Annotated in this window: 60 protein-coding genes and 1 riboswitch (1 of these 61 running past the window's edge); of the genes, 47 read left to right on the top strand and 13 right to left on the bottom strand. The window is 36.5% G+C overall.

The window, feature by feature from the left end; all coding sequences use genetic code 11:
- The 16 genes from EYB29_RS05930 to EYB29_RS05855 form a co-directional block, all read left to right on the top strand.
- A protein-coding gene (locus tag EYB29_RS05930) for a hypothetical protein (RefSeq protein ID WP_166626828.1) crosses the window boundary here: on the top strand, positions 1-230 show its 3' portion. 34 nt of this gene lie to the left of the window's left edge; the window shows 230 of its 264 coding nt (coding positions 35-264); its start codon lies off the left edge, out of view; its stop codon occupies positions 228-230.
- Positions 217-381, top strand: a complete 165-nt coding sequence (locus EYB29_RS05925) for a hypothetical protein (RefSeq protein WP_166626827.1) — start codon at positions 217-219, stop codon at positions 379-381. The genes EYB29_RS05930 and EYB29_RS05925 overlap by 14 nt, the downstream gene beginning before the upstream one ends.
- Positions 382-471: 90 nt before the next feature.
- Positions 472-2,784, top strand: a complete 2,313-nt coding sequence (locus EYB29_RS05920) for a phage/plasmid primase, P4 family (RefSeq protein ID WP_166626826.1) — start codon at positions 472-474, stop codon at positions 2,782-2,784.
- A gap of 303 nt (positions 2,785-3,087) precedes the next feature.
- Positions 3,088-3,324, top strand: coding sequence for a hypothetical protein (locus tag EYB29_RS05915; protein WP_166626825.1), 237 nt, complete (start codon positions 3,088-3,090; stop codon positions 3,322-3,324).
- A 227-nt stretch (positions 3,325-3,551) separates the two neighbouring features.
- Positions 3,552-4,787 carry a phage portal protein gene (locus tag EYB29_RS05910; RefSeq protein WP_166626824.1) on the top strand — a complete coding sequence of 412 codons (1,236 nt, stop codon included), beginning with the start codon at positions 3,552-3,554 and terminating at the stop codon, positions 4,785-4,787.
- Complete coding sequence (locus EYB29_RS05905) at positions 4,744-5,313, top strand: HK97 family phage prohead protease (protein WP_166626823.1); 570 nt, start codon at positions 4,744-4,746, stop codon at positions 5,311-5,313. The genes EYB29_RS05910 and EYB29_RS05905 overlap by 44 nt, the downstream gene beginning before the upstream one ends.
- A gap of 2 nt (positions 5,314-5,315) precedes the next feature.
- Positions 5,316-5,474 carry a hypothetical protein gene (locus EYB29_RS05900; RefSeq protein WP_166626822.1) on the top strand — a complete coding sequence of 53 codons (159 nt, stop codon included), beginning with the start codon at positions 5,316-5,318 and terminating at the stop codon, positions 5,472-5,474.
- A 16-nt stretch (positions 5,475-5,490) separates the two neighbouring features.
- Complete coding sequence (locus EYB29_RS05895; RefSeq protein WP_166626821.1) at positions 5,491-6,705, top strand: phage major capsid protein; 1,215 nt, start codon at positions 5,491-5,493, stop codon at positions 6,703-6,705.
- Positions 6,706-6,771: 66 nt separating this feature from the next.
- Positions 6,772-7,059 carry a head-tail connector protein gene (locus tag EYB29_RS05890; RefSeq protein WP_166626820.1) on the top strand — a complete coding sequence of 96 codons (288 nt, stop codon included), beginning with the start codon at positions 6,772-6,774 and terminating at the stop codon, positions 7,057-7,059.
- Positions 7,043-7,363: an HNH endonuclease gene (locus EYB29_RS05885; protein ID WP_166626819.1), complete on the top strand. Its 321-nt coding sequence runs from the start codon at positions 7,043-7,045 to the stop codon at positions 7,361-7,363. The genes EYB29_RS05890 and EYB29_RS05885 overlap by 17 nt, the downstream gene beginning before the upstream one ends.
- A 122-nt stretch (positions 7,364-7,485) precedes the next feature.
- Positions 7,486-7,815 (top strand): hypothetical protein, encoded by a 330-nt coding sequence (locus EYB29_RS05880; RefSeq protein WP_240921834.1) that lies wholly within the window; start codon positions 7,486-7,488, stop codon positions 7,813-7,815.
- Entirely contained in the window at positions 7,812-9,452 is a 1,641-nt protein-coding gene (locus tag EYB29_RS05875) for a terminase large subunit (protein WP_166626817.1), read from the top strand. The genes EYB29_RS05880 and EYB29_RS05875 overlap by 4 nt, the downstream gene beginning before the upstream one ends.
- A 13-nt stretch (positions 9,453-9,465) precedes the next feature.
- Complete coding sequence (locus EYB29_RS05870; protein WP_166626816.1) at positions 9,466-9,774, top strand: phage head closure protein; 309 nt, start codon at positions 9,466-9,468, stop codon at positions 9,772-9,774.
- A gap of 727 nt (positions 9,775-10,501) precedes the next feature.
- On the top strand, positions 10,502-11,551 hold the full coding sequence (locus EYB29_RS05865) for a 2,3-butanediol dehydrogenase (RefSeq protein ID WP_026866645.1): 1,050 nt from the start codon (positions 10,502-10,504) through the stop codon (positions 11,549-11,551).
- 124 nt (positions 11,552-11,675) lie between these two features.
- Positions 11,676-12,533 (top strand): fructosamine kinase family protein, encoded by an 858-nt coding sequence (locus EYB29_RS05860; RefSeq protein ID WP_026866646.1) that lies wholly within the window; start codon positions 11,676-11,678, stop codon positions 12,531-12,533.
- A 79-nt stretch (positions 12,534-12,612) separates the two neighbouring features.
- Positions 12,613-13,374: a CHAD domain-containing protein gene (locus EYB29_RS05855; RefSeq protein ID WP_166626815.1), complete on the top strand. Its 762-nt coding sequence runs from the start codon at positions 12,613-12,615 to the stop codon at positions 13,372-13,374.
- A 60-nt stretch (positions 13,375-13,434) separates the two neighbouring features.
- Here the strand turns inward: EYB29_RS05855 and EYB29_RS05850 are convergent, their stop codons facing one another.
- Positions 13,435-14,190 (bottom strand): MerR family transcriptional regulator, encoded by a 756-nt coding sequence (locus EYB29_RS05850; RefSeq protein ID WP_026866648.1) that lies wholly within the window; start codon positions 14,188-14,190, stop codon positions 13,435-13,437.
- Between the two features lie 262 nt (positions 14,191-14,452).
- On the opposite strand from EYB29_RS05850, the gene EYB29_RS05845 reads away from it, so the two are divergent.
- Entirely contained in the window at positions 14,453-14,920 is a 468-nt protein-coding gene (locus EYB29_RS05845) for a hypothetical protein (RefSeq protein ID WP_026866649.1), read from the top strand.
- A 58-nt stretch (positions 14,921-14,978) separates the two neighbouring features.
- On the opposite strand, the gene EYB29_RS05840 is transcribed toward EYB29_RS05845, so the two are convergent.
- Together EYB29_RS05840 and EYB29_RS05835 are read right to left on the bottom strand one after the other, a co-directional pair.
- Positions 14,979-15,578, bottom strand: a complete 600-nt coding sequence (locus tag EYB29_RS05840; RefSeq protein ID WP_026866650.1) for a hypothetical protein — start codon at positions 15,576-15,578, stop codon at positions 14,979-14,981.
- A 75-nt stretch (positions 15,579-15,653) separates the two neighbouring features.
- Positions 15,654-16,571 carry a 1,4-dihydroxy-2-naphthoate polyprenyltransferase gene (locus EYB29_RS05835; RefSeq protein ID WP_026866651.1) on the bottom strand — a complete coding sequence of 306 codons (918 nt, stop codon included), beginning with the start codon at positions 16,569-16,571 and terminating at the stop codon, positions 15,654-15,656.
- Positions 16,572-16,687: 116 nt separating this feature from the next.
- Here EYB29_RS05835 and EYB29_RS05830 point away from each other — a divergent pair, with 116 nt between their 5' ends.
- Genes EYB29_RS05830 through menE form a run of 5 tightly spaced genes read left to right on the top strand, consistent with a single transcriptional unit; the run spans position 16,688 to position 22,773 of the window.
- The gene (locus EYB29_RS05830) at positions 16,688-18,082 is read left to right on the top strand and encodes an isochorismate synthase (RefSeq protein ID WP_026866652.1); all 1,395 of its coding nucleotides are present in this window, start codon (positions 16,688-16,690) and stop codon (positions 18,080-18,082) included.
- Positions 18,045-19,712, top strand: a complete 1,668-nt coding sequence (gene menD, locus EYB29_RS05825) for a 2-succinyl-5-enolpyruvyl-6-hydroxy-3-cyclohexene-1-carboxylic-acid synthase (RefSeq protein ID WP_026866653.1) — start codon at positions 18,045-18,047, stop codon at positions 19,710-19,712. The genes EYB29_RS05830 and menD overlap by 38 nt, the downstream gene beginning before the upstream one ends.
- Positions 19,702-20,493 (top strand): 2-succinyl-6-hydroxy-2,4-cyclohexadiene-1-carboxylate synthase, encoded by a 792-nt coding sequence (menH, locus tag EYB29_RS05820; protein ID WP_026866654.1) that lies wholly within the window; start codon positions 19,702-19,704, stop codon positions 20,491-20,493. The genes menD and menH overlap by 11 nt, the downstream gene beginning before the upstream one ends.
- The gene (gene menB, locus EYB29_RS05815; protein WP_026866655.1) at positions 20,490-21,308 is read left to right on the top strand and encodes a 1,4-dihydroxy-2-naphthoyl-CoA synthase; all 819 of its coding nucleotides are present in this window, start codon (positions 20,490-20,492) and stop codon (positions 21,306-21,308) included. Before menH ends, menB begins: the two co-directional genes overlap by 4 nt.
- A 55-nt stretch (positions 21,309-21,363) precedes the next feature.
- Positions 21,364-22,773 carry an o-succinylbenzoate--CoA ligase gene (menE, locus tag EYB29_RS05810; RefSeq protein WP_026866656.1) on the top strand — a complete coding sequence of 470 codons (1,410 nt, stop codon included), beginning with the start codon at positions 21,364-21,366 and terminating at the stop codon, positions 22,771-22,773.
- Here menE and yidD read toward each other — a convergent pair.
- Positions 22,763-23,002, bottom strand: coding sequence for a membrane protein insertion efficiency factor YidD (yidD, locus tag EYB29_RS05805; protein WP_026866657.1), 240 nt, complete (start codon positions 23,000-23,002; stop codon positions 22,763-22,765). The two genes, menE and yidD, sit on opposite strands and share 11 nt — an antisense overlap.
- A gap of 74 nt (positions 23,003-23,076) precedes the next feature.
- Here yidD and ytkD point away from each other — a divergent pair, with 74 nt between their 5' ends.
- Positions 23,077-23,535 (top strand): RNA deprotection pyrophosphohydrolase, encoded by a 459-nt coding sequence (gene ytkD, locus EYB29_RS05800; RefSeq protein ID WP_026866658.1) that lies wholly within the window; start codon positions 23,077-23,079, stop codon positions 23,533-23,535.
- A gap of 56 nt (positions 23,536-23,591) precedes the next feature.
- On the opposite strand, the gene pckA is transcribed toward ytkD, so the two are convergent.
- Entirely contained in the window at positions 23,592-25,166 is a 1,575-nt protein-coding gene (pckA, locus tag EYB29_RS05795; protein WP_026866659.1) for a phosphoenolpyruvate carboxykinase (ATP), read from the bottom strand.
- Between the two features lie 210 nt (positions 25,167-25,376).
- Positions 25,377-25,479, top strand: a riboswitch (SAM riboswitch).
- 95 nt (positions 25,480-25,574) lie between these two features.
- On the opposite strand from pckA, the gene metK reads away from it, so the two are divergent.
- The 3 genes from metK (at position 25,575) to EYB29_RS05780 (ending at position 29,151) form a co-directional block, all read left to right on the top strand.
- On the top strand, positions 25,575-26,759 hold the full coding sequence (gene metK / locus EYB29_RS05790) for a methionine adenosyltransferase (RefSeq protein WP_026866660.1): 1,185 nt from the start codon (positions 25,575-25,577) through the stop codon (positions 26,757-26,759).
- Between the two features lie 28 nt (positions 26,760-26,787).
- Positions 26,788-27,696, top strand: a complete 909-nt coding sequence (locus EYB29_RS05785) for a nuclease-related domain-containing protein (RefSeq protein WP_026866661.1) — start codon at positions 26,788-26,790, stop codon at positions 27,694-27,696.
- 75 nt (positions 27,697-27,771) lie between these two features.
- Positions 27,772-29,151 carry an NAD-dependent succinate-semialdehyde dehydrogenase gene (locus EYB29_RS05780; protein ID WP_026866662.1) on the top strand — a complete coding sequence of 460 codons (1,380 nt, stop codon included), beginning with the start codon at positions 27,772-27,774 and terminating at the stop codon, positions 29,149-29,151.
- A 34-nt stretch (positions 29,152-29,185) separates the two neighbouring features.
- On the opposite strand, the gene EYB29_RS05775 is transcribed toward EYB29_RS05780, so the two are convergent.
- Positions 29,186-29,422, bottom strand: a complete 237-nt coding sequence (locus EYB29_RS05775) for a hypothetical protein (protein ID WP_026866663.1) — start codon at positions 29,420-29,422, stop codon at positions 29,186-29,188.
- 183 nt (positions 29,423-29,605) lie between these two features.
- On the opposite strand from EYB29_RS05775, the gene EYB29_RS05770 reads away from it, so the two are divergent.
- The 7 genes from EYB29_RS05770 (at position 29,606) to EYB29_RS05740 (ending at position 36,469) form a co-directional block, all read left to right on the top strand.
- Entirely contained in the window at positions 29,606-30,244 is a 639-nt protein-coding gene (locus EYB29_RS05770; RefSeq protein ID WP_026866664.1) for a DUF2975 domain-containing protein, read from the top strand.
- An 11-nt stretch (positions 30,245-30,255) separates the two neighbouring features.
- Positions 30,256-30,468 carry a helix-turn-helix domain-containing protein gene (locus tag EYB29_RS05765; RefSeq protein WP_026866665.1) on the top strand — a complete coding sequence of 71 codons (213 nt, stop codon included), beginning with the start codon at positions 30,256-30,258 and terminating at the stop codon, positions 30,466-30,468.
- Between the two features lie 67 nt (positions 30,469-30,535).
- Positions 30,536-31,381, top strand: a complete 846-nt coding sequence (locus tag EYB29_RS05760; RefSeq protein ID WP_026866666.1) for a patatin-like phospholipase family protein — start codon at positions 30,536-30,538, stop codon at positions 31,379-31,381.
- A gap of 78 nt (positions 31,382-31,459) precedes the next feature.
- On the top strand, positions 31,460-32,038 hold the full coding sequence (locus EYB29_RS05755) for a GNAT family N-acetyltransferase (protein WP_026866667.1): 579 nt from the start codon (positions 31,460-31,462) through the stop codon (positions 32,036-32,038).
- 64 nt (positions 32,039-32,102) lie between these two features.
- Complete coding sequence (locus tag EYB29_RS05750; protein ID WP_026866668.1) at positions 32,103-32,771, top strand: GOLPH3/VPS74 family protein; 669 nt, start codon at positions 32,103-32,105, stop codon at positions 32,769-32,771.
- 224 nt (positions 32,772-32,995) lie between these two features.
- Positions 32,996-34,738 (top strand): purple acid phosphatase family protein, encoded by a 1,743-nt coding sequence (locus EYB29_RS05745; protein WP_051220493.1) that lies wholly within the window; start codon positions 32,996-32,998, stop codon positions 34,736-34,738.
- Between the two features lie 201 nt (positions 34,739-34,939).
- Positions 34,940-36,469, top strand: coding sequence for a Na+/H+ antiporter NhaC family protein (locus EYB29_RS05740; protein ID WP_026866670.1), 1,530 nt, complete (start codon positions 34,940-34,942; stop codon positions 36,467-36,469).
- 38 nt (positions 36,470-36,507) lie between these two features.
- Here EYB29_RS05740 and EYB29_RS05735 read toward each other — a convergent pair whose 3' ends face one another.
- Positions 36,508-37,413, bottom strand: a complete 906-nt coding sequence (locus EYB29_RS05735) for an aminoglycoside phosphotransferase family protein (RefSeq protein WP_051220490.1) — start codon at positions 37,411-37,413, stop codon at positions 36,508-36,510.
- A gap of 67 nt (positions 37,414-37,480) precedes the next feature.
- Between EYB29_RS05735 and EYB29_RS05730 the strand changes: the two genes are divergently transcribed.
- The 3 genes from EYB29_RS05730 to EYB29_RS05720 all read left to right on the top strand — a co-directional run bounded on the left by EYB29_RS05730 (position 37,481) and on the right by EYB29_RS05720 (position 40,247).
- On the top strand, positions 37,481-38,218 hold the full coding sequence (locus tag EYB29_RS05730) for a DUF429 domain-containing protein (RefSeq protein WP_026866672.1): 738 nt from the start codon (positions 37,481-37,483) through the stop codon (positions 38,216-38,218).
- A gap of 69 nt (positions 38,219-38,287) precedes the next feature.
- Positions 38,288-39,526, top strand: coding sequence for a M20 family metallo-hydrolase (locus EYB29_RS05725; RefSeq protein ID WP_026866673.1), 1,239 nt, complete (start codon positions 38,288-38,290; stop codon positions 39,524-39,526).
- A 94-nt stretch (positions 39,527-39,620) separates the two neighbouring features.
- A complete protein-coding gene (locus EYB29_RS05720) occupies positions 39,621-40,247 on the top strand; it encodes an LbetaH domain-containing protein (protein WP_026866674.1) in 627 nt (208 codons plus the stop codon).
- 183 nt (positions 40,248-40,430) lie between these two features.
- Here EYB29_RS05720 and EYB29_RS05715 read toward each other — a convergent pair whose 3' ends face one another.
- The 4 genes from EYB29_RS05715 to EYB29_RS05700 form a co-directional block, all read right to left on the bottom strand.
- Complete coding sequence (locus EYB29_RS05715) at positions 40,431-40,793, bottom strand: fluoride efflux transporter FluC (RefSeq protein WP_026866675.1); 363 nt, start codon at positions 40,791-40,793, stop codon at positions 40,431-40,433.
- On the bottom strand, positions 40,786-41,151 hold the full coding sequence (locus tag EYB29_RS05710; RefSeq protein ID WP_026866676.1) for a fluoride efflux transporter FluC: 366 nt from the start codon (positions 41,149-41,151) through the stop codon (positions 40,786-40,788). The genes EYB29_RS05715 and EYB29_RS05710 overlap by 8 nt, the downstream gene beginning before the upstream one ends.
- A gap of 17 nt (positions 41,152-41,168) precedes the next feature.
- Entirely contained in the window at positions 41,169-42,155 is a 987-nt protein-coding gene (locus EYB29_RS05705) for a proline dehydrogenase family protein (RefSeq protein ID WP_166626814.1), read from the bottom strand.
- Positions 42,156-42,248: 93 nt separating this feature from the next.
- Positions 42,249-42,752: a gamma carbonic anhydrase gene (locus tag EYB29_RS05700; RefSeq protein ID WP_166626813.1), complete on the bottom strand. Its 504-nt coding sequence runs from the start codon at positions 42,750-42,752 to the stop codon at positions 42,249-42,251.
- Positions 42,753-42,831: 79 nt separating this feature from the next.
- On the opposite strand from EYB29_RS05700, the gene EYB29_RS05695 reads away from it, so the two are divergent.
- Entirely contained in the window at positions 42,832-43,641 is an 810-nt protein-coding gene (locus tag EYB29_RS05695) for an alpha/beta hydrolase (RefSeq protein WP_166626812.1), read from the top strand.
- Here the strand turns inward: EYB29_RS05695 and mnmM are convergent.
- Entirely contained in the window at positions 43,638-44,183 is a 546-nt protein-coding gene (gene mnmM, locus EYB29_RS05690) for a tRNA 5-(aminomethyl)-2-thiouridylate-methyltransferase MnmM (protein ID WP_166626811.1), read from the bottom strand. The two genes, EYB29_RS05695 and mnmM, sit on opposite strands and share 4 nt — an antisense overlap.
- Positions 44,184-44,234: 51 nt before the next feature.
- Here mnmM and EYB29_RS05685 point away from each other — a divergent pair, with 51 nt between their 5' ends.
- From EYB29_RS05685 to leuS, 4 genes are all read left to right on the top strand, one after another.
- Positions 44,235-44,981: an ABC transporter ATP-binding protein gene (locus EYB29_RS05685; RefSeq protein ID WP_166626810.1), complete on the top strand. Its 747-nt coding sequence runs from the start codon at positions 44,235-44,237 to the stop codon at positions 44,979-44,981.
- Positions 44,956-46,515 (top strand): ABC-2 transporter permease, encoded by a 1,560-nt coding sequence (locus EYB29_RS05680; RefSeq protein WP_026866681.1) that lies wholly within the window; start codon positions 44,956-44,958, stop codon positions 46,513-46,515. The genes EYB29_RS05685 and EYB29_RS05680 overlap by 26 nt, the downstream gene beginning before the upstream one ends.
- A gap of 4 nt (positions 46,516-46,519) precedes the next feature.
- Positions 46,520-46,981 carry a methylated-DNA--[protein]-cysteine S-methyltransferase gene (locus tag EYB29_RS05675; protein WP_051220491.1) on the top strand — a complete coding sequence of 154 codons (462 nt, stop codon included), beginning with the start codon at positions 46,520-46,522 and terminating at the stop codon, positions 46,979-46,981.
- A 233-nt stretch (positions 46,982-47,214) separates the two neighbouring features.
- Positions 47,215-49,629 (top strand): leucine--tRNA ligase, encoded by a 2,415-nt coding sequence (gene leuS, locus EYB29_RS05670; RefSeq protein WP_166626809.1) that lies wholly within the window; start codon positions 47,215-47,217, stop codon positions 49,627-49,629.
- Positions 49,630-49,903: 274 nt separating this feature from the next.
- On the opposite strand, the gene EYB29_RS05665 is transcribed toward leuS, so the two are convergent.
- Entirely contained in the window at positions 49,904-51,160 is a 1,257-nt protein-coding gene (locus EYB29_RS05665) for a BaiN/RdsA family NAD(P)/FAD-dependent oxidoreductase (protein WP_166626808.1), read from the bottom strand.
- Positions 51,161-51,242: 82 nt separating this feature from the next.
- Here EYB29_RS05665 and EYB29_RS05660 point away from each other — a divergent pair, with 82 nt between their 5' ends.
- The 6 genes from EYB29_RS05660 (at position 51,243) to trmB (ending at position 57,614) form a co-directional block, all read left to right on the top strand.
- The gene (locus EYB29_RS05660; RefSeq protein ID WP_166626807.1) at positions 51,243-52,880 is read left to right on the top strand and encodes a putative polysaccharide biosynthesis protein; all 1,638 of its coding nucleotides are present in this window, start codon (positions 51,243-51,245) and stop codon (positions 52,878-52,880) included.
- Complete coding sequence (locus EYB29_RS05655) at positions 52,881-53,564, top strand: pseudouridine synthase (protein WP_026866686.1); 684 nt, start codon at positions 52,881-52,883, stop codon at positions 53,562-53,564. It begins immediately after the preceding gene.
- An 81-nt stretch (positions 53,565-53,645) separates the two neighbouring features.
- Positions 53,646-54,332: a hypothetical protein gene (locus EYB29_RS05650; protein WP_051220492.1), complete on the top strand. Its 687-nt coding sequence runs from the start codon at positions 53,646-53,648 to the stop codon at positions 54,330-54,332.
- 124 nt (positions 54,333-54,456) lie between these two features.
- Positions 54,457-55,863, top strand: coding sequence for a dipeptidase PepV (gene pepV, locus EYB29_RS05645; RefSeq protein WP_156889147.1), 1,407 nt, complete (start codon positions 54,457-54,459; stop codon positions 55,861-55,863).
- Positions 55,864-56,171: 308 nt separating this feature from the next.
- Positions 56,172-56,963, top strand: a complete 792-nt coding sequence (locus EYB29_RS05640) for a phosphotransferase family protein (RefSeq protein ID WP_166626806.1) — start codon at positions 56,172-56,174, stop codon at positions 56,961-56,963.
- Positions 56,964-56,981: 18 nt separating this feature from the next.
- Positions 56,982-57,614, top strand: coding sequence for a tRNA (guanosine(46)-N7)-methyltransferase TrmB (trmB, locus tag EYB29_RS05635; protein WP_026866689.1), 633 nt, complete (start codon positions 56,982-56,984; stop codon positions 57,612-57,614).
- Positions 57,615-57,671: the final 57 nt, after the last annotated feature.

Below are 57,671 nucleotides of genomic sequence, written 5' to 3'. Positions count from 1 at the left end.
AAGCCATGGCGGTAAAGAAAATATTAGTTTTAGAGAATGATTATTTGAACACTGTACCAAATGTGAAAAATCTTAAAGTTGATGAAGTATTGACCAGTTACATGTATTTAGAAAGAGCACTAGAGAATATGTACGAATTGAACCAAGACTTAGTAGATCAGTTGGAAGATGTGGCAGTTTACCTTTACGACTTATCAAACGAGGAGGAAACAGAAAATGGATCTAATTAAATCGTTGATACCAGAGTTTGTGTATCTCGTTGGAGTAATGATTGTTTTTATCACTTTGTGGATAATCGCAGGTTTTGTATTCAGTATGTTTTTCTTAGGCGGCATCTTGATAGTTATATCTGGTTACCTAAGCAATGTTATGCAGGCATAAAAAAGTGCTGTTTTGACCGAACAGCACAAGCCTGAATAGATAAGAATATATATCTATATTATACAACTGAACGTTATTTGATACAAGGATATGCACATAAACCAAAAGGATTTTAATCGTACAAGCTGTAGGGAGGAGGATCAATTGATTAATTTAATTAAGGAAGAAGAAATTTTATTCCCGTTAAAGGGATACAACAATAATTCAGATTATCAAAAAGCTAAGACACCAGCGGTAAAAGAATGGCCGAAACATAAAGGTGTCACTGATGAAGAATATGAAAGATTAATCGACAACAAGAATTGGTTAGGTTTAGCCATTAAACGTACTACTGTTGTGGATATAGATCAGATAGTAAACAAGAAAACAGGGGAAATTATTCAAGACGGCCATCAAGTAGGTAAGTTACTACTTAATTTGTTAAAATCTGAAAATTATTTTTTTCATGCTATTGAAACACCTAACGGGTATCAATTTATTTTTAAACATACAGAGGGTTTAAATAACAGTGCCAAAAATGTAACACCTTTAGGGGTCATTACTGATTACCGTGTTAAGGATAAAGGTTATATTGTCTATCCTACTGAAAATACAGACAATAGATATTTTGTTCATAAGTCAGATAAAGAATTGTCTGAAGTACCACCGTTCATAAAAGCAATGAAACAATACAACGATAACATTAAGTTTTTACCTAAATTTCCAATCTTAGATGGATCTAGAAACGACAATTTTAATCGCTGGCTATTTGAAGTTAAGAATTTCTTTGAAGGCGATGAACGTCGCCGAATGGTAACAGCGATAGGCCAAACTTTGGCTAAATATATGTGCGATGTACCTTATGACGATGAAGAAGATAAACGACATTTACAAGGCACTATAGAAAGTGTTCTAAGCAAAGAGAATAGAGATATAACACCTAAAAGCTACACCATGTTAATTAATCGCAGCAATGAGGATAAGGGCACGTTATATGGCGATGATCTTAAATTTGAATTGATGCGAAGAAGAAACGAAGAATTAGAAAAGTTAAAAGCTCAACATGAGGCAGAAGAAAAGAAAGGCGAGCCACCTAGTAAATTAAGCCCCTTGCACACGGCTACGGTTCTTATTGAATATATTGAGTTTGGCATGTTCGATGATGCAGACGGTGCAAAGTTGGCCATGTATTTACCAGAAGAAGGGATCTATACGCAAAAAACCTTAACGATTTATAAACACATTTCATGGTTAGAGCCAACGCTTGCACAACATGCCGCTGATGCTGTCATATTCCATTTAAAAAACAGGACAGATATAAAAGAGCTAACTAAGGATAGGTATCTAATCGCAGTGAATAATGGGGTCTATAATCTTAGAACTAAGACATTAGAGCCATTTAGTCCTAATTATGTATTTACTTCTAAAGTAGATACAAATTATATAGACAATCCAACACCGCCTAATATTGATGGCTGGACTGTAGACGACTTCATAAGCTCTATTTCTTGCAATGATGAGGGTATCATCAACTTACTGTGGGAAGTCATAGCAGATGCTTTAAATGGTAACTTCAGTAGAGAGCAAGCCATATTCTTAGTAGGCGAAACAACTTCTAATGGTAAGGGTACTTTCCAAGAACTACTGATCAATATGATAGGCATGAAAAATGTTGCATCATTAAAAATCAATGAATTTGATGGCGAGAAAAGTAGATTTGCATTAGGGGCGTTGGAAGGTCGCACGGTTGTAATTGGCGATGACAACCCAGAAGGTTATTTTATTGACGATGCCAGCCGCTTTAAGAGTGTAGTTACAGGCGATTTAATCACTATAGAGCGTAAAAATAAAGATCCATACGCTACACACTTTAATGGTGCAGTCATTCAATCTACTAATAAAATGCCAAGATTTAGGAGTTTAAACGACTCAATTTTTAGAAGAATGGTCATCGTGCCATTTGAGAATAGGTTTCTTGGTAGTAACAAAAATAGAGATATTAAAGATGACTATATTAAACGTAAAGATGTTTTGGAATATGTGATGTATAAGGCCTTGCAGTTGGACTTTGAAAGATTTTCAGAGCCTAAAGCATCAATAGCAGCAAAGGAACAATATCACATTGATAATGATCCATTGAAAGAATTTAAAGTTAATGAGTTCGACAATTGGAATATTGACGAAGTGCCAAAGGATATAGTGTTTGATGCTTATGAGGCTTTTTGTTTCTCCTCTGGTTACAAACCCAAAACTAGACGAAAGTTTTACGCAGATTTTGAAAGAGAAGTACAGGGCGAGTGGGAAAGTGGCGAAGGTCAGAAACGTTTTAAAAAATCGGACTTTGAAAATGCCAATATTAATTTAGCGATACCAGATGGATATGACCAAAGGAAAAAGCGACATTTTTTCACAAAAATATCGTAGGTGGGTTTCATGGGTTTCAAGTGGGTTTCAAGTTTACAAAGATGCAACCCAGTCAAACACCTTGCAAGAGTAAGGCTGTAGAGATTTTGGGTTTAAGGGTTTCAAGTTTTTTAGAAATTAGATATATAAATAGTTTAGTACGTTAGTAAGTCACTACACATATATATTCTAGTAATGTGAAAAAGATGCAACCCAAGAACCCATTAAGCCTCTATCCCTTGTGGCCCAACGCATTAAGGTGGGTTTTATCTACCTTATACTTGAAACCCAAAACACCAAAATAACACTAAAAGGAGTAAAAAAATGATATACCAAGGTGGAATTAAGCAAATCATGCCAGCACCAGAAAATTTATACGTTAGATATTATGACGAAATAGAAGGCTATTTTTACATGCCGATTATTGGCACTGCATTATGTGAAGATGGTGCAGTAATATTTTTAGACACTGCCAGTGATGGAGAAATTAGTTGTATAGATGAAGATAATAAATGTCTATTCAAATACTGCAATAAAAAACAAGAGTATATGGAGGTCTAACAATATGACAAACCAACAAGCAGAAGAACTTATTGAAGTTTTAACAGCTATAGCTAATGAACTTTATGAGATTAAAAGAAGAATGAAAAGTAAGTAAAGTATCATTTGCTTCAAATGAAGCAAATGATTAAAACCCCGTAACAACAATGATTTATATACCCCTATGTGGTATAATAGACTTGAATATAAGAGCAACTCATAGGACTAGATAATAAAGGAGTGACAAAGTGGCTAAATGGCTAGATAAGATACTTGGCATAGACAAACTACAAAAACAACAAACCGAACGCATAGAAATGTTATCGAATGGTACAGCATCTTTCACACCATTCAATAGTAATGCTTATGAAAATGATATTTATAGATCAGCAGTAGATGCAATCGCACGAAACGCTGCGAAGTTAAGAGGTAAGCACATTATATATTCAAAGGACAGTAACCAGCGTACAGATGGCGACCAAAATTTAAATAGAGTGCTCAACACTCGACCCAATCCATATATGAGTGCATACGACTTAATTTATAAATTAGTCACACATTATTACTTGCACAACAACGCCTTTGCATACTTGGAAAAAGACAATAGAGGTAATCTCATTGGCATCTATCCTTTATCAGCAAATCAGATTGAATATGTGACAGACCAGACAAACGAAATGTATATGAAGTTTCTTTTTAACAGCGGCCAATCTGTCACGCTGCATATGTCAGAGGTGCTTGTTCTAAGACGACACTTCAACAGTAATGACTTACTAGGGGATAACAACACAGCGATTATGTCAGCCCTAGAATTGGCTCATACGCAAAATGAAGGCTTGAGTGAAAGTATCAAGAGTAGTGCCACGATACGGGGCATATTGAAATACAATAAGATTTTAGCACCTGAAGAACTTAGGAAAGCGAAAGAAGAATTTACCCGTGACTACCTGAATATGAGTAACAATGGCGGTATTGCCGCACTTGACACTAAGACTGATTATATTCCTTTACAACTTTCAGAAATGAATATCGACAACGCACAAATCGAGGCGGTTAAACGTAAGGTATATGACTATCTCGGTATTAGCGAGGTCATCATCAATAGCACTTATACAGAGGACCAGTGGAGTGCATTTTACGAATCAGTTATCGAGCCTTTAGCTATTCAGTTGTCACTAGAGTTGACTGATAAAGTCTTTACACAACGTGAACAGGCTTTTGGTAACACAATAGTATTTGAGGCAAGCAGACTACAGTTTGCGAGCAATGAAAGTAAAACGAATATTATCAAAGAGCTTGTACCGTATGGCATCTTAACGATTAATCAAGCACTAGAAATATTGAACATGCCACCTGTAGAAGATGGCCATAAACGATTACAGACCTTAAATGTGGTCAATGCAGATCTAGCAGATGAATATCAAAAGGGGGATAAATCTGATGAAGGAAACACGACACATAGAGATACGAGCCCAGCAGAATGACAATGAAGAAATGGTTATTACAGGTACACCAATAGTATTCAACACACCAACGAATATAAATGATCCTAAAGGGAGTTACACGGAAGTCATTAAACGTAATGCCTTAGATGGTGTTGATTTAACCGACACACGTTTATTGGTCAATCATGACTTTAATAGTATTCCTTTGGCTAAGACACCTAAGACAATGGAATTATGGACTGATGAAAAAGGCTTGAATATGCGGGCAGTGTTACCTAACACAGAAACCGCACGCTCTGTTTACACGGCAGTGAAACGGGGCGACTTGACAGGTATGTCTTTCTCTTTCACAACAGACCTTGACGGTAGTCAATATGATGTGGAAAAACGTACTAGAACGATCAGCAAGATTAATAAGTTATACGAGTGTTCTATCGTGAATTTCCCTGCTTATGAAATGGCCTCTGTTGAGGCACGAAATCAGATGCAAGAGGCAGAGTATGAACAAGAGCAACGTAAGCAAGCATGCATTAAACTTAATCAAATATTGAGTAAGGAAGTGTAGCAATGGACTTACCAAACATACGTGTTCCAGTTAATGAGGCACGTGATGCAGTCGCAGAACTTATTATCAGAAAAGTTAAGAACAGTGATAAGAAATATAATTCTGGGGAAATTGCAGCACTCACACATGCACTAGCAGAATTAAACAAAACTATTAAATAAAGGTGGATAATATAATATGAAATTTAAAACAGTACAAGAGGCATTTAATCACTATCGCAACCAGTCATTAGAGCAAATTGAACAACGAGCAGCACAACTTAAAGGGATCATTGATACAGACCCTAACGCTGATATTACAGCTATCAACATTGAAATTGATGGACTTAATCAAGCGAAATCTAATTTACAAGAAAAAGAACAAGAAGAACGTTCATTCAATCCAATCACTGGTGCATCATTTGCTAAAAAAGATGAAGTACCAACAGAAAACATTTTTGGATCTAAAGAGTATCGTTCAGCTTTCTTCAAGCAAATGTTAGGCCAAAGCCTAAATGATGTTGAACAACGCACATTCAATAAAGCAATGGACTTACAAAGTGCAGAGCGTAGAGCAGATGCTTTTAACACAACTACAAACAGTGCGGCTGTCCTACCGACACAGACACTTAATGAGGTCATTTCTAAGGCTCGTACGATGGGCGGACTGATTACTCATGTACGTAACTTCAATTTACCAACTAAGATACGTGTCCCAATTGGTACACCGACTTCTAAGGCGGCTTGGCATACAGAAGGTGCTAAGGTCGATAGCGAACAAACTAATGTATCTTACGTTCAGTTTGATGGCTATGAAATTATTAAAGTGTTCTCTATGAGTGCAGCAGCTAAGAAAATGTCTATTCAAGCATTTGAAAGCTATATCATTGATGAACTTACTAATGCGGTCATGGAAACTATCGCAGATGCACTTGTGAACGGTACAGGCGAGGAACAGGGCACAGGCTTAGTGTCTGGTATCACTTGGAACGATACGAACACACTAGCACTTACAGGCGACTACACAGACTTTACAAAAGCGTTAGCACAATTAAAACGTGGTTACGCTGCTGGGGCTAAGTTTGCAATGTCAAACTCAACGCTATACAACAATGTATACGGTCTAGTCGATGGCAACAAACGACCGCTATTCATTCAAGATCCTAAGAATGAGAGTGTCGGCCACATTCTAGGTAAAGAGGTTATTGTCGATGACAATATCGCAGATGGTGTCATCATCTTAGGTAACTTCCAGTACATGGCTTACAACCTACCAGAAGGCCTTATGTTAGAAGTATCAAGAGAAAGCTCATTCAGAAGTGGTCTAGTGGACTACAGAGCGATGGCTATTGCAGATACTAAACCTTTAGTAGATGAGGCATTTATCAAGCTAGAGGCAACACCAGAAGTATAAAGAAAAGCTAATGTCGGGCTGTCGTGTATGCGGCAGCCTTCTTTAATAAATAAAGGAGTGATGTAAATGTTGATGACAATTCAAGAGGCAAGAGATACGTTAAGAGTTGATAGCAATGATAATGATGAAATCATTGAGGCTTTACTCGATTCCATTCCTTCTTACATGGAAGTTGCGACAGGTACGAACTGGGATAATAATGAATTTGAAACGCACCCACTTGCAAAGACCACAGCTAAATTTATTCTACAGTTATGGTTTGACCCGCAGACGCAAGACAGTGAGCGACTGAAACGCACGATAGATAGTTTACTTACAACACTAACGGTCATTGGTCATGGCTCGAAAGTATAGAGAAGGTGCAAAGCGTTTCTACAAGTCTAAGGCATGGATCAAGTGCAGAGATGGTTATATGCAGTCGCAACACTTTATCTGTGAACGCTGTGGCGGTCTAGCAACGATATGCCACCATAAGACATGGCTTGATGAAGAAAAGTATAGTCAACCAGAGTACAGTTTGAACTGGGATCGCTTAGAGGCTCTATGTCACACCTGCCATAACCAAGAACACTTTAGCAGTGGCATCGTTTCTGATGGACTAACTTTTGATAGTAAAGGTAATCTTATAAAAAATAATGTACCCCCACATATAAAGTGAATTATTAGACATTTGGGGGACGGCGCGGGGGTTATCTATACCCCTATAGGGTATTTTTAAGCAAGGGAGAGTTAAGAAAAACTTAACATTAATGAAAGGAAGATGTTTTAATGTCAACAAGAGTGAAGAAACAAGCAACTTCTGTCGATATGCGAAAACTTAAAACGATATTGAAGGAAGTTCCAGAAGATAGACAACCGATAGCAAACAATCTCTATAGTGAACTGTTATTCATGCAGCAGACTTTGAAGGTGCTTAAACAGCAGGTGCAAGAAGAAGGCCCAGTAAGTATGTTTAAGCAAGGTCAACAAGAATTTTTAAGAGAACACCCAGCATTAAAAGCCTATAACACTACGATACAAAAATACAGCTTATTATTTAAACAATTAATCGACCTGCTGCCAGATAGTGAAGTTTCAAGTACAGATGAACTGTTAGACTTTTTAGAATGAATTACGTTCAAGAATATTTTAACGAGATGCAAGCAGGTCGCATTGTTGTATCTAATCGAGTGTATCGACAGTATGAGAAGTTGGTCAGTGAAATTAAGCATCACGACAAATATATCTTTGATGAAGAAAAAGCCCAACGACCGATAGAGTTTATCGAGCGTTTTTGTAAGCACTCTAAAGGTCAGTGGGCAGGCAAGCCTATAGAGTTGGAATTGTTTCAGAAAGCCTATATTAGTGCTTTATTTGGCTTTGTCGATAAAGAAACAGGCTACAGAAGATACACCGAAAGCATGTTTTATGTTGGTCGTAAGAACGGTAAATCTACCATGTTGGCTGGAATTGCTCTGTACATGCTCATTGCAGATAAAGAGGGCGGAAGTGAAGTCTACAGCATCGCAAGTAAACGTGATCAGGCCAACATCTTATTTGATGAGGCACATAACATGGTCAAACAAAGTCCGTACTTGTCTAAGCACGTGAGAAAGCGTAAGAGTGATTTATATTTTGCTCACACCTTTAGCAAGTTCATGGCACTCGGTAAAAACAGTAACTCATTAGACGGTTTAAACGCTCATTTAACAGTTATAGACGAACTTCATTCCATACAGGATAGAAACCTCTATGAAGTTATGAAACAGTCGCAGTCGGCACGACAAGAGCCGTTATTGATTATGATAACGACCGCTGGGGCAATCCGTGGTACTATCTTTGATGATATGTATGAGTACGCTTGCAATGTAGTAGATGGCACATTCACTGATGAGAACTTTTTACCTGTCATGTATGAGTTAGACGAAAAGAAAGAATGGCTAGATTCTGACAAGTGGCAGAAAGCCAATCCAGCTCTAGGCTCTGTGAAGAAATTGGAGGATATAGAGCGGAAGGTAGAACGGGCTAAGAATAATCCTAATGAACTTACGGGGCTACTCACGAAAGACTTTAATATACGTGAAACCGTGCATAGTGCATGGCTCACGTTTGATGATATAAACAATGAAGAAACGTTTAATATTGATGATTTCAAGGGCTACTATGCCATAGGTGGTGTAGACCTAAGCATCACAACTGATTTAACTTGTGCGACTATCCTAATGGTCGATAAGGACACTCAAAAACGTTATGTGCATCAGATGTATTGGCTACCTAAAGATAGTTTTGAGTATCGTGTAACAGTTGAAAAGATACCCTATGATAAATGGCTTGAACAAGGCCTACTAAGGCTGTGTAACGGTAATACCATCAATTACAGTGATGTCACAGCATGGTTTTTAGAAATAGTAAACGACTATGGCATCACACCGCTATGGATCTATTACGATAGCTATTCAGCACGGTATTTTGTAGATGAAATGGAACAGCATGGCTTTGAAATGATTAGATGTATTCAAGGTGCGAAAACCTTATCGCTACCGATGCAGAATTTAGGTGCAGACTTGAAAGCGAAAAAGATTAATTACAATAACCACCCAATATTGAAATGGTGCTTAACCAATACTGGTACAGAGCAAGATAGGAATGGCAACATCGTTCCTGTTAAAAACCAGTCGCCTAAGATGCGAATTGATGGCACAGCGAGCCTGTTAGATAGTTATGTTGGTCTATATGATCACTATGAAGAATTTCTTAGAGCGATGTAAAGGAGGTATAAAAATGAGTTTCTTATTTAAACATAGAATTGAAATTGTAGAGGAACAAGTAAACCCAGGTCCTTATCCTGGTACGAGTTTGCAAGTGGTCGCAAGACCATGGGCAGACATAAAGACGATGCAGGGCAAAGAGGTGCAGGTCTTTAAAAGTGAAGGTCATGAAATAACAACACGGTTTATAATTAGGTACATGAAAGGTCTAAATGAGAGTATGAAAATTAATTATAAGGATAGAGAATACGACATTGAAAGCCTAATTAATGATAATGAAGATAATTACACTATAACCATCATCGGTAAAGCGAATGTGTAAAAAGTGAACACCATACACGCTCATACAGAACCATTTAGCAAGTGTCTAAGGGAATAAGTCCTAAACTTGTTAAAACCTCTGTATGGGCTTATTTTGTGTTATTATGTAATTTGTACATATGAGTACAAAAAAAGAGCAGCCTAAGCTACTCTAATGACAAATACGATTTGACATTTACGCAATGTACATAATTCTGTAAAAGAAAATTTGCGAACAGTTCCAGACGCTGTTCAAGTTTCTCAAGTCGTACCAGAAAATTTTTTGTTACAAATACTATTTATAGTGTAGATTTTATGGCAATAAATCTACTCGCTAGATGATTAGTCTAGCTGTCTTTATTATAACACAAAAAGTGTCTAAAAGCACTGATATGACAGTATTTTAAAGTTTAAATCTGTGTCGAAATCTGTGTCATTTTAGTCTGAATTAGACTGTTTTTATCTATATGTAATATCGGCAAAAGTGTTGATATTACAGGCTTTCACTACTACTCTAATATGTAAATAATGGTCTCGCTGTCCGTTACATAACTCCATAGTAATGATGGAGAGAGTGGACACGTGTCTAAACGCGTGTCCATTTTTTATGCTTTCATTTAGTAAAATTAACGATTCACATATAAGTCATAATAATCTAAAAATTTTTATGAATATCATGGATATTATTTGAAAAATTTTGTATTTAAGAGATAATAATAGTAGAACAACATTTGAAAGGATGATTGCAAGTGAGAGCGGCAGTATTTTACGAAGCAAAAGACATTCGCGTAGAAGATGTTGAAATACCAGAAGTTAAAGAGAATGATGTTAAGGTTAGAGTGGCATGGACGGGTATTTGTGGAAGTGATTTACATGAATACAACGCAGGTCCAATTTTCATTCCAAAAGATGAAGCCTCGCCATTAACTGGAAGACAAGCACCATTGACTATGGGACATGAGTTCTCTGGCGTGATAGAAGAAGTTGGTAGTGGGGTAGATGGCCTTAAAGTAGGAGATAAGGTTACTATCAATCCTCTAATTACAGGTAAGGTTCATGACAATCCTTTAGTTGACATGTACAAAGGATTTACCTTTGTTGGTCTCGGTAGTGATGGTGGATTTGCTGACTTTACAGTTGTTGATCAGCGAAATATAGTCAAATTACAAGATGACACATCATTACAAATTGGAGCGCTTGTAGAACCTACAGCTGTTGCATTACAAGCTATTAGAGAATCTGAAATGAATTTCAGTGATTCTGTTGCAGTATTTGGGGCTGGACCGATTGGGTTGTTAACTGTTATTGCAGCTCGTGCAGCTGGTGCTAAGGATATTATCGTTTTTGATTTAAGTGATAATCGCTTAGAAAAAGCTAAAGAAGTTGGAGCAACTTATGTTGTTAACTCAGGCAATGAGGACCCTGAAGAATTTGTGAAAAAATATTATCCTGATGGTGTGGATAGAGCTTTTGAAGTCGCAGGTGTTCCGGTAACTGTGAATCAAGCCATTGCTGTGACACGAGCTCGAGGTATGGTAACTATCGTCTCTATTTTTGAAAAAGAAATGGATTTCAATCCAATGTTACTCACGGCAAGTGGTGTAAGAATTTCATCTACACTTGCATATGAGCCAGATATTTTTGAAGCAACTGTTAAAATGATCGAAAGTGGTCAAATCGACCCAAGCCCAGTCATTACAGATCAGATTGAACTGGAAGATGTTGTGACAAAAGGCTTTGAAGAATTGTTAAATAATAAGAATCAATCTAAGATCTTAGTTAAATTAAGTGGAGAATAATATATTTAGTTTTAGTGGCTCTCTGTGCTCATGACAGAGGGCCATTATTCATTTTAACATCAGTTTGCCCATCAACCATTTAGGGAAATAATTTGTATGAGATTGTTGAAAGTGAGTGATGGTCTTGAATCAAAAATGGCATAATAATTTACCAATTTCCGATATTGTTTCTATTAGCCCTGTTGCTGGTGGGGACGTTAATGATGCATATAAAGTAGAAACTAAATCTAAAGAATATTTTCTCTTGGTACAGCCGAACCGTACTGAGGCATTTTATTTATCTGAAGCAGCGGGTCTTAAAAAGTTTGCTGAGATTGGTGTCAATGCACCAAAAGTAATCAGTAGTGGGGAAATCGATGGTGATGCATATTTACTGCTTTCATTTATTGATGAGGGCAGTGGTAGTCAAGCTGATTTAGGTCATATGGTGGCTAAATTACATTTAGAACATAATGAAAATGGTCAATTTGGTTATGATTTTCCACATGAAGGTGGGGATATGACCTTTGATAATGCATGGACGGATTCTTGGATAGAACTATTTGTGGAACGACGACTCGATGTAATTCGAGATATAGTCTTAGAAAGAGGTTACTGGAATAAGGATGACCTAGATCTATACGATAAAACACGCCAGGTCATCGTAAAAACGTTAGAAAACCATAATAGCAAACCGTCATTCTTACATGGTGATTTGTGGGCAGGAAATTACATGTTTGAACGTGATGGGACACCTGTCTTATTTGATCCGTCCCCATTCTATGGAGACCGTGAGTTTGATTTAGGTGCGACAACTGTTTTTGGTGGATTCAGTGGCGACTTCTATGATGCTTATGATGAGGCTTATCCATTAGAAGCTGATGCATGGAAGCGGATTAGGTTTTATAAATTCTATTTAATTTTTGTACATCTTGCGAAATTTGGTGGCTTATATAAGAGCAGCTGTAAAGAATTAATGATGGATATTATTTCAGAAGCATAAATTACCAGTAGTGGGGGTATATATTATAAAATTTCACTAATAGTGAGGGCGATGAAATATGGAAGAAGCTAGAAAAGTAATGTATAAGAGACTGAAAGTTTTGCATAAGGCGTATACTAATTTTAGAAATAATCCTTTTAATCCAGACTATGCGCATGAAATACGCACAAATAGTAGGAAACTGAGAAGTATGTTTAACTTTTTAAAAAATTCTATGGATGAAGCGGACTATGATCATGTTAATAATTCATTGAAAGACTTTGCTTCTATCTATGGACCAGTTAGGGAAATTGATGTATTAAATGATTGGTGTACAGTTGTTGCGACTAAAGAACCAGAGTTAAGTAATGAATACAAAGAATTATTTAATCATTTTACTAAAGAACGTCGCCGTGAAATGAACCGCACATTTAATAAAACGAATACTTTAACCTCAACAACAGCAATAGACGATGCAACAAAAGCCATTGAGCAATTATCTTTTAAAAAGCCAAAAAAACTAGATAAGGACATTAAGAAGCAATTGCAAAAGAAAGAAGAAAAGTTGCTGGAAAACTTTGAGCATTTAGATTTAGAAGACTATGAAGGCGTACATGAATTAAGAAAAGAAGCAAAAAAATTACGCTATCCTGCTGAGGATTTAGGTAAATTATCGTCTGTGACGCACAAGAAGATTGCATCAAAGGCAGAAGATATTCAGGATGATTTAGGTCAACTGACAGATGCAGAGGTAAATATTAGATTGCTTAATAACTATGCTGAGAAAACTGATAATGAATCGCTTAAGCAATTATTTTTAGACCTTGCTGACATACAAAAGCAAGAGTTGCCTAGCAAGTAAAAAATGCATGCCATGAAGCATGCATTTTTGGATTATATAAGTTTAATCAATTTTTCACACTTATTTTGTATACTCAAGCACTGCGTCTCTTAAAAATTCAGCACCCTGATCTACATGTTGATTATAATAGTGCTTGAATCGTTCGTCTTGAACGTACATTTCCACCAAGCCTCTATGCGCTTCTTTAGAATAAGAAGGCCAGCTGAAGCTTAGCCACTCCTTATGTTTACTCGCGAGTAGTTTGGCAGCTTCAGAAGCTGGATCATTAGTTTGTATTGCTGTTTTTAACAACTCGATAATTTCTTGTTCTAGATTTCTGAACGCTTCGTAATCATCTTCACTCATGCCCATTAATTTTGCATTGCTTTCGTCTATGGTTGTATCACCATATTTTGCTCTAATCTCAATGCCGAATTCTGCTTCGTTTTTATTGATTAAATCTTTTTTAAACCCTTCAAATTTTTCTTGATCTGACATATCGATCTCTCCTTTATGATTCAAAATCGTCTTTTCCACGGTTTTGATTATTTCGTCGAGGCGGGTACGTTCGTCAGTCAATGCTTTATAGTGCGCATTTAAAGTGTTAAGCGCTTCAAAATCACTATCATTAATCATCTGTTTGATTTCTTTTAAGCCAACATCCAATTCTCGATAAAAAAGAATCTGCTGCAGCAAATCGACTTCTTTTTTACCATAAATTCGATAACCTGATGTTGAGATTTTAGCTGGCTTGAGTAAGTCAATCTGGTCGTAATATCTCAATGTACGACTAGAAACGCCTGATAATTTTGCGAGCTGACTGACTGTATATTCCATATCATCCCTCCTGACATTTCTCATAATAAGAGTTGACGTAACGTCAAGGTCAAGTGTTTATTTAGAATTTTTGTTGTTGGTAGATATAAAGAGGGCAATGGCAAGAATTAAGAAGGCAAAAAAGGCAATACCAATTGCTATCAGTACCTGAATCATATTTATCTCTCCTTCGTTATCATCTTCAATGTATCATATTTATTTAGATAACATAAATTTAATGGTAAAATAATGTAAAGGAACTATAGAAAGAAGTTGAGAATAAATGGATCCCTTATCAGTATGGTTAGATGTAATTGTTATCGTCGGCTTGTTTATTGCCCTAATTGTGGCCTTAGGTGCATATACAGCAAGAAAACGTTCTGAAGTGATGACGACACAACCGAAATTAATGATTGATGAAGTGGGTTGGCGAACGGATGACCGCGGTAGATATATGATGTTTCGCGTAGAAAATAAGAGTGATAACCCATTTCAAATTAGTAAGGTCTATGTAAAAGGTTATGATTTTACGACTAAATATCATTACATCAAAGAAGAAGATGAGAATGATGTTGTCATCATAAAATTTTATATGCAACCTGACCAAACACTCAATTCTCGCATTAGAATAAATTATCGAGACTTTAATAATAAACCCCACACAGTAATGTCAGTTCGCCTAGATATGGAAGGTGGAGAACTCACATATGAAGCTGAAGGAACGAAATTCATTTTAACCAAAACCAAATAATGTCATAAAAAAAGGTCAATGTGATATCACATTGACCTTTTGGCTTATAAGTAGAAGACTATTCTTCAGAATCTTCACCAGACTCTTCTGATTCAGCAGAATCTACTGCAGAGAAGTCAAGTTCTAGCGTTTCGTCAAGTTCTTCTGTTTCCTCTAACGGGTTTTCTCTAGCCTGAAGGTGAGTGTCCATCTCGGGATCGAGTGGTCCATATACAACAACAGCAGTCGAAGATTCCCCTGCATCCACTAATTCTGAACTTGCTGCCTTACCTTCATCGAACTCGCTGCCATCTTCTAAATCCATTGTTAAGTTATCTGTCGGTGCTTCACCTGCATCACTAAGTTGCCTAACAGCTAAGTCTAAACTGAATGATTCAGAAGGTGTTACAGCATTATCGGTTGTATTTTCAAAATCAAATTCGACGGCAACTGCAGGTACAGACGTTTCATTACCTTCTTCGTCTGTTGATGGTACTTCAACGACTGTAAAGTTGTTGAAAGTGTAGTCACCATTTGCCCCTGAATACGAAAGTGAATCTTCGCTCGCTTCTTCTGTGCCTTCGTTGTCCGCTTGATCTTCTTCAGTAGCATTACCACATGCAGCAAGTGCTAGTGTTAACGCCATACCTCCCATAATAAATGGTTTTTTAAAGTCCATTATAAATCCCCCTAAGTTTGATTACTCAACTTCAATTATATAGAATTTTTTGTTAAATACAATTTCTAATTGAAATTATATTCCAGTTAAGCCATAAATGATAAGGCCTATTGTCATAAGTAGCCCCATCACTGTGTTTAATTTACCCATTGAAGCCATTGCTGGAATCAATTCGACAGGGGTATTCCCTTTTTTCATCAGCATAATTGTTTTTATGGCTAAGGGAATTGATAGAAGAGGAATGAGTAGAAATACTGACCCCATATCTGTGAAAAATGCCATATAAATTAAGAATAAGTATGAAAATAGTAACAACACGGCTGCAGTCGCTACAGCAAATGGTTTACCGACTAATATCACATATGTTTTTCGTCCGCTCTCCTTATCTTTCTTACGGTCCCGAATATTATTCGCCATATTCAAAAGACCGATAGTGATTGCTGATGGTATTGACATCAGTAGTGGGAAGACATGAAGTGTACCAGTATGGATATAAAAGGTAATCATTATGATAACTGTTCCCATGAAAAATCCGGCAAATATTTCACCGAAAGGCGTCCAAGATATTGGAATAGGCCCGCCTGTATAGAGGTAACCGATCGCCATAGAAATCGCACCAACTAAGAGAATCCAAAAGGAAGAATTAATCGTGATGATTATGCCTAGTATCCCAGCGATTACATAAAAGCTAATCGCAATAGACAAGACAAGCTTCGGGCTCATGCCATTTCTGACAATGGCACCAGCAATACCAACAGACTCATGGGAATCGAGACCACGTTTAAAGTCGTAGTACTCGTTGAACATATTCGTTGCAGACTGAATTAACAAAGTTGCAATTAACATGAGAAAGAACATGGTCCAGCGAATATCACTGAACAACATGACACTCGCCGTACCAATAAAGACCGGAACAAAACTTGCTGTTAATGTATGAGGTCGCGTTAGCATTAAATATTTTTTAATTCCTGTATGAACAGTAGCTTCTTGCATGACTTTCTCCTTTAAAACATGATGTGCTTAATTTTATCATATTTAAGTCTTGTCCATACACACAGTCGTTAAAAAATGATAAAATGAAACTAATTATATTGAAGGTAGTGTGACTCATGAAATTAGAATCGTCTAAAACTTTTATAGAGCAGATCACTTTGGATTCTGATCGTCAGTATTTAACTTTGCATCTCCCTATAAATGAATATCAAATCGACGAAGAGCAAATTTTTACTTATTTCAAGGAATCCAAGGGCTCACGCTATTGGTTTAGGTCAAAAGATAATACATATAATACGATTGGCATTAATTATATAGATAGTATCTGGAGAGATCGATTTAATCCAATTGCTCTACAGGAAAGTAAACAAAAATTATTTTCAAATATTCAAATGGAACCACTTGCAGATTACTTAAAATCAAAATTGAACTTGTTTGGTGGCACACTGTTTGATGATAAGGATACTACGGATGAGTGGAATGAGTTTAGAATGGTCGAATTCCATTTACCAGAATGGCAATTTGATTTAAAAAATCAAGAATTATTTTTAACACGCTTAAAATCTACGGCTAATTTAAATGAGTTAATTGAAGAAATAGATGAAGTCTTATCTTCTATAGAAGCGATTGAGTTAGTGGATAAGGATAAGCCAGTAGTTAAAAGTATGAGAGACATCTTCCCTAAAGAGTGGAAGGAATTAGTTGATGAGGCAATTGAAAAACTGGATGGTGACTTTAAAAAAGTCGTGCTTGCTAGGCAAAAATTAATCAGATTTGAGTCTAAAGCAAAACGCTTGTATTTAATAAGGCGTTTAAAAGACGAGGCAGATACGTACACGATATATTATGAAAAAGGGAAGTCGACCTTTGTATCTAAGACACCTGAAAAATTGTTTTCAATTTATGGTGAAGAATTAAGTACAAATGCGATTGCTGGTTCTATAGAAAGACTCGTTGATCCTGACGAAAACGATGAACACAAGGACTTCTTATTACAAGATGAGAAAAATCTTTTTGAACACAAAGTTGTTAGAGAGTCTATCATCAATGATATTGCACCATTTTCTGATGGTTTAAACTATACTAAGAAACCACAGCTATTAGAAAATAAATATATTTATCATTTGTATACACCGATTCAGGCGATGTTGAATAGTGAAGCTGATGAATTTAAAATATTAAAACAAATTCATCCAACACCAGCAGTCGGTGGACTACCAAAAGAGAAAGCAAGAGAATATATCAAGGAAAATGAATACGGTACAAGAGGTTTATACGCAGCCCCACTTGGCCTCATTCATCAAGATAAGGAATGTGAATTTGCCGTAGGCTTAAGATCTATGTTGATTTCAGCGAGTAGTGCAACCTTGTTTGCAGGATGTGGAATCGTTAAAGGTTCTGATGCAGAAGCTGAATTTCAAGAAACGGAAATCAAGTTCACACCGATGTTAAACGTCCTGGAGGCGACTACTAATGACTTATACAAACGCACTAACAGCGCAAACGTTTAATTATATTGATGCCTTATATGAATATGGCATGTCTGAAATTGTAATTAGCCCTGGGTCGAGATCAACGCCCCTGGCTATTGCTTGTGAATTACATGAACATATTAAAACTTACATTCACCCTGACGAGCGTGGTGCCGCATATTTTGCCATTGGCTTATCTAAGAAAAAAAGACAACCTGTTGGCATCTTATGTACATCAGGTACGGCAGCTGCGAACTATACACCAGCAGTCAGTGAAGCGGGACTCAGCCACATACCATTGATTGTGATTACTTCAGATCGTCCAGCTGAACTTAAAAATGTAGGGGCGCCTCAAGCGATTAATCAAAATGGTATGTTTAGTAATTTTGTTCGCTACCAAACTGAATTACCAGTTGCAGATGATCATGATTCTGCGCTTAGTTTGATTGAAGACAAGGTGCTACAAGCGAGTCAGTACTTTACTGGTGTAAACATGGGACCAGTACACTTTAATATTCCAATTAGAGAACCTATTATGCCTGACGTCGAGCAGTTGGTGCATTTTCATAGAAAACAAAAGGATATAAGTGCACCGTTAACCGTTCCTAGGAATATTGAACGATTAAATGGTCAAGGACTTGTGTTGATAGGAGAAACTGCAGAGGATTTGACTGAATTATTACCGCTACTAAATTCAAAAAATTTAACTGTAATCTGTGATCCTAGACAAAATATAAGAACAAAACTTGATAAGACAATAGTCAACCACGATATGATCTTTTCACATTTAACGGAGTCCTTTAAGGCATACATTGATGAATCAGCGGATTTTATTATTAGAATTGGTGAACCGGTAACATCTAAATTAACAAATAATTTTTTAAAATGGACATCACTCCCACAATTCCTCATCAGTGAATTTCAAGATATTAAACCGTTTCCTAAGACACCAGATGTCACTTATTATGGAACGGTTTGTGAAATTTTACCAAGGTTAGTAGAGCCAACAAATCAAGCTGATTTAAGCAAGCAGTTTGAAGCCTTATCTAATGAAATTAGTCAGTGTGTAGATAAGCACATCAATCAATACGATGATGAAGGTCGATATGTCTATGATATAATTCAAGGCACGAATGAAGAAAGAACATTCTTCTTATCTAGCAGTATGCCGATTCGAGATTTTGAGCGCTATGACACGCCTGTTAAGCATGATGTTTTTTCTAACCGAGGTGCGAATGGTATCGATGGTGTGATTTCAACTGCCTTAGGTTTGGCTACAAAAGAAAAAGTGACTATGCTCATTGGTGATGTATCTATGAACCATGACTTGAATAGTTTATTGATGGCTAAATTAGAAAATATTGATTTTACAATTATTGTTTTTAATAACAATGGTGGTAATATATTCTCGTATTTACCGCAGTATAGTCATAAGCCACACTTTGAGAGATTATTTGGAACACCATTAGATTTAAATTTTGAACATGCTGCTAAATTATATGATTACGAATATAATCGAATAAATTCTATTGAAGCACTGTCTAGTGACATGCTAAACAGGGACGGTCGTCAGTTGATAGAAATCATGACAGATCGTCAATATAACCTAGATAGTCACAATCGTCTTAAAGCTGAAATAAAGCAGTTGGTGACAGATTTTGAAGCTTAATTATGAGTATTTAGATCATAATCAGAGTCAAACGATTATTTTATTACATGGGTTTTTATCGACAAGTAATAGTATGAAAAAGATTGCTGAATCCTTAAGTGATATTAGAAATGTTATTTTAGTAGATTTACCAGGTTTCGCAGGTACAAAGAGTGTGGGCATTTCCTATACTATGAAGGATATCGCAAGTGGACTGGATGACATTATTAACGAATTAAATCTTAATCGGGTCGACATATTTGGTTATTCGATGGGTGGTAGAGTGGCGCTTGCCTTTACAGTTTTACAGCCTGATAGTGTTGAACTCCTGATTTTAGAAAGTGCCTCAGCAGGTATAAAGGATGAGGCAAATAGAGTGAATAGACAACAGATTGATAAAGACCGACATGATAAGATGATTGAGAACTATCAGATGTTTTTAAAGGACTGGCAAGCACTGCCTCTGTTTAATAGTCAACAACATATAGATCCAGACATTTTAAATCAACAGCAAAGTGAACGACAAAGCCTAAATCCATCGGAAGCAGCAGATAGCCTACTCAAGTATGGTACCGGAGTCCAAGACTCCTACTGGGATGATATAAAAAGCATCTATCAACCGGTCTTATTAATGGTAGGGCAAGAGGATGAGAAGTTCGTCTCTATAGGTAAAACGATGTCACAGCTTATAAAAAGTGCTAAACTAGAAATAGTAGAATCTTGTGGACATAATATACATCTAGAATCATTTGATGTCTTCATTAAAATACTGAAAGCTTATTTACAGGAGGAAAATTCATGACTAGAGTTTGGGAAACAATTAAAGAATATACTGAGATTAAATATGAATATTATAACGGTATTGGTAAGGTTACGATAAACCGTCCGGAAGTACATAACGCGTTTACACCGGATACAGTGCAACAAATGATTGATGCCTTTACACGTGCAAGAGACGATCAAAGAATTTCTGTGATCGTTTTAACTGGTGAAGGGGACAAAGCCTTCTGTTCAGGTGGAGACCAGAAGAAACGTGGTCACGGTGGCTACGTTGGGACAGACGAAGTGCCCCGTCTAAATGTACTTGACCTACAAAGACTTATCCGTATCATTCCTAAACCAGTCATTGCCATGGTTGCAGGTTGGTCAATTGGTGGCGGTAACGTACTTCAAGTGGTCTGTGACTTAACAATTGCTGCGGATAATGCAAGATTTGGTCAGACAGGACCTAAAGTAGGATCATTTGATGCTGGTTATGGTTCCGGCTACTTAGCAAGAATCGTCGGTCATAAGAAAGCACGTGAAATCTGGTACCTATGCCGTCAATACGATGCACAAGAAGCACTCGATATGGGCTTAGTCAATACGGTTGTACCGCTAGAACGATTAGAAGATGAAACAGTGGAGTGGTGTGAAGATATTATGAAACATTCACCAACTGCCTTACGTTTCTTAAAAGCAGCAATGAATGCAGACACAGATGGACTCGCAGGTTTACAGCAGTTCGCTGGAGATGCAACATTACTTTACTACACAACAGATGAAGCGAAAGAAGGCCGCGATGCGTTCAAAGAAAAACGAAATCCTGACTTCGATCAATTCCCTAAATTCCCATAAAGTTTATAGTAAAATCTAACACCCGTCTCTGATGGGTGTTTTTGAGGTGATTTAAATGTCATATAAATGGCTAGAATCTGCTATGTTGGAAAATCCAGACAAGCTAGCGGTTAAATATAAAGATAAGACTTTAAACTACAGACAGTTATATATGAAATCACATGAGTTGTCGACTCACCTAGAAACTTTAAATCAAAAAAGAGTCGGGCTTTTAATCGATAACTCTTTGGACTCAGTGATTCTAATACATGGTCTAATGTTACATGGTGTAGAAATGGTATTATTAAATACACGTTTAACTGGTCATGAAATTAGATCACAGCTTGATGATGTCGTTGTTGATACAGTCATTACGACAATTCAAGCTGAGATACCCGATACTAAAATAATTCATTTTGATGAGCTGTATGACTTGCCATCAGCAACTGCAATGGTGAATCAACCAGATGCGGATGATATATTATCCATTATGTTTACTTCAGGTACCACAGGGCGTTCAAAAGCGGTCCCACAAACCTATGGAAATCACCAGGCATCACATAATAATTGCCAGAATGAAATGAATTATAATGAAGACAGTGTATGGATGATGGTCAATCCAATTTTTCATATTTCAGGATTGTCAGTTATGTTTAGAACTGTAATGAGTCAAAGTACTTTAATTTTAGTTAATAAATTTGACCCTGAATCTGTGTGGTCAATCTTAGAAAATGAAAAAGTTAGCCATACTTCAATGGTTCCTGTGATGCTAAAACGCTTATTAAAATTTAAAGGTAAACACTGCCTTGAAGGCATACTGTTAGGTGGGGCGAGTACAACACCTAAATTGTTAAAAACAGCAATCGACCAAGGATTACCTGTCTATAATTCATTTGGTATGACTGAAACTTGCTCTCAGATTGTTCAAATATCCTCCAATGACAAAAACATTCTAAATGGTACAGTGGGGAATATTCATACTACTGCGACTAAAATCAAGCTAGATGAATCAACCCATGAACTCCTAATTAAAGGAGACTCTGTCGTTAAAGAATACTTAAATGCAGATATGAATCATACAGATGGATATTTCAATACAGGAGACGTCGCGAGTATTGACGATGACGGATACATTTATATTCTTGATCGTCGTAATGATTTAATTATTAGTGGTGGCGAGAACATTTATCCGAAAGAAATAGAAGATGTTGTCTATATGCTTGATGAAGTGAATCGCTGTGTGGTTATTAAAAAAGATGATGACGAGTGGGGGCAGGTTCCCGTTTTACTTTTAGAAGAACCTGTAGATAAGCCCCGTCTATTAAATCATCTTTATGAGCATTTAGCGAAGTATAAAATTCCAAGAGAAATACACTATGTTGATGAGATTAAATTAACATCAACTGGAAAGATATCTAGAACAATTAATAGAAATATGTTTCTAGACCTAGATGAAAAGGTATTGAAAGATGATACTAAGATTTAGATTTTTTCTTCTTTGTATTTACTGGTACCGGATCGAACCCACCTTCATGGAAGGGATGACATTTAAGAATACGCCTTGTTGCTAAGTACGACCCTTTGATTGCGCCATGTTCATTTATAGCATCGATTGCATAATTTGAACAAGTCGGGTAAAAACGACAAGTTGGCGGTGACATGGGGGAAATATTTTTTTGATAGAAATGAACTGCTCTGATTAGAATTTTTTTCATTAGTCAATCACCTTTTAATAGTAGTACAGTTATTGTAGGCCGATAATACGTAGACTGCAAGGGGAGGAGTTTAAATGAAAACATTTAAAGACTTTAAAGGACGCGATGTTACCTTAAAATATGAGTATGTCGATCAGACAGATCATGTGCTAATTATTCCTAAACTTAATAATCAGTTTCTGTTGACGCATCATAAAGAAAGAGGATTAGAATTTCCCGGTGGTAAAGTTGAACAAGGAGAATCACTTGTTGAAGCAGCTCAAAGAGAGCTGTATGAAGAAACAGGTGGTTTGGTAGTAAACTTACATTTCGTTGGAACATACACAGTAAATGACGGTGAAGATACCTTTAGTAAAGCCGCATTCTGTTGTAACATAGAACGCTTGGATGGACTACAAGATTATCAGGAAACACTAGGACCTAAGTTAGTCACACAAATAGAAGATATTGATGATGAAGATAAAAGCGAATTGTTAAAAGATGAATGTATTCTTCATCTATATAATGAAGTAAGAGAACATGGTTGTCAGTAAAATAAACGGACCCAACAAAGAATAATTGTTGGGTCCGTTTTGTATCTAATTATTGTTTAAAATCCGCCTTTAGCTGCAATTTCTGCAGATTCTTCACCGAATTTTTTGAAGTTCTCAATGAATTGATCTTTAAGTGCTTCTGCTTTTTCATTATAAGCATCTTTTGATTCCCAAGTATTAGCAGGCGCTAAAATTTCTTCAGGAACACCTGTGACAGCAGTAGGGATAGATAATCCGAAGACATCATCTTTAACAAATTCACCAAGTTCTAATTCACCGCTGATTGCACGTCTAACCATAGAACGAGTGTGTTTGAGATCCATACGTTTACCAACGCCGTACTCTCCGCCAGTCCATCCTGTGTTAACCAGGTAGACGTTAACATCATGCTTATCAATTAAGTCACCTAGCATATTTGCATAGACTGTTGCATGTAATGGTAGGAACGGTGAACCGAAACCTGTTGAGAATACTGGTTGTGGAGACGTGACACCACGTTCTGTACCTGCAAGTTTCGATGTAAATCCACTCAAGAAGTGATACATTGCTTGGTCTTTAGATAACTTAGAGATAGGTGGTAATACACCAAATGCGTCTGCAGTTAGGAAGACAATTGTTTTCGGGTGACCTGCAACTGATGGAATACGTGCGTTATCGATATGGTTAAGTGGGTAAGCGGCACGTGTGTTTTCAGTTAATGCATCATCATCATAATCCGGATTACCTTCTTCATCAATAACAACATTTTCTAAAACAGAGCCAAATTTGATTGCTTCAAAAATTTCGGGCTCTTTTTCTTTTGATAGGTTGATTGTTTTAGCATAGCAACCACCTTCAATATTGAATACACCATCTTCATTCCAGCCGTGCTCATCATCACCGATTAAATCACGTTCAGGATCTGCAGAGAGCGTCGTCTTACCTGTACCAGATAGACCGAAGAATAGTGCAACGTCCTTGTTCTCACCGACATTTGCACTACAGTGCATACTCATTACACCTTGTTCAGGTAATAAGAAGTTCATGATAGAGAAGATGGATTTCTTCATTTCTCCACCGTACTCAGTACCACCAATAAGAATAATTTTCTTCTCTAAGGAAACGAGTACAAATACTTCTGATTTTGTACCATCTACAGCAGGATCTGCTTTAAAAGTTGGTGCAGAGACAATTGTAAATTCAGCGTCGATTGCTAATGCTTCTTCCTTAGTCTCAGGACGAATAAACATAGTTTTAGCAAACATGTTGTGCCAACTAAATTCATTAACAACTTGTAGTTTTAGTTGAGTCTGAGGATCAGCACCAGCATAGCCATTAAAAACAAATAACTCTTCTTTTTCATTTAAGTATGTAGTCACTTTTTCAAACAAATTGTCGAATATTTCTTCAGAAATCGGTTGGTTAACTTCTCCCCAATCGACTTTATTTTCAGATACGCTATCTTTTACGACAAAACGATCTTTAGGGCTACGGCCTGTATATTCACCAGTTTGAGCACGCAGGGCACCAGTGTTTGTTAATGTAGCTTCACCACGTCGTAAAGAAGCCTCTACTAGTTCACTGTTTGATAGTTGTTTGTGTGTTGAGGATTTAGCGACTAAGTCCTCGATTAAACTCTTGTGATTAACCATGATTCGCCTCCAAAAATATTTGAATTAAAACGCATTATTTAGAAATTAGTATAACACATTACTTTTTACGATAACACTATAATAAGAGTACATCTATAAGTAATGATGCACATTTCTAATTTAAGAAATAAATTTAACTTATTATATTAGTTTGATTTGGTCTAAATCTTGATTATCACATATCAATATTGTAATATATAGCTAAGTTATCTCTTATCAAGAGGTGGTGGAGGGATCAAACCCTGTGAAGCCAGAGCAACCTCCTTTTCAAGAAAGGTGCTAAAGAATGCAGAGTAATTCTGAGCGATAAGGGAAAAGGGCGAGCCTTTTTCTCTATGTTTATGTGGAGAATAAGGCTTTATTTTTTGCTTTAGGAGATAGCTAATTTAGCTATAAAGGAGAATTTTAATGTCAGAAAGAAAGTTATTTACATCAGAGTCAGTCACAGAGGGACACCCAGACAAAATTGCAGATCAGATTTCTGATGCGATTTTGGATGCGATTTTAGAAGGTGACCCATATGCGAGAGTGGCATGTGAAACTGTAGTTAATACAGGACTTGCTTTAATTGTAGGGGAAATCAGTACTGAGACTTATGTAGATATTCCTAAGACAGTTCGTGAAACTGTTAAGGAAATAGGCTACGTGGATGCTAAGTATGGTTTTGATTATAAGACGATGTCAGTATTAACTGGTATTGATGAACAGTCAGAAGATATCGCGGTTGGTGTTAACAATGCTTTTGAAACGAGAGAATCACAAGGGGTTTCAACTGGTGCAGGTGACCAAGGTCTAATGTTCGGATTTGCAACGAACGAAACGAAAGAGTTTATGCCTTTACCAATTGCACTTGCTCACAAAATTTCAAGACGTCTAACAGAAGTAAGAAAAGATAAGACGATTTCTTACTTAAGACCAGACGGTAAGTCCCAAGTGACAGTTGAATATGATGAAGCGGGTCAGCCGCTCCGTGTAGATACGATTGTTATCTCAACCCAACATCATGAGAACATACCTGCTTCTGAAATATATGATGATTTATTAGAGCATGTGATTAAAGCAGTTGTACCTGAACATCTTTTAGATGATGAAACTAAATACTTCATCAATCCAACAGGTCGTTTTGTAATCGGTGGCCCACAAGGGGATGCTGGCTTAACGGGTCGTAAAATTATAGTGGATACTTACGGCGGATATGCACGTCATGGTGGTGGTGCATTCTCTGGAAAGGATCCAACAAAAGTGGACCGTTCAGCAGCTTACGCAGCCCGTTATATTGCTAAAAATATTGTAGCGAGTGGTATTGCTGATAAGTGTGAAATCCAATTAGCATATGCAATTGGTGTATCTCAACCAGTATCTATCTCTGTTGATACATTTAAAACGGGACAATATGATGAAAATAAAATTGTTGAAGTCATTAGAGCGCTGTTTGATTTGTCACCAGATGGAATAATAGATATGTTAAACTTAAGAAAGCCAATTTATAAACAGACTGCAAGCTATGGCCATTTTGGGCGTTCGGACATTGACTTACCTTGGGAAAGATTAGATAAGGTCGATGCGCTTAAAGAATTATTAAGAAATCGCTAGGTGAGCACTGTTGGAAAGTAGGAATGTTATGAACACGGAAATCTTTACTAATCCCATTTTTATTGCGATTGCTGTCGTTCTTCTTATAGTAGTAATCTGGTTTTTAGTTTATTACTTTAAACATCGCAATCAAGTGAAAGTTGTTGAAAACAATCACGCTAAGGAAAAAGAATCTTTAGTACAGAAGTACGAAAGTGAACATGAAGCAGAAAGACTTGAGCACAAAAAAGAATTATCGAATTTAAATGAGAAGTATTATAATGATACGACTTTACTCGATAACAAATTATCAAGTTTACATCAGTTCTCAGTAGACAAAGGTGAATATTTAACAGACTTAGCTTTGATTCAGTTAAAAGATAAGTTGGTCAAAGATGAGAAAATCCGCGAATCCGATATGATTATCTTATCTAATGTATTCCTACCTTCACGAAATTATACGAATACACGTAAAATCGACCATTTAGTTTTAACACGTACAGGTATCTACTTGATTGATTCTAAGTATTGGAGTGGACACATTTTACATGGTGTGAATGAAGCACAATTTGAAACAGTGCCTTATGTAGAATCATTCTTCGACTTACTCGATCTAGATAAGAAACGAGAACAAACATTAATCTTCGAAAAGGCAGATCAGAAAAACGTATCTGTTAATCATTATAATGGTGTCATCGATGAGACGAAGATTACTGCAGAGAAGCTTAAAAACAAGTTGAAATTACAATACGATATCGTACCGATTATATATTTTAATCCTAAAGATAATGGTAACTATTCAATTACAAACTACTCAGAAGATCCATCAATCCGTGTAATTGTCGGCCAAGAAGACCTAGAAGCATTCTTCTTGAAATATGTTTTCCATGGCAGATTCCAATACACGGTTAAAGACTTAGATGAAATTGCAGATGCAATTTTAGAACAGAGCCTGTGATCTTAAATTTTGTAAATTGAAAATAATCGTCCTATAATTATTTATAGGACGATTTTATTTTTGGAGGGAAAAACAATGTCAGAAGAAATTATTGTAATTAATCCCGCAACAAGAGAAGAAATTGGGAAAGTGCAGAAAGATAGTCAAGATGATATAGAAAAGAAAATAGACTTAGCAGATGAGACTTTTAAATCATTTAAGAAACTCACTGCCTATGAAAGAGCCGATTTACTTTTTAAATGGGCTGACAAAATTGATAAAAATAAAGAAGAAATTGCAGAACTTGTAACGAAAGAAGGCGGAAAACCGCTAACTGAAGCGCTGGGTGAAGTCGACTATGCAAACAGTTATATTAGATATTACGCAGAAGAAGCTAAACGTATATATGGACGTACAGTACCTTCTTCAAAAGAAAACAACCGTATCGTTGTTACGCGCCATCCGATTGGTGTCGTTGCGGCAATCACACCATGGAACTTCCCAGTTGCAATGATGGCCAGAAAAGCGGCTCCAGCAGTAGCAGCGGGAAATACCTTTATTGTAAAACCGGCTAGTGCGACACCATTATCCGCAATGAAATTTATTGATTTAGCATTAGAAGCAGGTTTTGACAAAGGTGTAATACAGTACGTCAATGCCTCTGGTAAAGATGCTGGTGAGATATTTACAAAATCTGATAAGATTATGAAACTCACATTTACAGGCTCAACAGCAGTAGGTAAAAAACTAATGAGTGACGCATCTGTAACTGTTAAAAATGTAACGATGGAGCTAGGAGGACATGCACCATTAATTGTTCATAAGGATGCAGATATTGACAAAGCTGTAGAAGGTACGATTGCCTCCAAATTCAGGAACTCGGGACAGACTTGTGTCTGTGCAAATAGACTGTATGTTCACGAAGATGTTCTAGAAGAATACACAGAAAAACTTACAGCAAAAGTTAAAGAGTTAAAAATGGGTAATGGTATGGAAGACGGAGTAAAAATTGGGCCTTTAATTGATGAAGATGGCTATGATAAGGTCATGAATCAATTAGAAGATGCGATCAGTAAAGGTGCGAAAGTTGAAACTGGTGGACAAGGTAATAAAGAAGCAGGTTACTTCATAGAACCCACAGTCCTTTCTAATGTCAGCGATGACATGTTGTGTATGAAAGAGGAAACTTTTGGACCACTTGCCCCGATCCAAAGCTACAGTAACTTAGATGAGGCAGTGGCCAAGGCAAATGGTACAGAATTTGGTTTAGCTGCATATTACTTCACTGAAAACTATGCGACGGGTGTGTATTTAACAGATGTCTTAGATTTCGGGGTGCTCGGTTGGAATAACGGTGCACCTAGTGCTGCAAATATTCCATTTGGTGGCCTAAAAGAAAGTGGCGTCGGTAGAGAAGGTGCAATTGAAGGTTTAGAACCTTACACTGAAACAAAAGTGACCTCAATTAATTTGTAAAATATAGTAAAAGGAACGGATCTTAGTAAAAATACTAAGATTCGTTCCTTTTGTTTTTCTTATTTCTGTAGTTTGCCTCGTCTTTACGCGCAATTTCTTCATCTTTTTTCACATTTGAACGAAAGCCAAGTGAGAGTAAAGCAACAAGGGCTGGCATGACAATGGTACTTGCCCAGTTTATACCATCTAAAAACATAATTTGAACAATGACGATAACTACAAATACTAATATGTACATATAAATGAGACGGTTAATATTTTCTTTATTCATGAAAGCTCCTTTGTAAGCGTATACTTATGTTACTTTTATTTTCTCAATAAACGCTTAGCATAGCAATAAATTAATTATATAACACGAATAAAATTAATTATTTAATGATAAACATTAAAAATATATTGATTTAAGTTAAATTTTGTTGTATATTTAAGTTACCAAAAAAACAGGAGGTATATTATGACTAATCAAATCGTTTCACACAAGCGCTTTAAAGCACTAGTTTCTGTTGTGTATGTCATCTCGCTAATCGCATTAATACTTGTAGGTATCGCAACATTGGCAACCTTAGTCGCAAGTTTCGTACTTATTATGGTACCCGTCGATTCATTAATGAATATTTTGAGCAGTATACCCGCAAATTTTACATTTGAAGGAGAAGGGTTTTCACTCGCCATTACAGATGATTTACTATCATCCGTGACTCTAGACAAAACTTTACTTGTTATTACTGCATTTGTTTCAACACTCAGTATCGTACCGATGTTTCTAATTATCTATTTCTTAAATAGATGGTTGAATAATTTACGTAAAGGGGATATCCTTGTTCCCAAAAACAGCAAGTACATTGAGTATATCGGTTATAGTTTCGTATTATTATCACTAATGGAAACACTATTAACTTATTTTTCATCCACTTTAGTGTCGAACGCTTTAGCTATGTCTTCACTACCAGTTGAAGTTGCAGAGTTTCTAAATATTGATAGTACTGTGAGCTTTAACTTCATAACAATTTTTGCAGGTATTCTAATTTGGATTATTGCCAAAACGATGCAATATGGCGCCTTTCTCCAAGATGAATATGATGCAACGGTCTAGGAGGGTGAAAGATGATAGTAGTGAGATTAGATAGAATGCTTGCAGATCGTAAGATGGCTTTAGGTGAACTGGCAGAAAAAGTTGGAATTTCAAATGTTAACTTATCAAACTTAAAAACAGGAAAAGTAAAAGCCATTCGTTTTTCCACCTTAGATGCGATATGTAAAGCTTTGGAGTGCCAACCTGCAGATATTTTAGAATATGTTGAAGATGAATCTGAATAGGTGACCAAGAAATAAATTTTATGATACCTTGTAATTAAATAGATATAAAGACAAGGAGCAATAGGTTATGTCAAAAGCAGGTTTAGTTTTAGAAGGCGGAGCAATGCGAGGCATATATTCTGCTGGGGTACTCGAATGTTTTTTAGAAGACAAGATTAATTTCCAGTATGTCATCGGTGTATCTGCAGGTGCGTGTATGGCTGCTTCTTATCTGTCAGATCAAAGTGGACGTAATAAGCGCGTTAACATTGATTTCGTAAACGATAAACGTTATTTATCGTATAAGAACTTGTTTTTAAAAGGTGAGTTATTTGGCATGGATTTCATATTTGATGAAATTCCCAACAATATTGATCCATTAGATATAAGAAGAATCATCGATGGTCCTGAAGAATTCGTTATTGTAACGACGGATTGTCAGACAGGTGAACCTGTATATTTTAACAAAGACGATTATGATGTGGATACTCTAGGGAGTTGTTTAAGAGCCTCCAGTTCAATTCCATTTTTCGCACAGCCAGTAGATGTCGGGGGTAAAATGATGTTCGACGGCGGAATTTCAGATCCAATTCCACTCGTTAAATCAGAGAGTGATGGTAATGAGAAGAATATTGTTGTTTTGACGAAACCTAGAGGTTACTATAAAAAACCGAGTCGAGCAGCGAGTGTAATATCATATAAAAAGTACCCAAAGATTGATGAGCGTATTAGAGTACGATATAAACATTATAATGAACGTTTAGCATATATTTTTGATGAAGAGAAAAAAGGCAATGTTTTAGTCATTGCACCGAGCGTAGATACAGGTGTCGGTCGTACGACGCGTAATAAAGCAAAACTTGAACAGCTCTATAAGCTCGGTTATAAGGATGCTAAAGCAAAATTGAATGATATAAAATCATTTTTGGTGTAAGTCTCAGTAATACTGGGACTTATTTTTTTGTGTGTTAAAATATAAGAATAAAAATTTGAAATTGAGGGGAAGAAATTAATGGAAATAAGAGCATTTCAACCGACTGATGAACAAGGATGGGTCAGATGTAGAGTATTATCTTTTTTAGATACCCCTTACTTTGACGATGTTCACCCATCTAAAGAACAATATGAAAATAAGGCGATTGAATTGGTCGCAATTAAGGATAACCAAGTTGTGGGTTTAATTGATATAGAATGTGATTCTGAAGATGAAAAAATATGTTCACTCGATGAGGGCATAGGTGGAATGATTTGGCATCTTGCAGTACATCCTGATTATCAAAACCAGGGCATTGGTCTAGCTTTAATGGAACAAGCAGACGTAGAAGCTGCAAAAATTGGCTTAAACTACTTAGAGGCATGGACGAGAGAAGAAGGCAATTCACATCTATGGTTTGAAAGAAATGATTATATTAAAGAAAGTGAATATTATCACTTGTACTTAAGCTATGATGATATGGCACATAATGTGAAACCAGAAGATGATACATTAATACCAATGTATATGTTCGCGCATTATACAGGAGAAAATATTGAGCAGTTTTCCGAGATTGAACGACAATATAAGTGTGTATGTTATGTGAAACAACTTTAAAATTGTTTACTTAAACACCAAGAATGGTAATGATAAATAATAATAATACTCTGGAGGTGTAGATATGTTCACTATAGCAGAAGCTCTCATTCTTTTAGGTACAGATGATGAAAAAGGTACAGCAAATATATCATCTTCCATAGATTACGGCTTAAGTGGGGCGGTACTTGCAGAACTCGCTTTAGAAGAAAAAATAGAATTAGTCGATGATAAGGTAACAGTAATAGATGATTCTCTCACAGATGTATCTTATTTTGATACAGTTATTAAAGAGATCAACGATTCTAAAAGAAAGAAAAAGATGGATCATTGGATTAGTCATTTTGCGAATAATAAAGATGCGCTAAAAACGCCTATTTACTTATCTCTAGTTGACAAGGGAATTCTTAAAGAAGAAGAGAAAACTTCATTATTTATATTTACCTCTAATGTCTATCCAACAATCAATGAAAAGCCAGAGAATCAAATTAGAAATCATGTCAATGATGTAGTATTTAAGGATATGAGTCCAGACCCTAAAATAGCAATGTTATTGTCTCTAATTAAAGCATGTGATCTAGTCAATGAAGTCTTCGGTAAGGAAAATAAAAAAGAAGCAAATAAACGTTTAGATGATATTGTTGAGAATAATGAATATGGGAAACTCGTTTCCAAGTCTATCGAAGATATTGAAGCGGCAATTCTAATTGCAGCAACAACGGCAGTCACAACGACAACGATAATTAATAATTAGATGTACTTTTAAAAAGTTAAGAACCCATCAAAGATGTTACTATCTTCTTTGATGGGTTTCTAATTTTTCCATATTAAGACAACTTTACATAATGTTAAAATGCCATAAATGTTATTTCGTTACACTTGTATTGAAGACAAATACAGGAGGGTATCATTTATGAACATTGTTTTTTACGAGATAGGCAATTTAGCTTAAAATTGGCTATTTTATTAGCAACAGTTATGCTCATTTTTTCAGCGTTATTCGCACCGAGTACACAAGCTGCCGGAGGCGGACAACCAAGTGAATCAACAGAAGAATCTGCTGAGTTTACACCTGAATTAACGGAAGGAAAACCTGAAGTTGCAGAAGTACCTGTAAATAATACACCAAACCGTATTATTACAACTTTCAATGGGGATACATCTTCAGAGATGGCATTCAACTGGTATACAACTGATCAATTTGAAGATGCTAAAGTTTGGGTTTCAAAATCAGGGAATTTTGATGACACTTTAGAATTTGAAGCGACACCAAGTGAAGTAACTTCTCACTATGGTGAACGAGATGCAAATGGAAATTACATATTTGCTCAAGTAAAAGAAGATGAAGAAGTAGAACCTGTTGAAGACGAGAACGGTGAACCTATCATCGAAGGATATTATACTGATGCACAAGCTCACGGTGATGAGTGGATGAACGGAGATTATGGTCACATGGAACTGACAGATGTGACTGAATACTCATACAAAGCGACTGCAACAGGTCTTGAGCCAAATACAGACTACTATTACTATGTCGGTAGTGAGTCTGGTGAAATTAGTGAAACTGGAACGTTTAAAACATCTGGACAAGCTGGAGACCCATTCAAGTTTGTTCACTATACAGATACACAAAATGCATTCTGGAATGAAAATGTAAGAAATGAAGCGGCGTTTGGGGCAAATACTTTAATGAATGCACTACAAACTGCTGGTGATGCAGACTTCGTACTTCACACTGGTGATGTTGTAGAAGTCGCTGAAGTAGAAGATGAATGGATAGACCTATTTGAACAATCTCGTCCTTATTTTATGCAAGCTGCGATGTCGGTTGCAGCAGGTAACCATGATGAGTATGCCTTAAATTATGGTGACGATCCACTTACTGAGAAATTTAATGAACATATTAATGTTCCTGTAACGAACGATAAAGTCGACGGCGGTTCATATTATTCAATGGACTATAACGGCGTGCACTTTGTAACTTTAAATACAAATGACAACAAAGAATCAGAAGATAATCCAGAAGGTAAAGCAATCGGTGAAGAACAGATGGCTTGGTTACGTGAAGATGTAGAACAAGCACGTGCCAATGGAGCGGAGTGGATTGTGCTTAATTATCATAAGCCACTTTACTCTAAGTCTTATCACTCACTACAAGATGAAGATGTTCAGAAAGTCAGAGAAGAATTAACAGCTCTAATTGATGAACTGGATATTGATTTAGGACTACAAGGACACGACCATGTTATCTCTAGAACACATTCATTAACACATGTACCAAGTGATGAAAACTTCTCTAATGCTGAAGTTGAGGATGTTAACACTTTTGTAGGGGATAACGGAGTAGAATATATGGAAAATCCTGATGGTACGGTATATGTTCTACCTAACACAGGTGGTACTAAAGAATATGACGATGTTTATTCTAAAGGTGTAGATCACTTACACGAAGTTAGACCAGATCTTGATTGGATGACAGAAGAAGATGTAGACTATTACAATAGCTTATTCGGATTTGGTGGCCAACCTCAAGAAACTGATGCCTTTGAAGATTCACATTCAAACAATCGTGATTCATCAAGTCAGAACTTCGCAATATATGAAGTTGAAGGCAACGAGATGATTGTAAGTATGTATCAGTTAAGTGGAGATTTCTTATTAGGTGAGGAAAGAACTGTAGAACTCGTAGATCAATTCGGAATACAAAATGGTGGAGAATAAAATAACATAATGAATTATTTTGGCTAGCGTGAAAATCTTGAAATTCAGATTTTCACGCTATTTTTGTATTATTTTAGAAGAATACAGGTAGATGAATGATGACACTGTCACGATTAGTGAAAATTTAAAATTAATGTTTTCATTACTAGCACACTAAGGTATGATTAGAAATTATAATATAAATATAGAAGGTGTATATAAGTGGAATATGGGCTATTATCGTTGTTACCACCTTTATTAGCGATTATTATTGCGATTTTAACGAAGCAAACAGTGGTCGCTTTATTTTTAGGTGTATGGTTTGGTGCAACAGTAATTAACAATTGGAATCCTGTTTTAGGTTTTACATATACGATTAATGATGTCATGGTCCCGTCTATTGCGGATTCATGGAATGCTGCGTTAATTCTACTCGTAGTCTTTACAGGAGGTTTCATTAATATTTTGAGGAAAACTGGGGCAGGACAAGCCTTTGCGGAATTTACAACTAAAAAGGTGAATACACGTAAAAAAGGACAGAACTTCGTATTTGGGAGCGCCTTTCTATTTTCCTACACAGAGCCGGTACTAATTTTAGGTACAATTACGCGCCCAGTAACAGATAAGTTAAACATTTCTAGAGTGAAACTAGCTTACATAATTGACTCAATGGGTAGTCCCTTAGCAGCTATGTCACCGATTAGTGTTTACGGTCCATTTATTACTGGAATTATCGGAACGCAGTTAACGGCTTTAGCTTTAACAGATAATCCATGGACCTTATTTGTACAGATGATTCCATTTAATCTATATGGAATATTTGCGATTATCGGAGTCTTGTTCGTTATTAACATGAACTTAGATATCGGTCCAATGTATAAGGCTGAAAAACGTGCCATTGATACAGGGAAATTATATGGTGACAATGACAAACTTATGATTAACGCAGATGAAGACCAAGACGATCAACAACCAGCAGATATCTTCTCATTCGTTATTCCTTTACTCTTACTTTTCACAGGAATATTTGGTGTAATCTTTTGGACAGGTGATATCGCTACGAATGGTTTTGTAGATGCTTTCTTGAATGCAAACATCATATTTGCAATAACGACTGGCTTTTTCTTAGGTAGTGTCGGAGCAATGGTTTATGCAATACTTCGCTATAAAATGTCTTTACAAACATTGTTAAACGACTGGGTAGATGGCTTTATGCAAGTGATGATTGTACCTGTAATTTTAGTGATGGCTTGGTCCATAGGTGGGATTGCGACAACTATGGGCTTAGGTGAAGTCCTTGCACACTATGTTGGAAGTTTCTTACCTGGATTTATTGTACCAGTGGTTATCTTTATTTTAGGTGCCTTAATTTCCTTTGCAACTGGTAGCTCATGGGGTGTATTCTCCATCATGATCCCAATTGCAATTCCAATGGCAAACGAACTTGATATGAGTTTAGCACTCGCTATAGGTGCATCAATATCTGGCGGACTCTTTGGAGATCACTGTTCACCGATTTCTGATACAAGTATCATGTCATCAACAGGTGCAGCAGCTGACCACATGGAGCACATTAGAACGCAGTTACCGTATGCATTAATTATTGCATTATCAGCAGCAAGTGGGTTCCTAATGACAGGTTTCACAGAAAACTCTATTTTAGGTATCATCACGACTGCTGCAGTGCTCGTCGGAATATTATTCACCTTGAATAGACGAGCAAAATCTAAAGATAAAACAGTTGAAATATAAGATAAAAGCCTTGAAATCAATAGATTTCAAGGCATTTTTTATGAAATATACCATGAGGGTATATAAGTATTAAAATTATCGTACCAAGTTAGTATCTGTTTAGCCTGAACTTTCATGACTTCAATTTGCTTATCTCCAAATGGAACTGCCCATGGTAATGAGGATAAAGTATTATTTGAAATATAAAGGATGAGTAAGTCCCAAAATATACTTGGAATATTATTATTAAAATAACCATCTACTCGACCACTGGCAAAATAAGAGCTGACCCCAGCACACCATACGATTCTATTAAATTCTTCATAAGGGTCACCAGTATCGTGACGGTCAAAATCAATAATATATATTTGACCTTTGTCATTTATTAACAGATTACCAACATGAAAGTCTCCGTGATGTTGGACGATAGGTGAATCCTTTAAAAGATAACGACGACTCTCAACAGCTTCTATAAATAAATCGCCATTTTCAAATTTAATATCACATTCTTCATAGGCCTTAATCTTTTTATCAATCTTTTTATTAAACCTATTTTCCCACCTATCTTCACTAAATAAATTCATCTCAAAATCATGAATGTGTCTTAAAATCTCACCAGCTTGAAGACCAATTTCGTATTGTTTTTCTTTTGATAAGGTCGGCAATACTACTTCTAAATCACGACCCTCAATCCAAGTCGTTAACAGATAATATTGTGTTTCTGAAAATTCTCCATGATCAATAACTTGATGTGTACGGATATTATTTGCCTTTGCTTGTTTTAAAAGAGAAATCATTTGAAGCATTCGTGCTTTATTTTTAATTGAAGTCAGTCTTAAAAGAAATTTGTCCCTACTCGTTTTTACTACATATTTACTATCGTCGGAAAAGCCCTTATCCAAAATTTCTACTTCTTGAATTTCTTCTATACTTAACAATACTTGAAGTTGTTTTATATTCAACATGAAAACTGCTCCAATCTGATTAGTGCTATAATTTTACCATAGATTAATCAGACGAAAGGGTAATATTATGAAGTACATCGGTGTGGATCTTGCTTGGACTTATAACAATGAAACAGGTATATGTGTCATCGACCATATAGGAAGAGTAGAATTTCTGGAATCTAAAATTTTTACTGATGAAGAAATAGTAGAAATGATTCAATTAGAGAGTAAATATGAATTAATGATTGGAATAGATGCGCCCTTAATTGTGAACAATGAAGGTGGTTCAAGGGATGCTGAGCGGTCACTATTAAAATCTAGAATCAATGGCTATAGAGTATATGCATTCAATTCTAACCGAACATTTTTAGAAAAGACTTTTAAAAGTATTAGAGGAGAGACGGTGAGTCATTTACTAGTGGATCAAATCCCAAATACATCTATAGGTCAAAAAAATTTTCACACGATTCAGGAGACTTTTCCAACCGGTATCTGTGCAGGCTTATTCCCAAATATCTACCCTGTGAATTATAAAAGAAAGAAAGGTATGACTTTTTCAGAGTCCCTTGACCGTATGGAAACCTTAATCAATGAAATAAAAAAATTTGAGGTACGTAGTATGATAAGTGGCTTCTCTGAAGTTTACCAGTATGATCGAAAAGATATGTCCGTTAAACATTATAAACATCTGGAAGATAAGATGGATGCCTTTTTATGCGCCTTAGCGATGTACTTAATTGATAACAACTATGCTTATGAACATAATTTTGGCAGTCTAGGAGAAGGATGTATTATCATTCCGGAACTAAAAATACAATTATAGTATTATATATTGATATAGTTGAAGTAAGAAGTCGTTTTGACAACTTATATAAGAAAAGGGGCTTAACAAATGGAGCATTTAAGAATAAATAAGGAAAGATTGTTAGATAGAATTAAGACATTGAGTAAAGTTGGAAGAAACGATGAGGGCCAATTAGTCAGGCTTGCTTTAACGGATGAGGACAAAGCGGGTAGAGATTTACTAAAATCTTGGTTTGAGTCATTAGGGTTAATTGTCCAATTGGATCAATTTGGTAATATGTTTGCAACTTGGCAGACTGATGAAAACAAAGATCAAAAACCATTGATGATAGGATCTCATATAGATTCAGTGATTGATGCGGGTATTTATGACGGTGTGCTTGGAGTGCTTTCGGGTCTTGAAGTCGTAGAGACTTTAAAAGAAAATCATTTTAAATCTCCTAGACCCATTACCATTGTTGCATTTACAAATGAAGAAGGTGTTAGATTTCCACCAAGTATGCTCGGTTCTTTAGTTTACTCTGGTGATCTAAACATTGATAAAGCACTCGATACAATCGGCATGGATGGAATGCGTATGGGTGATGAACTAGAGCGCATCGGCTATAAAGGGGACAATGAACCCGGCTTTATTAAACCCGAGTGGTATCTTGAACTTCACATAGAGCAAGGGCCGATTTTAGAGAAAGAGAATGTACAGATTGGTGCAGTATATAATTTACAAGGGAATTCTAGAAGGGAAATCATTTTTACTGGTGAAGCAAACCACGCAGGGTCAACACCGAATTATTTAAGAAAAGATCCAATGCAGGCTTTTGCATATTTTTCATCGAGATTATATAACTACATAAATGATAATAAATTGGCAACAGTTGCAACGATCGGCTCAATTCAATTAGAACCCAATGCTGCAACGATCATTCCATCTAAAGTGACCTTTACTTTAGATATGAGAAGCCCTGAAGATGAAGGGTTTAATGAAGCACAAGAATTTGTTAGAGGGTTATTAAAAGAAATTGAGGCACAGGGTGAAATTGGTGTAAAGGCAACAGAATTTGCCATTTTTGAGCCAGTTGTGTTTGACGAAATGCTAGGGGATACAATTACGGAGTCAGCTAGGGATTTGAATTTAACTGTTAAAAGAATGATTTCAGGTGCTGGTCATGATGCTCAAATGATTAACAGAATTGCACCATCAGCCATGATTTTTGTGCCTAGTAAAGATGGTGTGAGTCATAATCCATTGGAATATACTTCCGATGAGGAAATTGATGATGGTGCGAATGTGCTTTTAAAAACGTCTATGAATCTTTTATCGAAAAAATAATTTAACTGTAATTACATGATATTCACGACACCTTTACAATGTTCAACTTGGCAACAAGTTAAGATATAAGAAAGCGAACTTGTGGAGGGTCAAGATGAATATTTCAGATAAGCAATTGGGTCATGAAGTTACAGTACATGATCACGCTAAGATTACTAACAGTGAGTTTGGAATTTACACTGAAGTTGGTATGTATAATTTTCTAGAGAATAGTACTTTTGGAGATTTTTCTTATACAGGACAATTTTGCTTCGTGCAAAACACAGAGATCGGGAAGTATTCTAACATTGCAGCAATGGTGAGAATCGGGCCGACGGATCACCCCTATGAGAGACCAACCTTACATCACTTTACTTATAGAAGAAAAATGTACGGCTTTAGTGACACGGATGATGAGCAGTTTTTTGAGCATAGAGAAAGTCGTAAAACAGTTATTGGTCATGACACGTGGATTGGGCATGGTGCAATCATTTCCCCAGAAGTGACCATCGGTCACGGTGCTGTGATTGGCGCAGGTGCAGTGGTGACAAAAGATGTAGAACCCTATGCAATTGTTGTCGGTGTTCCGGGTAAACAAATTAAGAAGCGGTTTAGCGATGATATCATTGAAAAATTACTGAAAATAGAATGGTGGCACTGGTCATATGACAAAGTAAAAGAAAATCTTGATGACTTTTACTTACCAATCGAAGAATTTGTGAATAAACACTATGAAGACTAGAAAAAGTGGATGAAGCTTCTTATTATAAGAAGCTTCATTTACTTTCATATTGAGCATATATTTTTTTGATGTTGCTCCTTTAAGAGTATAGGGGTCTAACGTCATTTTGACGTTGAGCTTCAAAGTGCCTTGGAGTCTAACACTATTTTGGCGTTGATTCCCTGACTCCCACAACCAACTAAATCAAACAAACATATTACCCACAATTAAACCAAAAGCAATACCAGCGAGTGTGAAGAAGATGCTGGCTAGGGAGTATTTAAAGAATAGAACGGTTTTCTTTTCTCTCAACAAGTCGAATTGGTCTAAGGCGAACTGGGAATAGGTTGTGAATCCGCCTAAAAATCCTGTTGTGATGACGAAGTAGTACTGTGAATTTGCGAGTAAGATCATAGCGGATAAGCCCATCAAAAATGAGCCTATAACATTGACTGCGAGTGTACTGAATGGTATTTCTTTTTCTTTGAACACGCTTAAATTCGAAATGTATACGCGCAAGCAAGCACCAAGTGCTGCAGCGACGAGCATGGTAATTAAATTAATCATTGACCTTTTTCCCTCCTAGAGTGAATCCTAAAAAGACTGCGATTAGCCCTAGGAAAAGATTAATTGCTAAATAAACCATGAAAACCAAATAATCCCCATAAGACAACAGGAGATATTGTTCATAAGACAACAGTGAAAAAGTCGTAAAGCTACCTAAGAATCCTTTAATCCAAAATGCAGTTTTACCAGCACTCATGTCTTTTGCGATTAGAAAACCAATCAACAAGGCACCAGCGATATTTACGATTAAAGTCCCTGTGAAAAAGGGGAGGGCGAGGTTTAGAGTTCCGATTGACAATAAAAAGCGTAGGAGTGCACCGAGCATTGCACCTACGCCTATTTTTATATAATTATTCATAAAAATCCTATCTTTATTTATTTTTTAAGTAATTTCACGAGACCAGAAACCACAATTAGGGCAGCGACACCGATGGCACCTGCTCTAAAGCGTTTGCTCTTCGTCACTGACTTCACGACTAGGTTTAAGTTTTGAGGTCTCTCAGCTAAACGTCTCATGAAGTATGCATACCAATCCGTACCAAATGGTACATACACACACATGTTATAGCCGCGTTTTACTAACTCTTCTTGATATTCCTTACGGAAACCATATAGCATTTGGAATTCAAATTTATCTTTTGGGATATTCTGAGTTTCAATAAAACGAATCGATTTTTCTATAATGTTATGATCATGTGTTGCAATTGATGTAAAACCTTCACCTTCAACTAAATGTGTTTTAATAATTTCAAAGAACGATTGATCAATGTCATTTTTTGACTGATACGCCAAAGTTGTCGGCTCTTTATAGGCACCTTTAACTAAGCGAATGCGCTGATCTTTATATTTTCTTACATCTTTCTTCGCATCATAAAAATATGCTTGAATGACTGTACCTACATTATCAAATTCTTTAAGTAACTTATCGAGAATTCTCATAGATGGTTCTTTGGATACATAATTCTCCATATCCAAGTTAACGAACATATCCGTTTTCTTAGCAGCTTCAATAATCTCTCTTATATTTTGGTAGCAAAATTCTTCATCTATATGCAATCCAATTTGAGAAAGTTTTACCGAAGGGTAGGCACTTGCACCTTTATCTTGTACTGCTTTAATCATTTTTATTATGTTATTTTTCTCTGTAGTTGCCTCTGACTTATCAGAAATAAACTCACCAAGGTTATCAAATGTAACATTCATACCTTGGTTGTTGATGTCATTTATACATTTAAGTGTATCTTCAACACCAGTTCCGCCAACGACTTTTTGTGCGCCAAAGCGTAACCCCATCTGCTTTGATGCGTCGTTTAAAACCTTATTTTCTGATAAACCAATAAATATGTCTCTTACTACTCCCATACTAATCCTCCTACAAGTAAAGCGTTTTCTTTTTATTGTTTAAAGCTATTATATATCCTTTTATAATATATTTGGTGTAAAAACTTTAAATTTTTAATTTTTATAATTTGGAATGTGACCAACGTATGTCTCGTTGATTCTCTTCATCTCTTCTATTTCTTCTTCTGTGAGTTCTCGCACAACTTTTGCAGGACGTCCAAAAGCCATGGTATTTGGAGGAATGACTGTACCACCTGTGACTAAGGAGCCAGCACCTATAAAGGCATTTTCTCCAATAACAGCTTCATCAAGTATTGTTGAATCCATACCGACTAGTGCGCCTTTTTTAACTGTACAGCTGTGAAGGGTCACCTTATGACCAATCGTGACATTGTCTTCTAATGTCAGAGGTAGTCCTGGTGTTTGATGTAAGATAGAAAGGTCTTGAACATTAGTGTAATTTCCGATACGAACTGGTGCGATATCACCACGGATAACAGAACCGAAAAATACTGAAGAAAATTCTCCAATTTCAACATCACCGATAACGGTTGCATTTGGCGCAATAAAAGCATTGTCACTAATCTTTGGGCTGTGATTTTTGTAATCATGTATCATTTTAAATTTCCTTTCTTTTATGGAATGTTATAATGATTTCATCATATCAAATTTTAATTTTTTTGTAAGGAGCCAGCATATGTGGAAGTGGGAAACTGAAAATGAAGCTAAGGGTGCTGTTGTTATCGTTCATGACTTATTAGAACATCATGAATATTACGATGCACTTACAGTCAAGCTTCGCCGAGATGGTTATCATGTCATCATTGGGGATTTACCAGGACATGGTCAAACGACGCGTGTAAATAAAGGGCATATTAATAATTTTGATCAATATACAGAACGTATCGCTGAATGGCATAACCTTGCCTTAGATTATGAGTTACCAACTTTTGTCATTGGCCAGGGCTTAGGTGGCTTGATTGCGATTGAAGCCACTCGGCAAGGAAGAATTCAGCCAGACGGATTAATCCTTTTAAATCCTCTCTTATCATTTAAACAATCATTCATGAATAGAAAAAATACTATTTTAACGAGTGTGCGTATGACGAGTGATGAAACAAGGTTTAATCCAGGGATTAAATTATCTTATTTTACTGAGGATAAAAACTTCCTAAACCGCTATAAAAAAGATGAACTTATCGTCGATAAGGTGAGTTATCAGTGGTATAAGACTGTCATCAATCAGATGAAGGAAACATCAGAGACTATGGAAGAAGTCGGTGATGTACCAATCCTATGCATCATGACAGATGACAATCAAATTATAAACCCATACTTATCAGCTAAGTATATGAAGCGTAACTTATCAGCTGATTTTAGATTTATAATGATGGAATCCAATGAACATAGTATTTTCCAACGTGAAGATATTGAATATCCATATTATCTCTTAGACCAGTTTATAAATACACAGCTCTTTAGTATCGGTTTAATTCCTAAAAACTAGGCTGATTTTTCTATCAGTAATAAGAACGGTGCATGATTTTTTTGGTTGATATATTTATATTCTAAAACTTGGCATGTATCTTGAGGCCACTTACTCAGTTCATTAATGAGTTGATCACGTTCTATTTTGCCGCTCTCATGTCCATGGTAGACCACAATGGCAATTCTGCCACCAACACTTAACAGGGTGAATAATTTATTAAGAGCGGTAACGGTGGTCTCAGGGATGGTTGTAATTGATTTACTTCCACCTGGGAGATAGCCGAGATTAAAGATTGCAGCTTTGATATTTTCTTGGATATATTGATCGACATTTTCATGACCATCTTGAATGAAGTGTATATTTGGTGCTGGATATTTTTCTTTAGCTTTTAAAATGGCATCTTTTTGTATGTCAAAGCTATAGACGGTGCCCTTAGGTACAAGAGACGATAAGAAATGACTATCATGGCCATTGCCACATGTCGCATCGACGACAAGGTCTGTCGGCTCAATAATTTCTTCTATATATTCTTTAGCAGTTGGTAGAATTTTTTTAAGCATAGTTTCATCCTTTCTCCTATTAATTTTATCACAAGAAATGAGGCACTTAGTATGATCGAAGTCACTCAGCTTTCAAAAAAATATGGTGACAAGATAGCGGTCAATGATATTGACTTCAACGTCAAAAGTGGGGAGTTGTTTGCCTACCTTGGACCCAATGGATCAGGGAAGTCTACAACAATTAAAATGTTGACCGGCTTAGTTGAACCCACAAGCGGTATGATCGAAATATTTGGTAGTAAGATGGATTTAAATCAAGTAGATATAAAAAGACGGATGAGTTTTGTCCCAGATACACCGGATATTATGGGGAAATTGACAGGTTCTGAATACTTGAACTTTATTGCTAGTGTCTATCAGATGGATGAAGTGGTTTATGAGAATAAACGAGACGAACTAACAAAAATGTTTGAAATTGATCAGGCACTTGGTACCTTAGTTGAGGAATATTCTCACGGTATGCGTCAAAAACTTGTCTTAACCGCTGCTCTCATGCATTCTCCTGAACTTTTATTCTTAGATGAACCGACAGTTGGACTCGACCCAAAGAGTAACCGTCTTTTAAAGGATTATTTAAAGGCCTATGTAAAAGCGGGTAACACGGTATTTCTAACCACACATACTTTAAGTTTAGCTGAAGAAATTGCAGATAGAATATGTATTATATATAATGGTGAGATTAAAATTACAGGGACACTAGAAGAGTTAAAAGATGGTAGTCAGGGTAGTCTAGAAGACATCTTCTTAAGTTTAACAGGTGGTGAAAAAGAAGATGCTAAAGCAGATACTGAAGCTTGAAACTAAATCTAAAATTAATTATCTCAAAGCCCTAGATACATCTAAAATACTCGTTTATGTTATTTTGGCTTTCATTATAATGATGGTGCTCTTGCCAATGATGTGGATGCTCATGAGTACATTCTTTATTAATGCAGAAGAAAGCTTGATTCCAAAAGCACTCATACTGCTCAGTTTAGCTGTACTCATCATACATGCTCTGTTCTTAGTCAACGGCATTATTAAAGAGATGTTTATGGACAAAAATATAGAATCCTATTTACTATTACCGATAAAACCAACTCATCTTTTTACGGCGAAGATGATTATACAATACGGCTTTAAAGTTTTCCCAATAAATTTAATTTTAGCAGTCATCGTTGGTGCTGCACTTACGATACGCTATAGTCATCCAGTGATACTCCTCAATAGTTTGATGTACTTTGTTGCACTTGGTGTACTAACCATAGCAGTATCTTATGGTTTGGTCTTTCTAGTGACTAAGATATCTTCTGCAAAAAGAGTAGGTGAGATTTTAACCCTTGTAGGCGGTTTTGCATCAGTACTACCATTTTTTATAATGACAATAGGTGGTCAGTACTTGATTCAAACTATAGAAATGATGCCAGAAATCAATTTTTTATATGCGGGATATCTTTATAAACCGTCACTAATAATGACCATAGTCGTAAACATCGCTCTCGTTTTACTGATTACAGCTTTAGTTCGTTTGACTGTTTCCAGTGTGACCCAAGCCTTCATTAAAGGGAATGTTAATGATAATGTGAATAGATACCATGGCAGTGTGAAAACGACTGTGGATCATCCAATAAAATCTCTAATTAAAAAAGATTTAAAACTGACCTTTCGTGACTTTAAGGAATGGTCTGTCGTCTTACCACAGTATTTATTTCCATTCATATTTCTATATTTAGTCGCCGCTAATCCTGTCATGTTTGGTGGGGTATTGAACCCAGATCAGGTTATAATTGCTATAGGTTTTGCAGGCGCTGTGATGATTTCACTTTTTGTGTCCGCGATGAACACCGCAAGAGACGCGAGTCATTATCAGTTTTTAAAGCTCTTACCAGTAAATGGATTGACTTTAATGCGTGCAAAGTATTTATATAATGTCATCACTATTCTACCGGTTTATGTAGTGCTCAGTGTTGTAATTTACTTCATTATTACACCGACATTGGCAGCCTTAATGTATACGATAATACTCTCAATTTTAACTGTCCTAACGGTTATACCCATAGGCATGGTAATCGGTTTAATGAGTCCAGTAGTCTCTAAAAAGAGCCCTGCCAACCGATTAGATACTGCGAGTAATGTGATTATTACAACAACCATTTTTGTCCTGGTTTTAGCCGTTGGTCGTATTTCGAGTTTAGTGTTTGAAGTTGTTGATGGTAATAATGTCATCAATCATCAAGCGATGTTTACTCTATTGATTTCCCTAACAGTACTATGTCTTGTTCTCGCTTATTTCTGTATTAGGAAAACTGCTAAGAAGCATAATGAGGGTTACAAAATAACTTATAAGGACTGATAATATGCCAGTGTACACTTATTATGAAAGATTCCCGGTTGGTTACTTACAAATCAAAGCGAATGATCAGGCAATCACTCACATTAATTACTGTGACGAAGCATCCGACAGTGATGTAAAAAATGCAGTACTTGATCAATGTGTCAATGAATTAAATGAATACTTTGAAGGTAAAAGAAAGCACTTTGATGTTCCAGTAGATTTTACTGGGTCGGGAACAGACTTTCAAAGAAGCGTGTGGAAAGAATTAGCCCAAATACCATTTGGCCAAACAATTAGTTATAAAATGCTCGCCAATAGAATTTCAGGAAGTAATTATTCAAGGGCTGTTGCAAATGCAAATGGAAAAAATCCAATATCTATTATTATTCCATGTCACCGTGTTATTGCGAGTGATGGAGGATATGGGGGCTACACTGGTGGCTTAGATAAGAAGAAACTATTATTAAATATTGAGCAAGCTTGATAATTATGGAAGATTCGGATATATTAATACTATCAGAAGTAGTAACTGAAATTTTTATTTAAGCGAGCTGGTGGTTGGTGTAAACCAGTATGAAAATCAAGTGAACTTGTCTGTGTTAAATGAATAGTAATCAAAGTTGCACATAATTGTGAATGCGGGTGGTACCGCGGTCTTATAGATCGTCCCATATCTTTTTTAGATATGGGATTTTTTAATTTCAGGAGGAGAAAGAAATGACGTTTAAGCATAGAGATATTGAACAAAAGTGGCAAAAGTTTTGGGAAGAGAACAAGACTTTTAAAACGAAAGAAAATAAAGGTAACAAGAAATTTTATGCTCTAGATATGTTCCCATATCCATCTGGAGCAGGGCTTCATGTTGGTCACCCTGAAGGGTATACAGCAACGGATATAGTTAGCCGTATGAAACGTATGCAAGGTTATGATGTTCTACATCCAATGGGTTGGGACGCATTTGGTTTGCCTGCAGAACAATATGCGATTGATACAGGTAATGATATTCATGCCTTTAATGAAAAAAATATCGATAATTTCCGTCGTCAAATTAAAGCACTTGGTTTTTCTTATGACTGGGACCGTGAAATCAATACGACAGACCCAAGCTACTATAAGTGGACACAGTGGATTTTTATCCAGTTATATAACAAAGGTCTCGCTTATGTTGATGAAGTGCCTGTTAACTGGTGTGAAGCATTGGGGACAGTACTTGCTAATGAAGAGGTTATTGATGGTAAGAGTGAACGTGGTGGTCATCCGGTCGTACGTAAGCCGATGAGACAGTGGGTGCTACGCATCACTGAATATGCAGAGCGTTTACTGGCAGATCTAGATGAACTGGATTGGCCTGAGTCATTAAAAGATATGCAGCGTAATTGGATCGGTAAATCTGAGGGTGCGAATATTACATTTGAAATCGATGGCACGGATACATCCTTTAGCGCTTTTACAACACGTCCGGACACAATTTACGGGGCAACATACGCCGTTTTATCTCCAGAACATAAATTAATCGATGAAATTACGACTGATGAACAAAGAGAGGCTATAGAAGCCTATCAAACTGCTGCAGCCCATAAGAGTGAGCTAGAACGTACTGATCTTGCCAAAGAAAAAACTGGTGTTTTCACTGGTGCTTATGCAGTGAATCCATTAAGTGGTGAGAAATTACCGATATGGATAGCAGATTATGTCTTGGCATCATATGGAACAGGTGCGATAATGGCTGTTCCTGCTCATGATGAACGTGACTATGAATTTGCGAAAACTTTTGGTCTGGATATTATTCCTGTTCTGGACGGTGGTAATGTTGAAGAAGAAGCATTCACTGGTGAAGGACCACATATTAATTCAGGTCCTTTAAATGGTCTTGGCTTAAATGATGGTATAAAGAAAGCCATTGAACTCCTTGAAGAAAATGGTAGTGGTGAGGCTAAGATAACTTATCGCTTAAGAGATTGGCTCTTTAGTCGTCAACGTTACTGGGGTGAGCCAATTCCAGTTATACACTGGGAAGATGGTACGATGTCAACTGTACCAGAGGATGAGCTACCACTAGAACTACCTGTTATGACTGAAATTAAGCCATCAGGGACAGGTGAGTCGCCACTTGCTAATAATACGGATTGGGTTAATGTAGTGAGAGAAGATGGCGTTAAAGGGCGTCGTGAAACGAATACCATGCCACAGTGGGCAGGTTCAAGTTGGTATTTCCTACGCTTTATTGATCCGCACAATGATGAAATGATTGCCGATCCAGAGAAATTAAAGCACTGGCTACCAGTTGATCTATATATTGGTGGTGCAGAACACGCTGTACTTCATTTACTATATGCGAGATTCTGGCATAAAGTACTCTACGATATTGGCGCAGTACCTACTAAAGAACCGTTCCAAAAACTGTATAACCAGGGTATGATCCTTGGTGAAGGCAATGAGAAAATGAGTAAATCTAAGGGTAACGTAGTTAACCCGGATGATATTATATACTCACACGGTGCAGATACACTAAGACTTTACGAGATGTTCATGGGGCCTTTAGACGCGTCCATTGCATGGAGTGAAAATGGATTAGATGGTGCGAGAAGATTCCTAGACCGTGTTTGGCGTTTGATTATTGATGAATCATCAGGAGAAGTCTCTTCAAAAGTAGTTACTAAAGATACGCCAGAGCTCGATAAAGTATACAATGAAACTGTGAAGAAAGTATCGAGTGACTTTGACAACTTGTTATTTAACACAGGTATTTCACAATTGATGGTATTTGTAAATGAAGGTTATAAGGCTGAGGGAATAAATAAATCTTATATAGAAGGTTTTGTTAAACTACTTTCTCCAGTTGCACCGCACTTAGCCGAAGAGTTATGGCAGCGCCTTGGTAATGAAGATACTGTTGCTTACAGCGAATGGCCAACGTTTGACGAAACTAAACTCGTTGAAGATACAGTGGAAGTTGTTGTTCAAATCAACGGTAAAGTTAAAACGAAGTTAAATGTTGCGGTTGATATTTCTAAAGATGAATTAGAAAGTATCGCATTAGATGACGAGACAGTTAAATCACAAGTTGAAGGAAAAACGATTAGAAAAGTGATTGTCGTCCCTGGTAAACTTGTTAACATTGTTGCGAATTAAGAAATAGATAATATATAAGACATTGAAAACTTTAATTAAAGTTTTCAATGTCTTTTTTGTATAGGAGTTAGAACTTTCGTCTTAGATTCGGATTTTTTGGCGTATTTGGATAGGGACGAGGAGTTCACTTCACTATTCTGAGTATGTTGGATAGGGACGAGGAACCCACATCACCATTCTAGAAATTTTGTCAGGGGATGTGATAGGCTCGTTACATTTCTAACAATGTAGGTTAACACCATTTCACCGTTGACCTTCTATACAAATCTACCCATTATTCCCTGTGTGAACAGTGGTAGCCAGCAGTATAACCGGTGACAAGTGCACTCGTAATATTATAGCCACCAGTATAACCATGGATATCTAAAACTTCGCCGGCAAAGTGAAGACCTTCAACAAGCTTGGATGACATGGTAGAAGGTTGAAGTTCTTTTAGGTTTACCCCACCACCTGTTACAAAGGCTTTTTCAATAGACTGTGTACCATTTACGGTAAATCTAAAACGTTTAAAGAATTCCACAATTTTTTGTCGTTCTTGATTAGAAACATGGTGCCCGCTATTATCCATTTCAATATCCAAGTATTCCAGCATAAAGGTGATTAATCGTTCCTGATGCATATTCTTTAAGATGTTCTTTAGGCTTTTATCGATATTATCTTTAATGAGTTTGTTTATATCCTCAGTTAACTTACCTTCAGAGATATCTGGAAAGAAATCGATTTGCATTGTAATATCCTGACGTTTTTGAGCTTGTTGTTCACGGTAGACAAACTGACTGCAACGAAGGGCCGCTGGACCACTGACTCCAAAATGAGTGAAAATCATATCCATTTGATGGGTAATTCTTGGCTTTCCGTTTTTCTTTAATACAGAAAGGGCAACATCATCTAAGGAGATTCCTTTAAGTGTGCCATCTTTAAAGAATTTTTCATTTGAAGTAATTGGAACTTCAGTTGGAAATAACTCAGTTATAGTATGCCCAAGTGTTTTTGCAAATTTATGGCCATCACCTGTAGATCCAGTTTGAGGTACACTTTTCCCTCCAGTTGTGACTATGACATTTTTTGAGTGAATGGTTTGATTATCCGACGTTTTCACTCCAGTGATTTTACCATCTTCAGATAAAACCGCCTGGACTTCAGTTGAATACTGCACAGTCACCTTATTTTCTTCTAGCTTCTCTAAGAAGACGTTCAATACATCCCGTGCCTTATTTGACACTGGGAACATACGGCCATGGTCTTCTTCCTTTAATTTCACGCCGTTAGATTCTACGAAGCTAATGATAGATTCGTTGTCAAAAACTGAAAAAGGGCCATAGAGAAATTTCCCATTACCTGGAATGTGTTTAATAATTTCCTCATATGGTAGACGGTTTGTTACATTACAACGTCCACCACCTGAAATTAATAATTTTTTCCCTAGTTTTTTGTTCTTTTCAATCAGTAGGACTTGATTATTATTCAAACTTGCAGCATAAGCAGCCATAATACCGCTCACGCCACCACCAATGACTATCGTATCGTACATTTTCTTGCTCCTTTTAGTTTTAAAGTTTAATCTTATACATTATAATAATTTGTATGTTTAATATAGATAAGAAGGGTTAATAATGTCGGATCAGAAGAAGATGTTTCGCGGCACGTTCTTACTCACGGCCGCAACATTCACAACACAAATATTAGGTATGCTCTATCTCATCCCATTTTACAGCATTATGGGCGGAGAGGAAAATTTAGCTTTATATGGCTATGCATACACGCCTTATACAATTATGTTATCAGTCGCAGCAGCAGGTGTACCGGGTGCTGTGTCTAAATTCGTTGCCAAATATAATGCACTTGGTGCCTATGAAACGAGTAGGAAATTATATAAATCAAGTTTAATTGTGATGATGGCCTCAGGGTTCATTGCCTTTTTAGCACTGTTTTTCCTAGCGCCATATATCGCTGAAGCACAGAGTGCTGCGGGTGGTAGTGGAGACCATAAATGGAGTGCTGAAGACATTACAAGTGTCATCAGAGTGGTCAGTTTCGCAGTCATTGTCGTCCCATTTATGGCAACATGGCGTGGAATATTCCAAGGGCATGAATCATTTGGTCCAACAAGTGCATCATCAGTTGTTGAACAAATCTTAAGAATTGCTGTCCTACTAACAGGTGCTTTTGTAGTTATAAACGTCTTAGATGGATCTATAAAAACCGCTAACCAAATTGCTGTTTTCGCAGCTTTTGTAGGTGCAATTGGTGCAACGCTCACACTTGCTGTTTTTTGGAGAAAGCGTAAGCCAATAATGCAACAACAAATCGGCACTGATACGAGTGGTATCAGCCTATCCTATGGGGATATGTATAAGGAAATTATTCGTTACGGCTTACCGTTTATTATTGTGAGTGTCAGTATCCCAGTTTTATTATTTATCGATCAGATGACACATAATAATGCGTTGTCCCTAGCAGGTGTACCTGGAGCCTTGCAGGACTCATGGTTTGGTATGTTGAACTTAACAACACATAAACTCGTTATGATTCCAACTTCCTTTGCATCAGCCTTTGCAATTACTATTTTACCTTTTATAACGAAAAATTATCAGCAGAAGTTATTTGATAATGTACATGGCCAAGTGAAATCGATGATTTTAATGTTGCTATTTTTCGTCATTCCAGCAGGACTTGGTATGATGATACTTGCTGCGCCAATTTATACAGCTTTTTATAGTTACAACGAGGTTGGTATTATGATACTGACAGTCTATGCACCAGTCAGTATCATTATTTCACTGTTTTCTGTTACATGTTCAATTGTTCAAGGTATCGATAAACAAAGCCATACCTTTTATGTTGTCATCATAATGTTAATCGTAAAAGCTGTAATTAATATTCCTTTGGTGATGTATTTCTACACAGTGGGTGCAGTCATGGGTACAGCCATTGCGCTTGGTGTCGGTGTAATTATGAACTTAATCATTATTAAAAAATATGGCAAGATTCGTTTCAGTGCCTTCGTAATGCCAATCTTTAAAATTATAGTGCTAGCATTAGCAATGACATTAGTTGTTGAAGTTGTGTACTACTTATTACTGATGAATATGAACCAACCACTGACGACAGTTACAGCAGTGATTGCTCTAGTGATCACAGTACCTATAGGAGTATTAGTTTATATGCTTATTGCCTTTAAAACAGGTATTGCAGATGAAGTGCTTGGTGAACGCGCTATGAAAATTCGTCGGAAAGTGAAGTTTTTATAAATGAGACTGGATAAATATCTTGCGAACGCAAACATTGGTAGCCGTAAAGAGGTTGGGAAGTGGATTCGTAAGGGCATGGTAAAAGTGAATGGCCAGATTGAAAAGCAAGTGAAAGTTGAAGTCACTTATGAAGATGAAATCACTTTCCAAGATGAACGCGTGAATTTAGAAGAATATATCTATCTTATGATGAATAAGCCAACTGGTGTTATCTCGTCTACTGAAGAGGGACCAACAAAAACAGTCATCGATTTAATTGACCATCCTCAAGGAAATGAGCTATTTCCAGTTGGTCGTTTAGACAAGGACACAACAGGGCTCCTATTAATATCCAATGACGGAAAACTTGCCCACCGCCTTTTATCGCCTAAAAATGAACACTTTAAAACTTATCATGTCACTTTAAAAAATCGGGTTGATAACAAGGATGTTGAACACTTGGAAAACGGCATACAATTGAAAGATTTTAAGACGAAGCCAGCACGTGTAGAGCAAATCGATGCGCACCACCTTCACCTATCAATTAGTGAAGGAAAGTTTCACCAAGTTAAAAGAATGTTTCAAGCCTTGGATAATGAAGTCATCGCCTTGAAACGTGTTAAATTTGTGTCACTTGACTTAGATGAATCATTAATAGAAGGGCAATGGAGACACTTAACAACGGATGAAATAAAAAAATTGTAAATTTAAGTTTACCTTTGTTAATGCAGGGTATATTTCATATTAAGCAAAAGAATTATAATCAAGAATATGAGGTGTATCAAAATGGGAAAATTATTTAATTTGGTATTTAGAGTTGGGGCAGTACTTGGTATTGCATATGCTGCAAAAAAATTAGCTGATAATAAAGATGCTGTAAAAGCTGAATATAACAAAGCTAAGGAAGATCCTAAATCTTATGCTCAAAACGTCCAAGAAAAAGCAACGGTTAAAGCACAAGAAGTACAGGAAAGAGCAAAGGAAGAATACGGTAAAGTAAAAGAAGACCCTAAAGCTTATGCTCAAAATGTACAGGAAAAAGCAACTGCTAAAGCTCAAGATGTACAGAATAAAGCAAGCGAACAAGTAGAAGTTGCTAAAAATAAAGCACAAGATGTACAAAACAAGGCTAAAGATGAATATCAAAAAGCCAAAGAAGACCCAGAAGCTTATAAGGAAAACTTAAAAGCAAAGGGGAAAGAACAAGTAGACCAAGCAAAAAAAGAAGTGAAGAAAGCTAAGGATAATTCTAATGAAGCAGTAGATGCTAAGCCAGATTCTGAAAACACAGATGATTTAGCTGAAAGAGAATCTACACTTGCAGATGAAGGCGGGTTATCAAGCGATGAAGTAGAAAAAGAAGTAGTACAAGCTGAAAAAGAAAGCAATGTTGATGTAGTTGTAGATGAAGGTGACTATAACGAAAACCATAACGTTCATGTCGTTACTGACAAAAAGAAAAATGAAAAATAAGAATTAGAACTTTATATTTGAAATGAAAGGGAAATCTCAGGTAGCCGAGATTTCCCTTCTTTCTTTTAATGATACACTGACTCAGTATATAATATAAGTAATGATACTTTGGGGGTTACATATTATGGATGCTAAAATGTTAGCGAATAAGTATAAAGATGAATTAATTGAAGATTTGATGGGTCTGTTGGAAATTGACAGTGTAAAAGGGGAAAGTGAAGTAGATGCTCCAGTTGGCAATGGGCCAAAAAAAGCTTTGGAGTATATGCTTGAACTTGGTAAGAGAGACGGTCAAGAAACAAAAATGGTTGGTAATTTAGCGGGGCATATCGAATTCGGTCAAGGTGATGACCTATTCGGTATTTTAGGACATGTAGACGTTGTACCACCTGGCTCTGGTTGGACAACGCCACCATTTGAGCCAGTGATCAGGGACAATCAAATATACGCACGTGGCGTTCAAGATGATAAGGGGCCGACAATGGCAGCCTATTATGCCTTAAAAATTCTACAGGCAGAGGGTTATGAATTCAACCAACGTGTTCGGGTCATCATCGGTACTGATGAGGAATCGGATTGGGAATGCACAACGAGATATTTTGATACTGAAGAAATGCCGAGTGCTGGTTTTTCTCCTGATGCAGAGTTTCCAGTTATTCACGGTGAAAAAGGTATCACTTCATTCAATATAGTACAAACTGAACTTGAAGATGAGTTCGTCGATGGTGATATTGAGCTTAAAGCATTTATATCTGGAGAACGCTATAATATGGTCCCAGAATCTGCTATGGCTAAATTAAAAGTGCTTGTTAACATGAGTGCGGTAATTCAATCATTTGAAGGTTATTTAAGGAAAACTCAGTTGTCCGGAGATTACGAAATCGATAGTGGCTTTTTAAAACTGGAATTACAGGGACAAAGTGCGCATGGTTCGACTCCAGAAGAAGGGATTAATGCTGGAATAGAGCTATTACGATTCTTATATACTCTAGAACTCGATTCCAACGGGCGTCAATTTGTAAGCTTTGCAAATGACTATATTTTTGATAATTTTAAAGGGCAAGCTTTTAACATGGCACATCAGCACGAAGAATTAGGTGAGGTTAGTGTCAATACTGGAATGATTAACTATACGGAAGTTGACGGTGGCGATTTTGGTATCAACTTAAGATATCCACAAGGTTTAGATTTTGAAAAAAGAATCAAAGCTTTTAGGGACTTAATTAGTGAAAAAGGATTTAATATAGAAGATATTCATGACCAAGTACCACACTATGTTGATAAGAATGATGACTTAGTTGTGACGCTTTTAGAGAGTTATCGTAGCCATGTGAATGATACGAGAGAAGCATTTACCATTGGTGGGGGTACATACGCACGTACCTTAGAACGCGGTGTAGCCTTTGGTGCAATGTTTAAAAACACAGTAGATACGATGCATCAAAAGGATGAGCATATGGATATAGACGAGTTGATTTTAGCTACTGCGATCTATATAGAAGCGATGTATCGTTTGACAGTAAAACATTAATCAATTCAATAAAGTATTTAATTTACTTATGAAAACTGGTATACTTGCATATGCTATTTATTAATTTAAGAGAATTAAATGTTCGGTGAAAAGTTAACGTTTAACAACATTTAGTTTTTCTATTTAATAAAATCTTAGGTAAAATCACATTTATTCAGTACTAACATTGAGTTGGCAAAAGTATTCATTCTTTTGCTCTTGAAATAAAGCTATAAACGATATAAGATTTTAAACACGAACTAAATTTGCGCTATCCAAGTACTTGCTAGCGCATTTTTTTATTTGAACGAGGAAACGAGGTGTGAGAATTGGATCATTTCTATCAGCTCGGCTGGCAGTTAGATCCTTTAGGGGGCCCATCTGGGGAAGCTTACAAAGCAGAACAAGATGGTAGAAAGCTCTTCCTAAAGCGCAATGCCAGTCCTTTCCTTGCTGCCTTATCCGCCGAAGGTATCGTCCCTAAACTCGTTTGGACGAAACGAATCGAGACAGGAGAAGTCGTGACAGCGCAGCATTGGAAAAACGGCCGGGAGTTGACAAAAAGAGACATGGGTGGTGCAAGAGTCGCTGCTTTAATGAATAAAATTCATACGTCTCGTCAGTTGCTCACCATGTTAAAACGATTGGGCATGAAACCAATGCTTCCGGAAATATTACTAAACAAAATACAGTCATCATTGTCACCGAAAGTGAATGCTCACCATGTTGTTAGAGACGCGATCCAATATCTTGAGAACAGAGTGCCTACAATCGATGTTAAAGATTGTCGAGTATGTCACGGTGATGTTAATCATCACAATTGGTTATTGTCCGATACCGATGAGTTATTCTTAGTGGACTGGGAAGGTGCAATGATTGCTGACCCTGCCATTGATTTAGGGATGATTTTATACCCTTACGTTGATCATTCAGAATGGCAAACTTGGCTTGATAATTACGGCGTTGAGTTAACGAACGACTTAAGAGCACGTATGAAGTGGTACACGTTTGTTCAAGCGATTACGATGATTCAATGGTATGAAGACCGTAAACGATTTACAGAAATGAACGATTGGATTTTATTCCTATCAAAAGTGATGGAGAAAGACCGTCTTATTTAAAGTGAAAGAGTGAATACTTTGAGAATGCGCAATAAACCATGGGCGTTTGACTACTTAGAGTCAAACGCTCATCTTGTGGATATTAATAATGAATATGCTAAAAAGATTAAGGACTTCTTTCCTGTCGACCGTGAACTTCATATTGAAGTGGGGACAGGTATGGGGACTTTTATTACTACGCTCGCGAGCCGTAACCCTGATATAAACTATGTAGGTATTGAGCTCGATAAGAATGTTATGATTCGTGTCGTTGAAAAAGTAAAAGAACACGACTTAGATAATTTAAGGCTTGTCCTTTTAGATGCCAATACGATTACAGATTACTTCAACAGCGATGAAGTGGACAAAATCTACTTAAACTTCTCAGATCCTTGGCCTAAAAATCGACATGCTAAGAGAAGGTTAACGCATAGTGGGTTTTTATCGTCTTATAAAGAAATCTTAAAGGACGACTCTATAATCGAGTTTAAAACTGATAATAGAGGGCTATTTGAATATAGTTTACAGTCGATGAATGCGTTTGGCATGAGATTTCAAGCACTTAATCTGGATGTACATGATAATGAACCAGAAGATAATATCAGAACTGAGTACGAGGAGAAATTCTCGAGCCGTGGTCATAAAATATACTGGATTCAAGCATCTTTCTAAGGAAAGGTGCTTTTTTATATTCGTGTATTATCCTATAAAGAATGTTAAAATAATAGG

Source organism: Jeotgalicoccus sp. S0W5 (assembly GCF_011634875.1).
Taxonomy (GTDB): Bacteria; Bacillota; Bacilli; order Staphylococcales; family Salinicoccaceae; genus Jeotgalicoccus; species Jeotgalicoccus marinus.
This window is presented reverse-complemented; position numbering and strand designations above follow the sequence as displayed.

What these genes read in the sequence shown, in the direction of transcription:
- EYB29_RS05925 (WP_166626827.1), top strand. Translation starts at nt 217, where the DNA reads ATGGATCTAATTAAATCGTTGATACCAGAGTTTGTGTATCTCGTTGGA.
- EYB29_RS05840 (WP_026866650.1), bottom strand. Translation starts at nt 15,578, where the DNA reads ATGGACTTTAAAAAACCATTTATTATGGGAGGTATGGCGTTAACACTA.
- EYB29_RS05705 (WP_166626814.1), bottom strand. Translation starts at nt 42,155, where the DNA reads ATGGGAGTAGTAAGAGACATATTTATTGGTTTATCAGAAAATAAGGTT.
- EYB29_RS05920 (WP_166626826.1), top strand. Translation starts at nt 472, where the DNA reads ATGCACATAAACCAAAAGGATTTTAATCGTACAAGCTGTAGGGAGGAG.
- EYB29_RS05770 (WP_026866664.1), top strand. Translation starts at nt 29,606, where the DNA reads ATGACTAATCAAATCGTTTCACACAAGCGCTTTAAAGCACTAGTTTCT.
- EYB29_RS05745 (WP_051220493.1), top strand. Translation starts at nt 32,996, where the DNA reads ATGCTCATTTTTTCAGCGTTATTCGCACCGAGTACACAAGCTGCCGGA.
- EYB29_RS05870 (WP_166626816.1), top strand. Translation starts at nt 9,466, where the DNA reads ATGAGTTTCTTATTTAAACATAGAATTGAAATTGTAGAGGAACAAGTA.
- EYB29_RS05750 (WP_026866668.1), top strand. Translation starts at nt 32,103, where the DNA reads ATGTTCACTATAGCAGAAGCTCTCATTCTTTTAGGTACAGATGATGAA.
- EYB29_RS05735 (WP_051220490.1), bottom strand. Translation starts at nt 37,413, where the DNA reads ATGTTGAATATAAAACAACTTCAAGTATTGTTAAGTATAGAAGAAATT.
- EYB29_RS05660 (WP_166626807.1), top strand. Translation starts at nt 51,243, where the DNA reads ATGTCGGATCAGAAGAAGATGTTTCGCGGCACGTTCTTACTCACGGCC.
- EYB29_RS05875 (WP_166626817.1), top strand. Translation starts at nt 7,812, where the DNA reads ATGAATTACGTTCAAGAATATTTTAACGAGATGCAAGCAGGTCGCATT.
- mnmM (WP_166626811.1), bottom strand. Translation starts at nt 44,183, where the DNA reads ATGCTTAAAAAAATTCTACCAACTGCTAAAGAATATATAGAAGAAATT.
- EYB29_RS05830 (WP_026866652.1), top strand. Translation starts at nt 16,688, where the DNA reads ATGAAATTAGAATCGTCTAAAACTTTTATAGAGCAGATCACTTTGGAT.
- EYB29_RS05730 (WP_026866672.1), top strand. Translation starts at nt 37,481, where the DNA reads ATGAAGTACATCGGTGTGGATCTTGCTTGGACTTATAACAATGAAACA.
- EYB29_RS05915 (WP_166626825.1), top strand. Translation starts at nt 3,088, where the DNA reads ATGATATACCAAGGTGGAATTAAGCAAATCATGCCAGCACCAGAAAAT.
- EYB29_RS05710 (WP_026866676.1), bottom strand. Translation starts at nt 41,151, where the DNA reads ATGAATAATTATATAAAAATAGGCGTAGGTGCAATGCTCGGTGCACTC.
- pckA (WP_026866659.1), bottom strand. Translation starts at nt 25,166, where the DNA reads ATGGTTAATCACAAGAGTTTAATCGAGGACTTAGTCGCTAAATCCTCA.
- EYB29_RS05845 (WP_026866649.1), top strand. Translation starts at nt 14,453, where the DNA reads ATGGATCCCTTATCAGTATGGTTAGATGTAATTGTTATCGTCGGCTTG.
- EYB29_RS05655 (WP_026866686.1), top strand. Translation starts at nt 52,881, where the DNA reads ATGAGACTGGATAAATATCTTGCGAACGCAAACATTGGTAGCCGTAAA.
- EYB29_RS05765 (WP_026866665.1), top strand. Translation starts at nt 30,256, where the DNA reads ATGATAGTAGTGAGATTAGATAGAATGCTTGCAGATCGTAAGATGGCT.
- EYB29_RS05760 (WP_026866666.1), top strand. Translation starts at nt 30,536, where the DNA reads ATGTCAAAAGCAGGTTTAGTTTTAGAAGGCGGAGCAATGCGAGGCATA.
- EYB29_RS05725 (WP_026866673.1), top strand. Translation starts at nt 38,288, where the DNA reads ATGGAGCATTTAAGAATAAATAAGGAAAGATTGTTAGATAGAATTAAG.
- menD (WP_026866653.1), top strand. Translation starts at nt 18,045, where the DNA reads ATGACTTATACAAACGCACTAACAGCGCAAACGTTTAATTATATTGAT.
- EYB29_RS05885 (WP_166626819.1), top strand. Translation starts at nt 7,043, where the DNA reads ATGGCTCGAAAGTATAGAGAAGGTGCAAAGCGTTTCTACAAGTCTAAG.
- EYB29_RS05700 (WP_166626813.1), bottom strand. Translation starts at nt 42,752, where the DNA reads ATGATACATGATTACAAAAATCACAGCCCAAAGATTAGTGACAATGCT.
- EYB29_RS05905 (WP_166626823.1), top strand. Translation starts at nt 4,744, where the DNA reads ATGAAGGAAACACGACACATAGAGATACGAGCCCAGCAGAATGACAAT.
- ytkD (WP_026866658.1), top strand. Translation starts at nt 23,077, where the DNA reads ATGAAAACATTTAAAGACTTTAAAGGACGCGATGTTACCTTAAAATAT.
- EYB29_RS05715 (WP_026866675.1), bottom strand. Translation starts at nt 40,793, where the DNA reads ATGATTAATTTAATTACCATGCTCGTCGCTGCAGCACTTGGTGCTTGC.
- EYB29_RS05890 (WP_166626820.1), top strand. Translation starts at nt 6,772, where the DNA reads ATGTTGATGACAATTCAAGAGGCAAGAGATACGTTAAGAGTTGATAGC.
- EYB29_RS05680 (WP_026866681.1), top strand. Translation starts at nt 44,956, where the DNA reads ATGCTAAAGCAGATACTGAAGCTTGAAACTAAATCTAAAATTAATTAT.
- EYB29_RS05895 (WP_166626821.1), top strand. Translation starts at nt 5,491, where the DNA reads ATGAAATTTAAAACAGTACAAGAGGCATTTAATCACTATCGCAACCAG.
- EYB29_RS05755 (WP_026866667.1), top strand. Translation starts at nt 31,460, where the DNA reads ATGGAAATAAGAGCATTTCAACCGACTGATGAACAAGGATGGGTCAGA.
- EYB29_RS05850 (WP_026866648.1), bottom strand. Translation starts at nt 14,190, where the DNA reads ATGGAATATACAGTCAGTCAGCTCGCAAAATTATCAGGCGTTTCTAGT.
- metK (WP_026866660.1), top strand. Translation starts at nt 25,575, where the DNA reads ATGTCAGAAAGAAAGTTATTTACATCAGAGTCAGTCACAGAGGGACAC.
- EYB29_RS05855 (WP_166626815.1), top strand. Translation starts at nt 12,613, where the DNA reads ATGTATAAGAGACTGAAAGTTTTGCATAAGGCGTATACTAATTTTAGA.
- EYB29_RS05835 (WP_026866651.1), bottom strand. Translation starts at nt 16,571, where the DNA reads ATGCAAGAAGCTACTGTTCATACAGGAATTAAAAAATATTTAATGCTA.
- EYB29_RS05665 (WP_166626808.1), bottom strand. Translation starts at nt 51,160, where the DNA reads ATGTACGATACGATAGTCATTGGTGGTGGCGTGAGCGGTATTATGGCT.
- EYB29_RS05900 (WP_166626822.1), top strand. Translation starts at nt 5,316, where the DNA reads ATGGACTTACCAAACATACGTGTTCCAGTTAATGAGGCACGTGATGCA.
- pepV (WP_156889147.1), top strand. Translation starts at nt 54,457, where the DNA reads ATGGATGCTAAAATGTTAGCGAATAAGTATAAAGATGAATTAATTGAA.
- leuS (WP_166626809.1), top strand. Translation starts at nt 47,215, where the DNA reads ATGACGTTTAAGCATAGAGATATTGAACAAAAGTGGCAAAAGTTTTGG.
- menB (WP_026866655.1), top strand. Translation starts at nt 20,490, where the DNA reads ATGACTAGAGTTTGGGAAACAATTAAAGAATATACTGAGATTAAATAT.
- EYB29_RS05650 (WP_051220492.1), top strand. Translation starts at nt 53,646, where the DNA reads ATGGGAAAATTATTTAATTTGGTATTTAGAGTTGGGGCAGTACTTGGT.
- EYB29_RS05695 (WP_166626812.1), top strand. Translation starts at nt 42,832, where the DNA reads ATGTGGAAGTGGGAAACTGAAAATGAAGCTAAGGGTGCTGTTGTTATC.
- EYB29_RS05675 (WP_051220491.1), top strand. Translation starts at nt 46,520, where the DNA reads ATGCCAGTGTACACTTATTATGAAAGATTCCCGGTTGGTTACTTACAA.
- EYB29_RS05785 (WP_026866661.1), top strand. Translation starts at nt 26,788, where the DNA reads ATGAACACGGAAATCTTTACTAATCCCATTTTTATTGCGATTGCTGTC.
- EYB29_RS05685 (WP_166626810.1), top strand. Translation starts at nt 44,235, where the DNA reads ATGATCGAAGTCACTCAGCTTTCAAAAAAATATGGTGACAAGATAGCG.
- yidD (WP_026866657.1), bottom strand. Translation starts at nt 23,002, where the DNA reads ATGAAAAAAATTCTAATCAGAGCAGTTCATTTCTATCAAAAAAATATT.
- EYB29_RS05775 (WP_026866663.1), bottom strand. Translation starts at nt 29,422, where the DNA reads ATGAATAAAGAAAATATTAACCGTCTCATTTATATGTACATATTAGTA.
- menE (WP_026866656.1), top strand. Translation starts at nt 21,364, where the DNA reads ATGTCATATAAATGGCTAGAATCTGCTATGTTGGAAAATCCAGACAAG.
- EYB29_RS05780 (WP_026866662.1), top strand. Translation starts at nt 27,772, where the DNA reads ATGTCAGAAGAAATTATTGTAATTAATCCCGCAACAAGAGAAGAAATT.
- EYB29_RS05720 (WP_026866674.1), top strand. Translation starts at nt 39,621, where the DNA reads ATGAATATTTCAGATAAGCAATTGGGTCATGAAGTTACAGTACATGAT.